This window comes from Pseudomonas sp. RIT778, assembly GCF_019718735.1.
Lineage (GTDB): Bacteria > Pseudomonadota > Gammaproteobacteria > Pseudomonadales > Pseudomonadaceae > Aquipseudomonas > Aquipseudomonas aphyarum.
Genome location: NZ_JAIHBA010000035.1, coordinates 1 through 55036 on the forward strand (window position 1 = coordinate 1; position 55036 = coordinate 55036).

The 55036-nt window shown below is 61.1% G+C and carries 57 protein-coding genes (1 of these 57 cut by a window edge); 30 read left to right on the forward strand and 27 right to left on the reverse strand.

What is annotated here, in order from left to right; translation table 11 throughout:
- Both K5E37_RS23300 and K5E37_RS23305 read left to right on the forward strand, forming a co-directional pair.
- The coding region (locus tag K5E37_RS23300; RefSeq protein ID WP_260404437.1) for an ATP-binding protein at nt 1-144 on the forward strand (144 nt) is incomplete at its 5' end.
- Between the two features lie 48 nt (nt 145-192).
- A complete protein-coding gene (locus K5E37_RS23305) occupies nt 193-891 on the forward strand; it encodes a response regulator (protein WP_039770498.1) in 699 nt (232 codons plus the stop codon).
- Here K5E37_RS23305 and K5E37_RS23310 read toward each other — a convergent pair.
- Nucleotides 888-1925 (reverse strand): patatin-like phospholipase family protein, encoded by a 1038-nt coding sequence (locus tag K5E37_RS23310; protein ID WP_221535290.1) that lies wholly within the window; start codon nt 1923-1925, stop codon nt 888-890. The two genes, K5E37_RS23305 and K5E37_RS23310, sit on opposite strands and share 4 nt — an antisense overlap.
- A 217-nt stretch (nt 1926-2142) precedes the next feature.
- Between K5E37_RS23310 and K5E37_RS23315 the strand changes: the two genes are divergently transcribed.
- The 3 genes from K5E37_RS23315 (at nt 2143) to K5E37_RS23325 (ending at nt 4271) form a co-directional block, all read left to right on the forward strand.
- Entirely contained in the window at nt 2143-2421 is a 279-nt protein-coding gene (locus K5E37_RS23315) for a hypothetical protein (protein ID WP_007950948.1), read from the forward strand.
- A 77-nt stretch (nt 2422-2498) separates the two neighbouring features.
- Nucleotides 2499-3266, forward strand: a complete 768-nt coding sequence (locus K5E37_RS23320) for a CHAD domain-containing protein (RefSeq protein ID WP_221535291.1) — start codon at nt 2499-2501, stop codon at nt 3264-3266.
- Nucleotides 3267-3476: 210 nt separating this feature from the next.
- Complete coding sequence (locus K5E37_RS23325) at nt 3477-4271, forward strand: acyl-CoA thioesterase II (RefSeq protein ID WP_221535292.1); 795 nt, start codon at nt 3477-3479, stop codon at nt 4269-4271.
- Nucleotide 4272: 1 nt separating this feature from the next.
- On the opposite strand, the gene K5E37_RS23330 is transcribed toward K5E37_RS23325, so the two are convergent.
- The 3 genes from K5E37_RS23330 to K5E37_RS23340 all read right to left on the reverse strand — a co-directional run bounded on the left by K5E37_RS23330 (nt 4273) and on the right by K5E37_RS23340 (nt 7155).
- The gene (locus K5E37_RS23330) at nt 4273-4638 is read right to left on the reverse strand and encodes an Mpo1-like protein (RefSeq protein WP_007950951.1); all 366 of its coding nucleotides are present in this window, start codon (nt 4636-4638) and stop codon (nt 4273-4275) included.
- Between the two features lie 120 nt (nt 4639-4758).
- A complete protein-coding gene (locus K5E37_RS23335; RefSeq protein WP_221535293.1) occupies nt 4759-6240 on the reverse strand; it encodes a methyl-accepting chemotaxis protein in 1482 nt (493 codons plus the stop codon).
- Nucleotides 6241-6348: 108 nt separating this feature from the next.
- Complete coding sequence (locus K5E37_RS23340) at nt 6349-7155, reverse strand: TatD family hydrolase (RefSeq protein WP_221535294.1); 807 nt, start codon at nt 7153-7155, stop codon at nt 6349-6351.
- Between the two features lie 236 nt (nt 7156-7391).
- Here K5E37_RS23340 and K5E37_RS23345 point away from each other — a divergent pair, with 236 nt between their 5' ends.
- The 3 genes from K5E37_RS23345 to K5E37_RS23355 all read left to right on the forward strand — a co-directional run bounded on the left by K5E37_RS23345 (nt 7392) and on the right by K5E37_RS23355 (nt 9914).
- The gene (locus K5E37_RS23345) at nt 7392-8813 is read left to right on the forward strand and encodes a transglycosylase SLT domain-containing protein (RefSeq protein WP_085607172.1); all 1422 of its coding nucleotides are present in this window, start codon (nt 7392-7394) and stop codon (nt 8811-8813) included.
- A 107-nt stretch (nt 8814-8920) separates the two neighbouring features.
- The gene (locus tag K5E37_RS23350; protein WP_007950955.1) at nt 8921-9355 is read left to right on the forward strand and encodes a DoxX family protein; all 435 of its coding nucleotides are present in this window, start codon (nt 8921-8923) and stop codon (nt 9353-9355) included.
- A gap of 250 nt (nt 9356-9605) precedes the next feature.
- On the forward strand, nt 9606-9914 hold the full coding sequence (locus K5E37_RS23355) for a hypothetical protein (protein WP_085607170.1): 309 nt from the start codon (nt 9606-9608) through the stop codon (nt 9912-9914).
- 3 nt (nt 9915-9917) lie between these two features.
- Here K5E37_RS23355 and greB read toward each other — a convergent pair whose 3' ends face one another.
- Genes greB through K5E37_RS23370 form a run of 3 tightly spaced genes read right to left on the reverse strand, consistent with a single transcriptional unit; the run spans nt 9918 to nt 13637 of the window.
- The gene (greB, locus tag K5E37_RS23360; protein WP_039770483.1) at nt 9918-10415 is read right to left on the reverse strand and encodes a transcription elongation factor GreB; all 498 of its coding nucleotides are present in this window, start codon (nt 10413-10415) and stop codon (nt 9918-9920) included.
- 34 nt (nt 10416-10449) lie between these two features.
- Nucleotides 10450-12954 carry an ABC transporter permease gene (locus tag K5E37_RS23365; RefSeq protein ID WP_221535295.1) on the reverse strand — a complete coding sequence of 835 codons (2505 nt, stop codon included), beginning with the start codon at nt 12952-12954 and terminating at the stop codon, nt 10450-10452.
- Complete coding sequence (locus K5E37_RS23370; protein WP_007955651.1) at nt 12954-13637, reverse strand: ABC transporter ATP-binding protein; 684 nt, start codon at nt 13635-13637, stop codon at nt 12954-12956. Before K5E37_RS23370 ends, K5E37_RS23365 begins: the two co-directional genes overlap by 1 nt.
- 10 nt (nt 13638-13647) lie before the next feature.
- Here K5E37_RS23370 and K5E37_RS23375 point away from each other — a divergent pair, with 10 nt between their 5' ends.
- From K5E37_RS23375 to K5E37_RS23385, 3 genes are all read left to right on the forward strand, one after another.
- Nucleotides 13648-14253: an arylesterase gene (locus K5E37_RS23375; RefSeq protein ID WP_007955652.1), complete on the forward strand. Its 606-nt coding sequence runs from the start codon at nt 13648-13650 to the stop codon at nt 14251-14253.
- A gap of 57 nt (nt 14254-14310) precedes the next feature.
- Nucleotides 14311-14604: a hypothetical protein gene (locus K5E37_RS23380; protein WP_007955656.1), complete on the forward strand. Its 294-nt coding sequence runs from the start codon at nt 14311-14313 to the stop codon at nt 14602-14604.
- A 151-nt stretch (nt 14605-14755) separates the two neighbouring features.
- The gene (locus tag K5E37_RS23385; RefSeq protein WP_007955657.1) at nt 14756-15727 is read left to right on the forward strand and encodes a L,D-transpeptidase family protein; all 972 of its coding nucleotides are present in this window, start codon (nt 14756-14758) and stop codon (nt 15725-15727) included.
- 123 nt (nt 15728-15850) lie between these two features.
- Here K5E37_RS23385 and oprI read toward each other — a convergent pair whose 3' ends face one another.
- Complete coding sequence (gene oprI, locus K5E37_RS23390) at nt 15851-16102, reverse strand: outer membrane lipoprotei OprI (RefSeq protein WP_003183784.1); 252 nt, start codon at nt 16100-16102, stop codon at nt 15851-15853.
- A gap of 637 nt (nt 16103-16739) precedes the next feature.
- Here oprI and K5E37_RS23395 point away from each other — a divergent pair.
- On the forward strand, nt 16740-17021 hold the full coding sequence (locus K5E37_RS23395; RefSeq protein WP_007955658.1) for a GNAT family N-acetyltransferase: 282 nt from the start codon (nt 16740-16742) through the stop codon (nt 17019-17021).
- A gap of 70 nt (nt 17022-17091) precedes the next feature.
- On the opposite strand, the gene K5E37_RS23400 is transcribed toward K5E37_RS23395, so the two are convergent.
- Both K5E37_RS23400 and K5E37_RS23405 read right to left on the reverse strand, forming a co-directional pair.
- Nucleotides 17092-18168, reverse strand: a complete 1077-nt coding sequence (locus K5E37_RS23400) for a 3-deoxy-7-phosphoheptulonate synthase (protein WP_011335309.1) — start codon at nt 18166-18168, stop codon at nt 17092-17094.
- Nucleotides 18169-18313: 145 nt separating this feature from the next.
- Nucleotides 18314-18742 carry a PilZ domain-containing protein gene (locus K5E37_RS23405; RefSeq protein ID WP_085607164.1) on the reverse strand — a complete coding sequence of 143 codons (429 nt, stop codon included), beginning with the start codon at nt 18740-18742 and terminating at the stop codon, nt 18314-18316.
- Between K5E37_RS23405 and K5E37_RS23410 the strand changes: the two genes are divergently transcribed.
- From K5E37_RS23410 to cysB, 5 genes are all read left to right on the forward strand, one after another.
- Nucleotides 18741-19127, forward strand: coding sequence for a co-chaperone YbbN (locus K5E37_RS23410; protein ID WP_085744977.1), 387 nt, complete (start codon nt 18741-18743; stop codon nt 19125-19127). The two genes, K5E37_RS23405 and K5E37_RS23410, sit on opposite strands and share 2 nt — an antisense overlap.
- The gene (locus tag K5E37_RS23415) at nt 19124-20080 is read left to right on the forward strand and encodes a putative 2-dehydropantoate 2-reductase (RefSeq protein ID WP_221535296.1); all 957 of its coding nucleotides are present in this window, start codon (nt 19124-19126) and stop codon (nt 20078-20080) included. The genes K5E37_RS23410 and K5E37_RS23415 overlap by 4 nt, the downstream gene beginning before the upstream one ends.
- A 23-nt stretch (nt 20081-20103) precedes the next feature.
- Entirely contained in the window at nt 20104-21009 is a 906-nt protein-coding gene (locus tag K5E37_RS23420; RefSeq protein ID WP_007955682.1) for a 5'-nucleotidase, read from the forward strand.
- A gap of 98 nt (nt 21010-21107) precedes the next feature.
- Nucleotides 21108-21611 carry a universal stress protein gene (locus K5E37_RS23425; protein ID WP_007955683.1) on the forward strand — a complete coding sequence of 168 codons (504 nt, stop codon included), beginning with the start codon at nt 21108-21110 and terminating at the stop codon, nt 21609-21611.
- Between the two features lie 113 nt (nt 21612-21724).
- Nucleotides 21725-22699: an HTH-type transcriptional regulator CysB gene (gene cysB / locus K5E37_RS23430; protein WP_007955684.1), complete on the forward strand. Its 975-nt coding sequence runs from the start codon at nt 21725-21727 to the stop codon at nt 22697-22699.
- Nucleotides 22700-22707: 8 nt separating this feature from the next.
- On the opposite strand, the gene K5E37_RS23435 is transcribed toward cysB, so the two are convergent.
- Nucleotides 22708-23190 carry a GreA/GreB family elongation factor gene (locus K5E37_RS23435; protein ID WP_221535297.1) on the reverse strand — a complete coding sequence of 161 codons (483 nt, stop codon included), beginning with the start codon at nt 23188-23190 and terminating at the stop codon, nt 22708-22710.
- Between the two features lie 2 nt (nt 23191-23192).
- Nucleotides 23193-23600 carry a hypothetical protein gene (locus K5E37_RS23440; protein WP_007955686.1) on the reverse strand — a complete coding sequence of 136 codons (408 nt, stop codon included), beginning with the start codon at nt 23598-23600 and terminating at the stop codon, nt 23193-23195.
- Between the two features lie 124 nt (nt 23601-23724).
- Between K5E37_RS23440 and earP the strand changes: the two genes are divergently transcribed.
- The gene (earP, locus tag K5E37_RS23445; protein WP_221535298.1) at nt 23725-24867 is read left to right on the forward strand and encodes an elongation factor P maturation arginine rhamnosyltransferase EarP; all 1143 of its coding nucleotides are present in this window, start codon (nt 23725-23727) and stop codon (nt 24865-24867) included.
- Between the two features lie 48 nt (nt 24868-24915).
- Nucleotides 24916-25485 (forward strand): elongation factor P, encoded by a 570-nt coding sequence (locus K5E37_RS23450; protein WP_007955690.1) that lies wholly within the window; start codon nt 24916-24918, stop codon nt 25483-25485.
- Between the two features lie 65 nt (nt 25486-25550).
- Here K5E37_RS23450 and K5E37_RS23455 read toward each other — a convergent pair whose 3' ends face one another.
- The 4 genes from K5E37_RS23455 to K5E37_RS23470 form a co-directional block, all read right to left on the reverse strand.
- Nucleotides 25551-26564 carry an alpha/beta hydrolase gene (locus K5E37_RS23455; RefSeq protein WP_221535299.1) on the reverse strand — a complete coding sequence of 338 codons (1014 nt, stop codon included), beginning with the start codon at nt 26562-26564 and terminating at the stop codon, nt 25551-25553.
- 33 nt (nt 26565-26597) lie between these two features.
- Nucleotides 26598-27017 carry an organic hydroperoxide resistance protein gene (locus K5E37_RS23460; RefSeq protein WP_034155242.1) on the reverse strand — a complete coding sequence of 140 codons (420 nt, stop codon included), beginning with the start codon at nt 27015-27017 and terminating at the stop codon, nt 26598-26600.
- A 272-nt stretch (nt 27018-27289) separates the two neighbouring features.
- Entirely contained in the window at nt 27290-27754 is a 465-nt protein-coding gene (locus K5E37_RS23465; RefSeq protein ID WP_085607154.1) for a MarR family winged helix-turn-helix transcriptional regulator, read from the reverse strand.
- A gap of 83 nt (nt 27755-27837) precedes the next feature.
- Nucleotides 27838-28794: a LysR family transcriptional regulator gene (locus tag K5E37_RS23470; protein WP_221535300.1), complete on the reverse strand. Its 957-nt coding sequence runs from the start codon at nt 28792-28794 to the stop codon at nt 27838-27840.
- Nucleotides 28795-28906: 112 nt separating this feature from the next.
- On the opposite strand from K5E37_RS23470, the gene K5E37_RS23475 reads away from it, so the two are divergent.
- Complete coding sequence (locus tag K5E37_RS23475; protein WP_085744971.1) at nt 28907-29656, forward strand: sulfite exporter TauE/SafE family protein; 750 nt, start codon at nt 28907-28909, stop codon at nt 29654-29656.
- Here the strand turns inward: K5E37_RS23475 and K5E37_RS23480 are convergent.
- Nucleotides 29646-30500: a LysR substrate-binding domain-containing protein gene (locus K5E37_RS23480; RefSeq protein WP_007955701.1), complete on the reverse strand. Its 855-nt coding sequence runs from the start codon at nt 30498-30500 to the stop codon at nt 29646-29648. The two genes, K5E37_RS23475 and K5E37_RS23480, sit on opposite strands and share 11 nt — an antisense overlap.
- A gap of 97 nt (nt 30501-30597) precedes the next feature.
- Here K5E37_RS23480 and K5E37_RS23485 point away from each other — a divergent pair, with 97 nt between their 5' ends.
- Both K5E37_RS23485 and K5E37_RS23490 read left to right on the forward strand, forming a co-directional pair.
- The gene (locus K5E37_RS23485) at nt 30598-30813 is read left to right on the forward strand and encodes a DUF1127 domain-containing protein (RefSeq protein ID WP_221535301.1); all 216 of its coding nucleotides are present in this window, start codon (nt 30598-30600) and stop codon (nt 30811-30813) included.
- A gap of 64 nt (nt 30814-30877) precedes the next feature.
- Entirely contained in the window at nt 30878-32104 is a 1227-nt protein-coding gene (locus tag K5E37_RS23490) for a winged helix-turn-helix domain-containing protein (RefSeq protein ID WP_221535302.1), read from the forward strand.
- Nucleotides 32105-32201: 97 nt separating this feature from the next.
- On the opposite strand, the gene K5E37_RS23495 is transcribed toward K5E37_RS23490, so the two are convergent.
- Nucleotides 32202-33548 carry a class II 3-deoxy-7-phosphoheptulonate synthase gene (locus K5E37_RS23495; protein WP_064383296.1) on the reverse strand — a complete coding sequence of 449 codons (1347 nt, stop codon included), beginning with the start codon at nt 33546-33548 and terminating at the stop codon, nt 32202-32204.
- 150 nt (nt 33549-33698) lie between these two features.
- On the opposite strand from K5E37_RS23495, the gene K5E37_RS23500 reads away from it, so the two are divergent.
- The gene (locus K5E37_RS23500) at nt 33699-34454 is read left to right on the forward strand and encodes a spermidine synthase (RefSeq protein WP_007955705.1); all 756 of its coding nucleotides are present in this window, start codon (nt 33699-33701) and stop codon (nt 34452-34454) included.
- A 3-nt stretch (nt 34455-34457) separates the two neighbouring features.
- Here K5E37_RS23500 and K5E37_RS23505 read toward each other — a convergent pair whose 3' ends face one another.
- A complete protein-coding gene (locus K5E37_RS23505) occupies nt 34458-35249 on the reverse strand; it encodes a crotonase/enoyl-CoA hydratase family protein (protein ID WP_007955706.1) in 792 nt (263 codons plus the stop codon).
- A 422-nt stretch (nt 35250-35671) separates the two neighbouring features.
- Between K5E37_RS23505 and K5E37_RS23510 the strand changes: the two genes are divergently transcribed.
- A complete protein-coding gene (locus K5E37_RS23510; protein WP_007955707.1) occupies nt 35672-37345 on the forward strand; it encodes a DEAD/DEAH box helicase in 1674 nt (557 codons plus the stop codon).
- Between the two features lie 90 nt (nt 37346-37435).
- Here the strand turns inward: K5E37_RS23510 and K5E37_RS23515 are convergent, their stop codons facing one another.
- Nucleotides 37436-38203: a class III extradiol ring-cleavage dioxygenase gene (locus K5E37_RS23515; RefSeq protein WP_221535303.1), complete on the reverse strand. Its 768-nt coding sequence runs from the start codon at nt 38201-38203 to the stop codon at nt 37436-37438.
- Nucleotides 38204-38305: 102 nt separating this feature from the next.
- Between K5E37_RS23515 and K5E37_RS23520 the strand changes: the two genes are divergently transcribed.
- A complete protein-coding gene (locus K5E37_RS23520; RefSeq protein WP_221535304.1) occupies nt 38306-38959 on the forward strand; it encodes a thiopurine S-methyltransferase in 654 nt (217 codons plus the stop codon).
- Nucleotides 38960-39019: 60 nt separating this feature from the next.
- Here the strand turns inward: K5E37_RS23520 and htpX are convergent, their stop codons facing one another.
- Together htpX and K5E37_RS23530 are read right to left on the reverse strand one after the other, a co-directional pair.
- Nucleotides 39020-39907: a protease HtpX gene (gene htpX / locus K5E37_RS23525; RefSeq protein ID WP_007955710.1), complete on the reverse strand. Its 888-nt coding sequence runs from the start codon at nt 39905-39907 to the stop codon at nt 39020-39022.
- Between the two features lie 303 nt (nt 39908-40210).
- Nucleotides 40211-41422: a pyridoxal phosphate-dependent aminotransferase gene (locus K5E37_RS23530; protein ID WP_007955711.1), complete on the reverse strand. Its 1212-nt coding sequence runs from the start codon at nt 41420-41422 to the stop codon at nt 40211-40213.
- 225 nt (nt 41423-41647) lie between these two features.
- Here K5E37_RS23530 and msrB point away from each other — a divergent pair, with 225 nt between their 5' ends.
- From msrB to K5E37_RS23545, 3 genes are all read left to right on the forward strand, one after another.
- Nucleotides 41648-42043: a peptide-methionine (R)-S-oxide reductase MsrB gene (gene msrB / locus K5E37_RS23535; RefSeq protein ID WP_007955712.1), complete on the forward strand. Its 396-nt coding sequence runs from the start codon at nt 41648-41650 to the stop codon at nt 42041-42043.
- Between the two features lie 102 nt (nt 42044-42145).
- Nucleotides 42146-42631: a glutathione peroxidase gene (locus K5E37_RS23540; protein WP_221535305.1), complete on the forward strand. Its 486-nt coding sequence runs from the start codon at nt 42146-42148 to the stop codon at nt 42629-42631.
- Nucleotides 42628-43089, forward strand: a complete 462-nt coding sequence (locus tag K5E37_RS23545) for a MarR family winged helix-turn-helix transcriptional regulator (RefSeq protein WP_085607136.1) — start codon at nt 42628-42630, stop codon at nt 43087-43089. The genes K5E37_RS23540 and K5E37_RS23545 overlap by 4 nt, the downstream gene beginning before the upstream one ends.
- Here the strand turns inward: K5E37_RS23545 and K5E37_RS23550 are convergent.
- A complete protein-coding gene (locus K5E37_RS23550) occupies nt 43073-45436 on the reverse strand; it encodes a response regulator (RefSeq protein WP_409348075.1) in 2364 nt (787 codons plus the stop codon). The genes K5E37_RS23545 and K5E37_RS23550 overlap by 17 nt on opposite strands.
- Nucleotides 45437-45560: 124 nt before the next feature.
- Between K5E37_RS23550 and K5E37_RS23555 the strand changes: the two genes are divergently transcribed.
- Complete coding sequence (locus tag K5E37_RS23555) at nt 45561-46451, forward strand: ATP-binding protein (RefSeq protein ID WP_007955716.1); 891 nt, start codon at nt 45561-45563, stop codon at nt 46449-46451.
- On the forward strand, nt 46448-46930 hold the full coding sequence (locus K5E37_RS23560; RefSeq protein ID WP_011335287.1) for a GAF domain-containing protein: 483 nt from the start codon (nt 46448-46450) through the stop codon (nt 46928-46930). The genes K5E37_RS23555 and K5E37_RS23560 overlap by 4 nt, the downstream gene beginning before the upstream one ends.
- Here K5E37_RS23560 and K5E37_RS23565 read toward each other — a convergent pair whose 3' ends face one another.
- The 4 genes from K5E37_RS23565 to K5E37_RS23580 form a co-directional block, all read right to left on the reverse strand.
- A complete protein-coding gene (locus K5E37_RS23565) occupies nt 46931-49873 on the reverse strand; it encodes an HD domain-containing phosphohydrolase (RefSeq protein WP_221535307.1) in 2943 nt (980 codons plus the stop codon).
- Between the two features lie 48 nt (nt 49874-49921).
- Nucleotides 49922-53566, reverse strand: a complete 3645-nt coding sequence (locus tag K5E37_RS23570; protein WP_221535308.1) for a transporter substrate-binding domain-containing protein — start codon at nt 53564-53566, stop codon at nt 49922-49924.
- 8 nt (nt 53567-53574) lie between these two features.
- Entirely contained in the window at nt 53575-54201 is a 627-nt protein-coding gene (locus tag K5E37_RS23575; RefSeq protein WP_007955724.1) for a response regulator transcription factor, read from the reverse strand.
- Between the two features lie 346 nt (nt 54202-54547).
- Nucleotides 54548-55036, reverse strand: partial view of a deoxyguanosinetriphosphate triphosphohydrolase gene (locus tag K5E37_RS23580; protein WP_085607127.1) — the end only. Its footprint extends 840 nt past the window's final position; only the last 489 of its 1329 coding nucleotides appear in the window; its start codon lies beyond the right edge, outside the window; the stop codon is at nt 54548-54550.

Genomic DNA, 55036 nt, shown 5'->3' on the forward strand with positions numbered 1-55036 from the left:
GGGCTGGGGCTGGCGATCTGTCAGGGCATGGTCGGCGCCCATGGCGGGCGGATCAGTGTCGGCGACGGCATCGACGGGCGCGGCACCTGCATTACCCTGCACCTGCCTTTGCAGACGCAACCGGGGATGGACGGTGAAGCCTGATCCGCGCTGCGCTACTCTCTTGCCACTCTTTTGTGTTGATGTGAATTCATGAGCCAGACCGCGACCATTTTGGTCATCGATGACGAACCGCAGATCCGCAAGTTCCTGCGCATCAGCCTCGCTTCCCAGGGCTACAAGGTGCTGGAGGCCGGCACCGGCGCCGAGGGCCTGGCCCAGGCGGCGCTGAACAAACCGGACCTGCTGGTGCTCGACCTCGGCCTGCCGGACATGGACGGCCAGCAGGTACTGCGCGAGTTTCGCGAATGGGCCACGGCGCCGGTGCTGGTGCTGTCCGTGCGCGCGAGCGAAGGGCAGAAAGTCCAGGCGCTGGATGGCGGCGCCAATGACTACGTGACCAAGCCGTTCGGCATTCAGGAATTTCTCGCCCGGGTGCGGGCGTTGCTGCGTCAGGCGCCGGCCGGAGAAGCGCAGCAGGCCGCGTTGAATTTCGGCCCTCTGACCGTGGACCTGGCGTATCGCCGGGTATTGCTCGACGGCGTCGAAGTCGCCCTGACCCGCAAGGAATACGCCGTGCTGGCGCAACTGGCGCGGCATCCGGGGCGGGTGATCACCCAGCAGCAATTGCTCAAGGACATCTGGGGCCCGACTCACACCGAGGACAGCCACTACCTGCGGATCGTGGTCGGGCACCTGCGACAGAAACTGGCGGACGATCCGACCCGGCCCCGGTTTATCGTGACCGAGGCGGGCGTCGGTTATCGCTTGTTGAGCGAGAGCAGCCTTTAGTTCTGCTCGCTCTCGTAGCGATCCAGCGTATCCCTGGCAATCTCGCGACCCAGCGCGATCAATTCAGGCGCCTTGTAGAACTCGAAGAACCGGCACACCCGCTTCGGCACATTGATCAGGATGTCCGGCGGATACCCGGCGATCTTGTACTGCGCCAGTGAGGTCTGCATCACCTCGAAACTCTGGTTGATCAGGTCGAGCAATGACGCAGGCCCGACGTTATCGATGATGAACGAACCGGTGGCGGACTTCGGCGCGCCGTCGCGCTCAGGGGCCGCGGCCGGTTGCTGGGTTTCCGGTTCCGCACCCTCGACCCATGGATTGATCTCGGCTGCTTCGGCCCGCAACGCTTCCTGTTCCAGTCGCAGCAGTTGCTCGGCCTGTTTGCGGCGGAACGGCATCTTCGAGCCCAGCGAATTGATCAGGCTGTCGAAGCGGGTGCGGAACGCGGCGGGGCGCTGGATCACCGGCAATTTGTAATGACGCTGGTTGGTCGAGTTGAGATTGACCGCGATGATCAGGTCGCAATGGCTCGACACCACCGGCACGATCGGCAACGGGTTGAGAATGCCGCCGTCCACCAGCATCCGGTTGCCCTGCATCACCGGGGTGAACAGGCTGGGAATCGCCGCCGAGGCCCGCATCGCCTGATGCAGGCAGCCTTCCTGGAACCAGATTTCCTGTTGATTGGTGAGGTCGGCGGCTACGGCGGTGTAGGGGATGCGCAGGTCTTCGATGTTGATCTCGCCGACGATCTTGCGGATCTGGCCGAAGACTTTTTCGCCACGGATCGCGCCGAGACGGAAGCTCACGTCCACCAGGCGCAGTACGTCGAGGTAATCCAGGCTTTCGATCCAGTTGCGGTACTCGTCAAGCTTGCCGGCGGCGTAGATTCCGCCGACCACGGCCCCCATTGAACAGCCGGCAATACAACTGATGTCATAGCCCCGTCGTTCGATCTCTTCAATGACCCCGATATGGGCATAGCCCCGGGCGCCACCGGAGCCCAGCACCAGTGCGACACGCTTTTTCATCCGACTTCCTCCCGGCAAGGTTCCACAATGCACCCATCGAGGGCCGGGCGACAATCGCCGGGGTCGTTCGGGGCGGCGATGGCGTCGTTTTTTCGATACTTCATGACCCGTCGGCGTTATCTTTTGCAGTGCGGTGGAATCACGGGGCGCAAGGCACTTTTTCGCTGCCGCACCGTCTTACCTGCACGACTGTTGACCTATCTTTGAGGTGTGAGTGATGAAAGCCTGGATCTGTGTGCCGTTGATGGCGCTGGCATTGGCCGGTTGCGCCGGCAAGACCGCTTACCGCGACAGCTGCGGCAGCCAGCTCGACGCGGCGTGGCATGAACTGGATCTGGCGAAAGCCGAAGGGTTTGCCGGCACCGTCAGCTATTCCAAGGCGCTGTCGCTGTTGACGGCAGCCAAGACCCAGCAGCAATTCGAAGGGTTCGAAGGCTGCACCAAGAAAGCCGAAAAAGCGCGCTTCTACATTCGCGAATCCCGCGCCGGGCGCTAAGCTGCTGACGTGGCGCAAGGGCAGGTGCCTTGCGCCGGCGCACACTCGTGCAAAGCCATTGAATTCAGGAGCAAGTAATGTCTGCGTTGGTCGACCGGTTGGTGGCTCATGTCTTGAGCCTGGAAGTCAGGCTGCTGGCCTGTCAGGCACGTTTGACCGCCCGGACTGATCCTGAGGCGCTGCACGATCTGCGCACCACCGTGCGGCGCTTGCGCAGTCTGCTGCGACCGTTGCGCGGTTTGCCCGGTGTCGAACAACTGGAAAGCGCGGCAGCCAGCGTCGGGCAACTGACCACGCCGTGGCGCGACCGCGAGGTGCTGGCAGCCTGGCTGATCAAACACGATCAGCCCGAAGCCGCGCAGCGCCGCATGGCGCAGATGGCCGAGGCTTATCCGGCCTTGGCGGCCAGCGCCGAAGTGGCGTCGCTGCTGATGATCCTCGATGCCTTTCCGCGTTTTCTGCGCGCGTCCCAGCGCCAGGGATTGCTCAAGCGCCTGGACAAGCGCATCGAAAAACGTCTGGGCAAACAATGGAAGAATCTCGACGTGGCGCTGCACGATCCGGCCCACGACCGCCATCGCCTGCGGCTGCTGATCAAGCGTGTGCGTTACGGCATCGAGGCCTACCCCGAACTGGATCGTCTGCCCGAAGCCGCCTTGCCCCGTTTGAAATCCGCGCAAGGCGCCCTCGGTGACTGGCACGATTGCTGGCAATGGCTGGCCCGCGCCGAACTGGAGCCGGATCTGCAACCCTGCGTCGCTACCTGGCAGGCGACCATGGCCAAGGCCGAAATCAAGGCCGACCGGGTGCTGGAAAAACTCAGCGCGGCCTGCTTCAAGTCCTGAATTTTCCACAAGACCACATGTGGGAGCGAGCCTGCTCGCGATTACGGCTGCACGGTCACCAATGAAGTGACTGACACACCGCTATCGCGAGCAGGCTCGCTCCCACACTAAACGGCTTATCTGTCAGTCTCTTTGACCGGAATGGACGCTGCGCCGCTCTGCCGCGCTGGTTAAGATCCGGTCATTCCCTTTTTCCTGTCCGAGGTTTCCATGCGCTTTTGCGATCTGATCGATGCTGTCCGTCGTCAACCGGAGGTCACGATTCCGGCGGAGTGGGGCCAGGGCCGGGCCAGTTTTGGCGGGTTGGTGGCCGCGCTGCAATTTGAAGTGATGCGCACCAAGGTTCCGACCGATCGGCCGGTGCGTTCGCTGGCGATCACCTTCGTCGGCCCGGTCGAGCCCGAAGTGCCGGTGAGCTTTGAAGTCGAAGTGCTGCGCGAAGGCAAGGCAGTCAGCCAGGTGCTGGGGCGCGCCGTGCAGAACGGTCAGGTGGTGACGATGGTGCAAGGCAGCTTCGGGGCTTCGCGGCCTTCGGAAGTGGCGGTTGAAGCCTATCCGGCACCCGAGATGAAACATTGGGACGATTGCCAGGAATTGCCGTACATCAAAGGCGTAACCCCAGAGTTCATGCGTCATCTGGCGATGCGCTGGAGTGTCGGCGGCATGCCGTTCACCGGCAATCAATCGCGGCTGATGGGCGGCTGGGTGCGTCTGCGTGGGGATGTGAAGGAAGAGCCGGTCAACGAGGCGCACCTGTTGGCGCTGGTCGATGCCTGGCCGCCCGCGCTGTTGCCGTACCTGAAGAAACCCGCACCGGGCAGCACGCTGACCTGGACCATCGAATTCGTTCAGCCGTTACGGGATTTGAGCACGCTGGATTTCTGCCAATACCTGGCGGACATCGAGTATGCGGCTGACGGTTACGGCCATGTCGCCGCCAAGCTGTGGAGCGCGAAGGGTGAACTGATTGCCATGAGTCGGCAGACGGTGACGATCTTCGCCTGACTCAATGGCGGCGATGGCGTTCACGCCAGGCGCGGAACCAGCCGCCACTGAGGAAGAACCTCGGAAACGTCAGGAACTGCTCGACCAGCAGACGCGAGACGGCGTCCTTGCGATCACTGAACGGCTCGGAGGCTTGCGCCTCCAGGCTGTGGCCGTGACGCTGCAAACCCAGCGCCGCGATGATGCCGATCACGCCGATCGCCACGCTGGCCAGACTCAGGCTGAACACCCCCGAGACGATCAACAGAAACGCGACGATGAACAGCGGCACGGCAATCAGGTGCAGCACCAGATTGGTCGGGTGCTGATGGTTGTTCGGGTACGCGCGCCATTGCCACGCGGGAAGGTTGGGGTGACGTTTGCCCATGTTGCTGCTCCTCGATCCATGTTTGGTACATGGTTGAAGAATAGGCCCGGGCAGCCAGGGCGGCGAATCAAGGTTGGCTATTGAAGTGATAGGGACAATGGCCATTCTTGATGTTGCCCCCTAGAGCTTCAACTGACCGATCGCCTTATTCAGTTCACCGGCCAGCGTCGCCAACTCGTTACTGGTGGTCGCCGAATCCACGGTCTGTTGCACGGTGTTCTCGGTGACATCGCGAATGCTCACCACCGCGCGGTTCATTTCTTCGGCAACCTGACTCTGTTGCTCCGCCGCCACCGCAATCTGCGTGTTGCTCTCACGCATCTGCGCCACCGCTCCGGTGATTTCCGCCAGTGCTTCGCCGGCCTCTTGCGCCTGCTGCACGCAGTCATCGGCCTTGTACGAACTCTCCTGCATGAAGTCGACCGCATCGCGGGTGCCTGCCTGCAACGCCGAGACCATAGTGGTGATTTCATCGGTGGAGGTCTGCACGCGTTTGGCGAGGTTGCGCACTTCGTCGGCGACCACCGCGAACCCGCGACCCATTTCCCCGGCGCGAGCCGCTTCGATGGCAGCGTTGAGCGCGAGCAGATTGGTCTGTTCGGCGATGCTGTGGATCACGCTGACCACGCCGTTGATCTTCTGGCTGTCCTCGGCCAGCCGCTGGATCATCTCGGCGGTCTGCTGCACGCCGCTGGACAGGCCGGCAATCGAAGTCTGCACCCGGCTTACCACTTGCTGGCCGCTGCCAGCCAGGCCATCGGCGGTCTGCGACAGGTCGCGCGTGGCGCCGGCGTGCTGGGCGATGTGGTAGACGGTTGCGGTCATTTCGTTGATCGCCGTGGCGGCCTGATCGGTTTCGCTCTGCTGGCCGAGCATGCCGTGACGCACCTCGTTCATGCTTGATGCCAGCCGCGCGGCGCCGACGTCGAGTTGCCGCGCGGTGTTGGCCACGGTGGTCACCACTCGCTGGTAACCGGCCTGCATCGCATTGAACGCGTTGGCCATCTGCCCGACTTCATCCTTGCAGGCCAGCGGCACCCGGGCGGCGAGGTCGCCGGTTTTCTCCACGTGCAGCATCACGTCCTTGAGGGTGTTCAGCTGACTGAGCAGAAAGCGGATCAGCAACTGTGAAGCGCCGAGCATCGCCAGCATCAGGATGAACACCGCCACCGCGTAGTTGGCGAAGCGTTCGCCGAACACCTGGCTGAGGCTGGGGGCGTAGGCGATCACGGCGACCTGCTGACCATCGGCACGGCTGAAGACCTCGGCGCCGAGCAGCGGGTTTTCACCGAACAACGGCAAGTGACTGATCTCGATCCAGCCGTTGCTGTCGGTGATCTCCAGCAGCGGTTGATCGTTGAGGCGCGGCGCTTCGCCGCGTTTGAAAGTCAGCACTTGATCGGATTTGGGCAGCGCTTGCCCGGCCGGCCAGGCCTTGAGCAATTGCGCCTGGGCCTGGGCCGAAGTTTGCGCGGCGTGGCTGCGGGCCTGTTGTTCGAGCTGTACGGCGTACAGCACCAGCAACAGAGTGGTGACGAAGGCGACCGCATTGACCGCCCAGAATTTGTATTTCAGCGAGATATTGCTAAGCCAGGCACCCATGGAGGTCTTCTCTGATAGCGGAAACAATTTTGGCAAGGTGCCATTATTGTGCCGCTACGCAGGTGTCCGGATCTTGATGTGCATCAACAAGTGATGCATTCGCCTCGGCTAGGGCAGGGTAGGTAAACCGTAAAACGCACGCGCGCAGGCGGTGGTGTGAGCCGCCAGATCCTCTTCGGTTTCGCCTCGATGCAATGCCACTTCACGCAGCACTTCGGTCAGATACGCCGGCTCGTTGCGCCCGTTCTTCGGCTTTGGCCGCAATGTGCGCGGCAGCAGGTACGGCGCATCGCTTTCCAGCATCAGGCGACCGCGTTTGATCTCCTTCACCAGCGGATGCAAATGGGTACCGCGACGCTCGTCGCAGATCCAGCCGGTGATGCCGATGTGCAGATCCAGATCGAGGTAACTGAACAACGCTTTCTGCTCGCCGGTGAAGCAATGCACCACGGCGGCGGGCAATCGGTCGCGGAAGTCACGGAGGATTTCCAGCAGGCGCTGGCTCGCATCACGCTCGTGCAGGAACACCGGCAATTGCAGTTCGGCGGCCAGCGCCAGATGTTCTTCGAGGACTTTTTCCTGCTGCGGGCGCGGCGAGAAATCGCGGTTGAAGTCCAGCCCGCATTCGCCCACTGCTACCACGTTCGATTCCTGCAACAGACTGCGCAGACGCCGCACGCTGTCGGCGTTCCAGTCGCTGGCCGAATGCGGGTGAATGCCGGCGGTGGCGAACAGTCGCTGGCCGTCCGGATCCAGTTGCTGGCATAGCTCCAGTGCCTGTTCGCTGCCTTCGACGCTGGTGCCGGTCAGCACCAGTTGGCAGACCCCGGCAGCGTAGGCGCGGTCGAGCACGGCCTGGTGTTTGTCGGCGAAACTGGGGTTGGTCAGGTTGACGCCGATATCGATGAGTTGCATGGTGCTACCTCGGGCCGAAGGCCGGAAAGCATATCAGAGCTGTAGATTTATAAGAAAAGCCAAGAACTACAACGGCTTATGGCTGTCTGTTGAGGCCGCGAGGCAGGCTGGGCTGGCAGAGTTGCCATCACTGTGCCAGTCTCTCGCACTTTATCAGCGCTCCAGGCGCTCTGTTTTCGTCGGTGTTTTGCGACCGCTCAGCGGTGCAAACGCCCCGTATTCTTTCCGGAGAGTGGATGGTTCGTCCCTCGGTTTTGCTCCTGCTGTGTGGTTCGTTGCTGCTGCCGATGACGGCGGTCGCGCGGCTGCCCGGGCCGCTGCAAGCCGTGCCGGCCGCCAAGGTCCGCGACCTGACCGAAATCCGCAGCAGCCGCGTGTTGCGGGTGCTGGTCAACCAAAGCCGCAACAGCTCCGGCGAAGTCCAGGGCCAGGCCATCGGCATCGAATACCACCGCCTGCGCGCCTTCGAGCAATACCTCAATGGCCACGCCCGCGACGGCCAGGAAATCACCCTCAAGATCATCCCCAAAGCCAAGGATCAACTGCTCGGCGCGCTACAGCGTGGCGAAGGCGATCTTGTTGCGCCAGGCGAACTGCTCGAGTTGCAACCGGGCCACGCGGTCGCCAGCAGCGAGCCGATTGCCAGCAACGTGCCGCTGGTGCTGGTCGGCATCAAGGGTGAAAAGCGCTACACCAAGGTCGAGCAACTCGCCGGCAAAACCCTGGCGCTGCCCACTGGCAGTGCGGCGGGGGAGGCGGTCAGTCAGCTCAACCAGAAACTGGCGCTGCATAAACTGGCGCCGATCAAGATCGAATGGGTCGATCCAACGCTGGCGGTCGAGGATGTGCTGGAAATGGTTCAGGGCGGGATCTTCCACCTGACCATTGTCGAGCAACCGATCGCCGAGCGGTGGGGCAAGATCCTGCCCAAGCTGCGTTTCGACCGTCAGGTGATGATCAGCGAACCGGGCGAGGAATACTGGTTCGTGCGCCGTGATGCCTCGATGTTGCGGGCCAGCATCGACCGCTTCCTGACCGGCTACAAAAAACCATCGAACGAAGATGCGGCGTTCCTGCGGATCTACCGCCGGCTGTATCAAGTGCACTATCCGCTGGCCAAGGCTGACCGTCAGCGCCTGGAAAAACTGCGACCGACCCTGCAGAAACACGCCGAAGCGCAAAACATGGACTGGCTCAACCTGGCGGCGCTGGCGTTCAAGGAGTCGGCGCTGCAGCCCAATGCGCGCAGCGGTAGCGGGCCGACCGGGCTGATGCAGATCACCCCGTCCGCCGCGCAGCGAGTTGGTGTCAACAATATCCAGAATCTCGATGCGAATGTGCAGGCCGGTGCCAAGTACCTGGCCATGATCCGCCGCAAGTTCTTCAACAGCCCCAAGCTCAACGAGCGCGAGCGCATGGCGTTCACCCTGGCGGCGTACAACATCGGCCCGGAGCGGGTGCAAGGCATGCGCGCCGAGGCGCGGCGTCGCGGTCTGAACCCCAACCAGTGGTTCTTCCAGGTCGAGCGTATCGCCATGGAGCAGGTGGGAATGGGGGCCGTCAGCTATGTTAATAGCGTGAACAAGTATTACTTGGCGTTCGACCGGGAGCGGGAGTCGTTGGAGCCCCGGGGGCAGAAAGTGGTCTCACGCAAATGATCTAATAAGTTGATTGTTATGGCGGAATTTTTGCGCTTTTAACATGAAATTAACTGATTAATATAGCGGCCAACCAACAAGCACTTCTGACAACAAGGAAACGCAACATGAGCTCTCTGATCAACAAGGTTCTGTTCACTCGCGCCGGCTACGGTCTGACCATTCTGCGCATTGCCGTCGGCGTGATCTTCGCCGCCCACGGCTCGCAGAAGCTCTTCGGCCTGTTCGGTGGCTATGGCCTGGCGGGCACTGCACAATACATGGAAAGCATCGGCCTGACCCCGGGTTACCTGATGGCCACCCTGGCCGGCGGCACCGAGTTCTTCGCCGGTCTGGCGCTGATCATCGGCCTGCTGGTTCGCCCGGCGGCATTGGGTCTGACCTTCCTGTCGCTGGTGGCGATCTTCACCGTGCACATCAGCAACGGTCTGTTCATGGCCAACAACGGTTACGAGTTCGCCCTGGCCCTGCTCGGTGGCAGCCTCGCGGTGCTGATCGAAGGCGCCGGCAAGCTTTCGGTGGATCGCGCCATCGCCGGTTGAAGGCTCTGGCTCAAGCAAAAGGCCCGCATTGTGCGGGCCTTTTTTGTTGCGGCTGATTCTTGACACTGGCCGGTCACGTTCTCTACGATGCCGCTCATGCGCCGATTTAAACAGCTACTTGCGGGGCGCCAGGTGACTATTCTTCAGTTGCCGTCAGAAGCCGGAACAGGGCTTCGAAATACCGCTAAAGCGCTGGTTCGGTGTTGCCTCTCACCTGCCATGCAGACTTTTGAGGCAGAGACACGACACGATGAATGCACTACGCCCTCCAGCACGTCCCGCGCCGATCACGGCACACATCACCCAGCGCAATCCGAAAATCCTGCTTGGCGGCAAACATCAGCCGACGCTGTTGCGTTATCTCGATGGCTGGCCACGTCGCAGCGGCGGTCCTGCCGCCTTCCTGATCCAGTTTGTCGAAGACGGTGAGTCGCTGGCGCGTTTTGCCGATGACAGTTTCGATCTGGCCGTCATTCAGGCCCCGAGCCTTGAAGAGGCGCCGGAAATGATTCGCCAACTGACCCGAGTCGCACGCCAAGGCCTGATCACCCGGCGCTGAGCGTCAGGGATATTCGATCGCCACGATGTAGACGAACTGTTCGCCGGTCGGCGTCTGTACCCGCACTTCAGCATCCAGCGCCTTGCCGATCAGGGCGCGGGCCAGCGGCGAGTCGATGCTGATCAGGCCGAGTTTCAGGTCCAGTTCGTCCGGGCCGACGATCCGATAGCGCGACTGTTTGCCGTCTTCGTCTTCGATGGTCACCCACGCGCCGAAGTAGACCTTGTTCGGATCGCTCGGTTTTTCGCTGACCACTTTCAACGCCTCAAGGCGTTTGGTGAGAAAACGCACGCGACTGTCGATCTCGCGCAGCATTTTCTTGCCGTAGGTGTACTCGGCATTTTCCGAACGATCACCCTGAGCCGCCGCTTCACTGACCGACTGCGTCACCTGCGGGCGGCGCACGTGCCACAGCTCATGGAATTCGGCGCGCATCCGCGCTTCACCTTCGGGGGTGATCAGCGCGGTACCGGCAGTGCGGGGAGGGCGATAACGGCTCATGGCAACTTCTTTTGATTAAGACGGCTGGAGTCTATCAACCCTCGCGCAACACTGTCAGCGGGCTGGCGTTCAGCGCACGCCGCGTGCCGAACACGCCGGCGCCACCGATCAGCGCCGCGCCGATCAACGGCAACAGCAGCAACCACGGATGGGGATGCCACGGCAGGTCGAAGGCAAAGCGATACAGCACCAGACTCACCACTTCCGAACCGATCGCCGCGAGCAACCCGCTGACCGCGCCGAGCAAACCGAACTCGATCCGTCGTGCCTTGATCAGTAACTGCCGCTCGGCCCCCAGCGCACGCAACAGCGCACCCTGGCGAATGCGTTCATCCAGCGTTGCCTGCAACCCGGAAAACAGCACCGCCATCCCCGCCGCCAACACAAACAACAGCACATACTCCACCGCCAGGGTGACCTGGGCGAGGATGCTGCGCAGCTGTTCGAGCAAGGCTTCGACCTGCAGGATGGTTACCGCCGGGAATGCTCGCGACAACTCGACAATCTGCTGATCGTGACCGGGGGCCAGATAGAAGCTGGTCAGGTAGGTCGCCGGCAAGTCCTTCAGGGTGCCAGGCTGGAAGATCATGAAGAAGTTCGGCTGGAAGTTGTCCCAGTTGATCTCCCGCAAACTGGTGACCTTCGCTTCGCGATTGACCCCGCCGACGCTGAACACCATGTGATCGCCCAGCTTGAGCTTGAGGCTTTCGGCCACCTTGCCTTCCACCGAGACGCCCGGAACGTCATCCGAAGGTTGGCCGGTCCACCACGATCCGGCGGTGATCTTGTTGCCCGCCGGCAGATCGGCCGCCCAGGTCAGGCTCAGGTCGCGCTGGATGGCGCGGTCGCCGGCCGAATCCTTGCTGACGATCTGCTGCACTGCTTCGCCATTGATACTGATCAGCCGTCCCGGCACCACCGGGTACAACGGCGCGGCCTGGGCCGAGACGTTGATCAGGTGATCGGTGAAGGCTTGTTTGTCGGCCGGCAGGATGTTCAGAGCGAAATAGTTGGGGGCATTTTTCGGCAACTGGTTCTGCCAGGTGTCGAGCAGTTCACCGCGCAGCAATGCAATCAAAGCCATGGACAGCAGGATCAGCCCGAAAGCCAATGATTGGCCGGCGGCCGCCAAAGGGTGGCGCAATAACTGACCCAACCCGAGACGCCACGGCAGGGATGCACGCGCGAGCAGGCGACGCAGGCTTTGCAGCAGCAACAGCAGCAAACCGCCGAGCACCAGCGCGGCGACCACACCGCCGCCGAGCAGGGCGAATGTCAGCAGCAGGTCGAGGCTCAGTCGCCACATGATCAGCCCGAGCGCACCGAGTGCCGCGCCATAGACCATCCAGGTGCTCGATGGAATCGGCAGCATGTCCCGACGCAATACCCGCAACGGCGGCACGCGGCCCAGTGCGGCGAGCGGTGGCAGGGCGAAACCGGCCAGCGCCACCAGCCCGGTGCCGATGCCGGCCAGTGCCGGCAGCAAGCCACCCGGCGGTACGTCGGTCGGCAGCAGATCATGCAGCAGTGCGAACAATCCCAATTGCGCGAGCCAGCCCAGCAGGGCGCCGCTGAGGCTGGCGAGCAGGCCGAGCACCGTCAGTTGCAGACTGAACAGCACCAGGGTTTCCCGCCGCGACAAGCCCAGGCAACGGAGCAGGGCGCTGGCATCGAAACGCCGGCTGGCGAAGCGGTTGGCCGATAGCGCCACCGCGACACCGGCCAGAAGCACGGCCACCAGACTGGCCATGTTCAAATAGCGTTCGGCCTTGCCCAGCGCGCCGCCGATCTGCCGGTTGCCGTCGCGGGCATCCTGAATCCGCTGGTTGGCGGCGAGCCCCGGTTTGATCAGTTGGCGATAGGTTTCCAGCGCCTGCGGTTCACCGCGCCAGAGTTCGCGGTAACTCACCCGGCTGCCGGGTTGCACCACGCCGGTCGCGGCGAGATCGTCAAGGTTGATCAGTACTCGTGGCGTCAGGCTGTAGAAGTTGCCGGCGCGATCCGGTTCGTAAGTCAGCACTCGCGTCAGTTTCAGCGTCTTCATGCCGACGTCGATGCTGTCGCCGATCTTCAAGTCCAGCGCCGTCAGCAGGCGCGCTTCGACCCAGGCTTCACCGGGCTGCGGCTCGCCACCGGCTTCCTCTGTCGCGAAGGGAGCGGGGGCGCTTTTCAGTTCGCCGCGCAGCGGATAGGCGCGGTCGACAGCTTTGATACTGGAGAGCTGAATGCCGTTGTCTGTGGCGATGACGCTGGAAAACTCCACTACCTGCGCATGATCCAGACGCAGCTCGGTGCCGCTCCTGATCTGTTCCGGTCGGGCCGGCGAGCTGCCTTCGAGCGACAGGTCGGCGCCGAGAAACTCGGTAGCGCGCAGCATCATTGCGCCGTTGAGGCGGGCGCCGAAGTAGCCGATCGCGGTACTCGCCGCCACCGCCACCACCAGGGCGAAAAACAGCACCCGCAGTTCACCGGCGCGGGCATCGCGCATTAGTTGGCGCAGGGCAAGACTGAACAGACGAAACAGCGGCAGACGTGCCATCAAGGCTCCAGAGGGGCGACCAACAGGCCGGCTTCAAGACGGATCAGGCGCCGGCAGCGATGGGCCAGGCGTTCGTCGTGGGTCACCAGCACCAGGGTGGTGCCGCGTTCCTTGTTCAATTCGAACAGCAAGTCGCTGATGCGCTCGCCGGTGTGGCTGTCGAGGTTACCGGTGGGTTCGTCGGCGAACAGCACGTCCGGCTCGGCGGCGAAGGCCCGGGCAATCGCCACGCGCTGTTGCTCACCACCGGAGAGCTGGCGCGGCGAGTGAGTCAGGCGCTGGCCGAGGCCGACCCGTTGCAGCAGTTCGGTGGCGCGGCTTCGAGCGTCTTTGCGGCCGTCGAGCTCCAGCGGCAGCATGACGTTTTCCAGCGCGTTGAGGCTGTCGAGCAACTGGAACGATTGAAAGACGAAGCCCACGTGTTCGGCCCGAATGCGCGCGCGCTGGTCTTCGTCGAGATTGCTCAGGCCTTGCCCGGCGAGCGTCACTTCGCCGCTGCTCGGCAGATCAAGGCCGGCGAGCAGACCCAGCAGGGTGGATTTGCCGGAACCGGACGCGCCGACGATGGCCAGGCTGTCGCCCTTGTTCAGTTCCAGGCTGAGTTCGTGCAGGATGGTCAGTTCACCTTCCGCGCTGGGAACCACTTTGCTAAGGTTCTTCGCGGTGAGAATGCTTGCGCCCATGGAGAATCCGATGCGTGTGTGGTTTTTGAGTGCTGGCCTGGCCTTGATGTGCATGGCCCAGAACGCAGCGGCGGGTACAGTCCTGATCGTTGGCGATAGTATCAGCGCCGGTTTCGGACTGGATACCCGGCTGGGGTGGGTGTCGTTGCTCGAACAGCGGCTCAAGACCGAAGGTTTTGACGATAAAGTGGTCAATGCGTCCATCAGTGGCGACACCAGTGCCGGAGGCCAGGCACGGCTGCCTGCGCTGCTTGCAGAGCACAAACCGGAACTGGTGATCCTCGAATTGGGCGGCAACGATGGCCTGCGCGGAATGCCGCCGACGCAATTGCAACAAAATCTTGCTTCGATGATCGACAGCTCCCGCCAAAGCGGTGCCAAGGTGCTGTTGCTCGGCATGCAATTGCCACCCAACTACGGCAAGCGTTATACCGATGCCTTTGCCGAGGTCTACGGCAAACTCGCCGAGGAGAAAAAAATCCCGCTGGTGCCGTTTTTCCTCGACGGTGTGGGCGGGCATCCGGACTTGATGCAGGCAGACGGTCTGCACCCGGCGGCCGGGGCTCAGGGCAAGTTGCTGGAAAATGTCTGGCCGACGCTAAAACCGCTGCTATGAGGCTTTTCTAGCGGCAGGCTTTCGGCTAATGTGGCGCCCCCTAATTTGGAGCCCCCGATGCCGCGTTCTGCCTGGTCCCTGTTTGCCTACCAACTGATCGAGCCTGACGAACAGCTGGATCTGTTCGCCTGCCAGGAAGTGCGAGTGCATCTGGTGACCCGTCAACTGGAGCTCGGTGGCTCGGCTGACCGAACCCTGTGCGGCAGTCTGCTGCCGGCGCAACCGCGCTGGTCGAGCGTGGATCGCCGGGTGTTTCAGGATCAGCGCCTGTGCTCGCTGTGCCGGGCGATCCTCGAATCGCAGAAGCGCGGCACGTCGCCGATCTGGCCTGAGCTGCGTTTCGAGCTTTAAGCGCAACCATTCTTTTGAATGCAGTTTGGGCGAGCGGCAGCTTCAATCATGAAGAGTGATGCCAGCCCATCGGCGCATCTCCCCGAATTCCCTGGGCGCGGTGTACAATCGCGTTCTTATTACCTTGTCGATCTTGCGAAGGATTCTCCGGATGTTGCCGCGTTTTCCTGCCGTCACCCGCTGCCTGTCTCTTGCCGCCCTGTGTGTGGCCGGTCCCGTTGCCGCACTGGAGTTTCCCCTGCCACCACCCGGTGAGGACATCATCGGCCAGGTGCAGGTGATCAAGGCCAAGTACGAAGATACCTTTGCCGATCTGGGCACCACCTACGATCTGGGCTATTCGGAAATGGTCGCGGCCAACCCAGGCGTCGATGCCTGGTTGCCGGGCGCCGGTACCGAAATCGTTCTGCCGACCCGCTTCATCCTGCCGCCGGGCCCGCGTGAAGGCATCGTGATCAACCTGGCCGAATACCGCCTCTACTATTTCCCGAAAGGCCGGAACGTGGTGTACACCTTCCCGCTGGGTATCGGTCGTGAAGGCTGGGGCTCGCCGATCGCGCACACCACAATCACCGCCAAGACACCGAATCCGACCTGGACGCCGCCAGCCTCGATCAAGGCCGAGCACGCGGCCGACGGTGATCCGCTGCCGAACGTGGTGCCGGCCGGTCCGGACAACCCGCTGGGTCCGTTCAAGTTCACCCTGGGCACGCCGGGCTACCTGATCCACGGCTCGAACAAGAAGTTCGGCATCGGCATGCGCACCAGCCACGGCTGCTTCCGCATGTTCAACAACAACGTGCTGGAAATGGCCGGCATGGTGCCGGTGGGGACTTCGGTACGGATTCTCAACGACGCCTACAAGTTCGGTCGCAGTGGTGGCAAGATCTACCTGGAAGCGCACACGCCGATCGACGACAAGGGCAACCCGTCGGTGGTCGACAAGCACACCGCCGTGATCAACGCGATGCTCAAGCGTGAAGACATCACCAACAACCTGCGCATGGACTGGGATGTGGTGCGTGATGTGGTGGCGGCCGAAGATGGCCTGCCAACCGAAATCGGCACGCCGAACACCTCGGCGCCGATGGTCTCCAGCGCACCGATCGACCTGCAGCAATAAGCTGAAAGACAAAACCCGCCGAGGCTTGCGCAGCGGCGGGTTTTTTATTGCCCGCAGAAAACCGCAGGCACAAAAAAGCCGACCCAAAAAATGGGTCGGCTTGATAACAATCCCGAAGGACTATTACTTGCGGCTAGCTTTTTCCAGCATGCGCAGAGCACGCTCGTTAGCTTCGTCAGCAGTCTGTTGTGCTTTTTGAGCAGCAGCCAGAGCTTCATCAGCTTTACGGTAAGCTTCGTCTGCACGAGCCTGGGAGCGAGCAGCTGCGTCTTCAGTAGCGGTCAGACGTGCTTCGGTTTCTTTCGATGCGCTGCTGCAACCGGTAGCCAGAACTGCGGCCAGAGCCAGAGCAGAGAATTTCAGAACGTTGTTCATCGTGTTCCCCTTCAAGGACTTTCAATTAAGTGGCTGTCTCCTCCGATTGAGGAAATAGCCGGCGTACATACTACCCATTACTTGTAGTAAGTAAACTGACGTGAGGCAAGAAGCAAAAAAAATTGTAGGCGTTGATTCTTTTTCGAGCAACTTTTAACTGCGTTGTATAAAAAATATCCAGCTGTAAGCCGCGAGATGAGCGAGTTAATGAGAAAAAGTTCCCGTTGCCGCGGGTTGTTTTGCAGGTAGTGGCTAAAGTCTGTCTATATGGATTCGTCCACACTTTTGTTGCGAATTTGCGCAGCGCCTCGCATATCTTTGTCCATGTTGAGGTGACTTTAAAACAGGGGGCTCGTCTTAAGTCTCAACATCCGGCGATGTTCAGCCTTTCGGCTCGGGAAGATTGTCTCCCGAACCGGCCCTGAGTCCACCGGAACTGCCCCGTCAATCTGCATGATGACGAGCGTACCTTGAGCATTTTCGCCAATGGTGCCTACTATTTGATACGTGCTCGGGTTGCGCGAGATCGGTGCAGTTCTTCTCGGTGTCCATCAGGCACGGGGTGGCGTAGATGTTCCTTCGCCGGGAAAACATCGGTAAGGTAGGGGTCAGAATTCGAGACCCGCGAGGAGTAGTGATGAGCGAGGCGTTGTCCATCCACCATGACCAGGCTGGTCATCAGTTCGAGACCAATGTGGACGGTCATCGTGCCTACCTGACCTATATGGATCTGGGGAAACAGACCCTGGATATCTACCGCACCTTCGTGCCCAACGCCTTGCGTGGCCGAGGCATCGCGGCAGCCCTGACCGAGCGGGCGTTGCAGTACGCTGATGAAATGGGCTACACGGTCATTCCATCGTGCTCCTACGTGGAGCGTTACATGGAGCGTCATCAGCGGCGCACCGCCAAGATCTGACTGACCTCACACCGCACACACAAAAACGCCGGGCAATGCCCGGCGTTTTTTTATGCCTGCGAAACGGCTGTCAGCCGCGCTGACGTTTCGGCAGGACATCCTTGAGCTTGGCGTGCATGCTGCGCAAGGTGTTTTCGGTAGCGGACCAGTCGATGCAGGCATCGGTGATCGACACGCCGTATTGCAGGTCGGCGAGGTCTTTCGGGATCGCCTGGCAGCCCCAGTTCAGGTGACTTTCGACCATCAGGCCGATGATCGACTGGTTGCCTTCGAGGATCTGGTTGGCGACGTTCTCCATCACCAGCGGTTGCAGGGCCGGATCCTTGTTGGAGTTGGCGTGGCTGCAATCGACCATGATGTTCGGCTTGATCTTGGCCTTGTTCAGCGCCTGCTCGCACAGGGCGACGCTGACCGAATCGTAGTTCGGCTTGCCGTTGCCACCGCGCAGTACCACGTGACCGTAGGCGTTGCCTTTGGTGGTGACGATCGACACGCCACCTTCCTGGTTGATGCCCAGGAAACGGTGCGGGCTGGAAACCGACTGCAAGGCGTTGATCGCCACGGTCAGGCCGCCGTCGGTGCCGTTCTTGAAGCCGACCGCCGAGGACAGGCCGGAAGCCATTTCGCGGTGGGTCTGGGATTCGGTGGTGCGGGCGCCGATCGCCGACCAGCTGATCAGGTCCTGCAAGTACTGCGGGGAGATCGGGTCGAGGGCTTCGGTCGCGGTCGGCAGGCCTTTCTCGGCCAGGTCCAGCAGCAACTGGCGACCGATGTGCAGACCGTCCTGGATCTTGAACGAGTCATCCAGGTACGGGTCGTTGATCAGGCCTTTCCAGCCGACGGTGGTCCGTGGCTTTTCGAAATACACGCGCATGACCAGATACAGGGTGTCCGAGACTTCTGCCGCCAGCACTTTCAGGCGATCGGCATATTCGTGGGCAGCCTTGATGTCGTGGATCGAGCAGGGGCCGATCACCACGAACAGACGATGGTCGGTGCCATCGAGAATGTTGCGGATGACCTCGCGACCCTTGGTGACGGTGCGCAGGGCAGCGTCGCTCAGAGGAATATCACGCTTGAGCTGATCGGGAGTGATCAGGGTCTCGTTGGAAGCGACGTTCAGGTCGTTGATCGGTAAATCAGCCATCGTTTACTCGTCAGGTCACGGGTGCCGGCCGCCAGCGATCCCCGCGCGGCGGAGCACAGCGGATTTAAGCGCGTCGGGGAGCCGAACCTTATCGCGTTAGACGCCTGCTAGACAATGGGCAAGTAACTGTTCAGTCCAGCTCTGGTTACGCAAAAGCCTTGCGAACGCTGTCGTGGGAGAACTCTTCGGCGTGCTGCTCGACCCATTGCAGGGCTCGCGCCTGGATATCCTGCAGGTCATCGTGGGCATCGTTGATTCGGCAATAGCGCTCGATCTGACACACCTGCTCACCCATTCGCGCGCTGAACAGCGTCTGCTCATCCGTGAACGCAATGCCCACCAGATAACCTTTTTTACGACGCAGGCACCAGGCCACATAGCCCGGATAGGTGAAATCGGCATTGATGGTCGGCATGCGCACTTGCAGCGCGGTGCCATGGCGCCAGGCACGGTGGTAATTGCAAGCGATGCCGCCGAGGCTGATAGTGTGCAGCCGTTGACGCGAAATACACTCCGGTGTGAGCAGGGTCAATTCAACGGGCACATCATCCGGATGAGGAATAAACCGTCCCATGAGCACAGACTCCCTGTGTCGGCCATTTGACATTGTTTCCCCCAGTATAGTGGTCGAATCGCAGCTGACCGATTTTGACGCCGACCAACGGCTGCTGGCGATGAACGGCGTTTCACTGGTGATCTTCACCAGCGTCGGCTGCGCCAGTTGCCGCTATGCCCGCGAAGTGTTGCCGGGGCTCGATCTCGCCGTCGATCGCGTGTGCTGGATCGATGCCGGCGACAACGGCGGACTGGTCGAGCGTTATCAGGTCTTTCATTTGCCGGCGCTGTTTGTGGTGCGCGACGGCGAGTTCTTTGGGGCAGTGCACACGCGCCTGAATGTCGATGAGCTGAACGCAGCCGTGGCGCAGGCGCTGGGTCGAATTGCAGAGGAGTTGCCGTGATGGGAGCAGTGAACAAACCGGTGGTGGGGATTATCGGCACCGGCGCCATCGGAGGGTTCTACGGGGTGATGCTGGCCCGGGCCGGGTTCGATGTGCACTTTCTGTTGCGCAGTGAGTTTTCCGCGGTCGCCGAGCGCGGCTTGCAGGTGGACAGTGCCGTGCATGGCACATTGACGCTGAATCCGGTGCAGGCCTATTCGTCAGCTGAAGACATGCCGCCCTGCGACTGGCTGCTGGTCGGCGCCAAGACCACCAGCAATGCCGGGCTGGCGCCTTCGATCATTCAGGCGGCGAAGCCCGACGCGAAAGTGCTGGTGCTGCAAAACGGCCTCGACGTCGAAGACAGCTTGCGGGCGTTGCTGCCCGACTCCCTGCACTTGCTGGGCGGTTTGTGCCTGATCTGCGTCCACCGCGAAGGGCCGGGGCAGATCACCCACCAGGCGTTGGGGGCGGTGAACGTCGGGTATCACAGCGGCCCGGCACCGGATGACGCGGCGCGCATGGAGATCGTCGAGGAGGGCGCCGGCCTGTTCCGCGCCGCCGGTCTCGACTCCCAAGCGATGCCGAACCTGCATCAGGCGCGCTGGCAGAAACTGGTGTGGAACATTCCCTACAACGGCCTTTCGGTGTTGCTCGGTGCCAGCACCACGCCGTTGATGGCCGATACCGACAGTCGCGCATTGATTCAGGCACTGATGGCCGAAGTGGTGCAGGGCGCCAAGGCCTGCGGTCACGACATGCCGCCCGGTTACGCCGAATACCTGTTCATGATGACCGAGAAAATGCCCGACTATTGGCCGAGCATGTACCACGACTTTTTGCACAAGCGACCGCTGGAGCTGGAGGCGATCTACGCTCGTCCTTTGGCGGCGGCAAAAGCGGCAGGCTGCGAGTTGCCGCGAATCGAATCGTTGTATCGCACATTGAGCTTTATCGACCGGCGTAACGTTTAAACCGGTCGCACTGGGGGAAAGGCATGGCCAAGAACATCGATGACAAACTGGTGCTGGCGATTTCGTCCCGTGCCCTGTTCGACCTGAGCGAAAGCCACAAGGTGTATGAGTCGAGTGGCGTCGAAGCCTACCGGCAATATCAGATCGATCACGAAGACGAAATCCTCGCGCCGGGCGATGCCTTTCCGCTGGTGGAAAAACTGCTCAACCTGAACAGTCGCCTCGGCCGCGCCCGGGTCGAGGTGATTCTGGTGTCGCGCAACAGTGCCGACACCGGCCTGCGCGTTTTCAACTCCATTGGTCATTACGGTCTGGCGATCTCCCGCGCGGCGTTTGTCGGCGGGCGCAGTCCTTATCCGTATCTGAAGGCTTTTGGTTGCGACCTGTTTCTCTCCACCCACGCCGAAGATGTGCGCGCTGCGCTGGATGCCGGTTTCGCGGCGGCGACCATTCTGTCCGGTGGCGCCAGTCGTGCGGCCAGCGATGAATTGCGCATCGCCTTCGACGGGGACGCGGTGCTGTTCTCCGACGAATCGGAGCGGGTCTATCAATCCGGTGGCCTCGAAGCCTTCCAGGCCAAGGAGCGTGAATCCGCGCGCGAACCGTTGCGTGGCGGGCCGTTCAAAGGCTTTCTCGCGGCGCTCAATCTGTTGCAGCGCGAGTTCTCCGACGAGGAGTGCCCGATCCGCACTGCCCTGGTCACCGCGCGTTCGGCGCCGGCCCACGAGCGGGTGATCCGCACCTTGCGCGAGTGGGACATTCGTCTGGACGAATCGCTGTTTCTCGGTGGCCTGACCAAATCGGCGTTCCTCGAAGCCTTCGCCGCCGACGTGTTTTTCGACGATCAGGCCGGCCACTGCGAGCTGGCCCGGGAAGTCGTGGCAACCGGTCACGTGCCCCACGGCATCAGCAACGAACCGGCGGTCTAAAGCCCACGTGGTTCAAGACGTTGCGTCGCACGTCGTACTCGCCAAGGCACTGCTAAGCTGAATCAAATCTCCGCCATGTTGGCACGCGAGGAGGTCATATGATTCGTTCGATGCTGTATGCCACTGACCTCGGTCTGTACGCACCGTTAGTGATGCAGCATGCCTTGGCAATGGCGCGAACGTTCAATGCCGATCTGTACGTGGTGCACGCGGTGGAACCCATGGGGCTGTTTGCCGAATCGGTTTTACAGAGCTATCTCGACGAACAGGCGTTGAACGAATTTCACAGTCAGGGTCTGAAAACCGTCATCGCCAATATCGAGCAGCGGGTGCTCGACAGTTTTCGTGAAGAACTGGGGGACGAGGGCGAGCAGGACCTGCAGCGGATACGCGCGGTGCGGGTGCTGCAGGGCGATCCGTCACAGGTGATTCTCGATCAGGTACAGAAACTCTCTGTCGATTTGCTGATCGTAGGAAGTCACAGCCACGGGGTCGGGGCGGAAACACCTTTGGGGCGAACGGCAGCCCGGCTGCTGCAATTGTCCAAGGTGCCGGTTTATCTGGTGCCGCTGGTGGAGCGTCGGCGTCGGGAGGATCGCTGAGGCAGGAATAATGGCACTTTGATAAAAAAGTTCTAGATTTATTCTTCAAACCATTAATATAGTTATATACCGTCGCTGATGCCCGTGGCGTCTACCTGCTTTGAGGGATTCATATGAAGCTTCAACAATTGCGCTACATCTGGGAAGTGGCGCACCACGACCTCAACGTTTCCGCTACAGCCCAAAGCCTCTACACCTCGCAACCGGGCATCAGTAAGCAGATCCGCCTGCTGGAAGACGAACTGGGCGTCGAAGTGTTCGCCCGCAGCGGCAAGCACCTGACCCGCGTCACTCCGGCCGGCGAGCGCATCATCACCACCGCCGGTGAGATTCTGCGCAAGGTCGAAAGCATCAAGCAGATCGCCCAGGAATTCTCCAACGAGAAGAAGGGCACCCTGTCGATCGCCACCACCCACACCCAGGCACGTTATGCACTGCCACCGGTGATCAGCAACTTCATCAAGCAATACCCGGACGTGGCGCTGCACATGCACCAGGGTTCGCCGATGCAGATCGCCGAAATGGCTGCTGACGGCACCGTCGATTTCGCCATCGCCACCGAAGCGCTGGAGCTGTTCGGCGATCTGGTGATGATGCCGTGCTACCGCTGGAACCGTTGCGTGGTCGTGCCTCAGGGCCACCCGCTGACCAAGCTGCCGAAGCTGACCCTCGAAGCGCTGGCCGAATACCCGATCGTGACTTACGTGTTCGGTTTCACCGGTCGTTCGAAACTCGACGAAGCCTTCAGCCATCGCGGCCTGACGCCGAAAGTGGTGTTCACCGCGGCCGACGCCGACGTGATCAAAACCTACGTGCGTCTGGGCCTGGGTGTCGGCATCGTGGCGAAAATGGCGGTCGACACCAAACTGGATAACGACCTGGTGGTGCTCGATGCCAGCGAACTGTTCGAGTCCAGCGTGACCAAGATCGGTTTCCGTCGCGGCACCTTCCTGCGAGGCTTCATGTGCGACTTCATCGAGAAGTTCGCGCCGCACCTGACCCGCGAAGTCATGGCCAAGGCCATTCAGTGCCACAACAAGCAGGAACTGGAAGAACTGTTCGAAGGCGTCGAACTGCCGGTTCACTAAGCCCCTGTCTACAGCACCTCGGTGACAGCGAACTGTTGCCGGGTGCCCGCCACCAGAATCTCCACCTCGTCACCCTCGAACTTGCCCAGCAGGCTTTTGCCCAGCGGCGAGCGCGGGGTGATGACGGTAATCGGCTGACCCACCACGTCGACTTTCAGGCCTGCCGCATCCGGCGCCAGAAACAGCCATTGTTCACGACCCTTTTCGTCTTCCAGACCAAGCAGGGCGCCGACTTCAATCCCTCGCTGATCGTCATACGCACGCAGCGTCAGGTTCTGGCACAGCGCTAGCGATTGACGAATTTCCTCGACCCGTTTCGCCTGGCCCGCCGCCAGATACGACGCCTCAAGACCCAGCGTGTCGTACTTGTTTTCGGCGATGTTCTCTTCGTGGGTCGCGGTTTCGTAAGCGGTTTGCGCCGCGCGTTCAGCGATGTCGAGATCGACGCGCAGCTTGTCGAGAATCAGTTGGTGAACCGTCTGTTTATTCATGATCAATCGCAGAATTGCAGGACGTTGGCGCGGCTCTTTTCGCTCGGGGCCGTCTGATCCTGTTGCAGCCAGAACTGGCATTTGGGGTTCGACAGATTACGTGTGCTGCCACGCGCCTGATCCAGACGTGCCTGTTGCTCGTTCTTGCGCAGGTTTTCTTCGTACTGCTCGAACAACGGGCTCTGCGGCGGAATGTCCGGCACCACTCGGACGGCGGGTGGATTGGCCAGTTGCTGTACGGCCTGGGCAACCGGCGCCAGTTGTTCATTGAAGAAAAAGCGTGAAGCGAGCCAGCACGTCAGCGCAATGGCCAGGAAACCCAGCCACAGACCCAGGGCAATGCTGCCGGTCAATTGCAGCGCGCTAAGCTGAACAGGCAAGGGGCGACGCGGGTTGGGACGATAGGGCATGGCTGCCTCCTGGCGGATGAATGCGGGCGAGTGGCGATTGTCGCACGAAGATTAATTGCCGTCGGCTCTTCTGCATGGAGACATTTATGCGGACAATCGGCGCTTTTGCCAACGGGAGCCTTGAATGCCGCCACTGAACACCCGCTGGGACATTTTTTGTACGGTCGTCGATAACTACGGCGACATCGGCGTGACCTGGCGTCTGGCCCGGCAACTGGTCAGCGAGCAGGCAATGACGGTGCGATTGTGGGTCGATGACCTGCGCGCTTTCGAACGCATTTGCCCGGAAATCGACATCGGACTCGATCAGCAATGGCAGCAGGGCGTCGAAGTCCGGCACTGGTCAGCCGAGTGGCAGGACGCGGAGGCGGCCGACGTGGTGATCGCTGCGTTTGCCTGCCAGTTGCCGGGCGTCTACATGGACGCCATGGCCGCACGGGGAAAGCCGCCGTTGTGGATGAACCTCGACTACCTCAGCGCGGAAGACTGGGTAGTCGGTTGCCACGGATTGCCGTCGGTGAAGTACAAGTCGGTGCAGAAGTACTTTTTCTTTCCGGGGTTCCAGCCGGGCACCGGTGGCCTGTTGCGTGAAAACGGTTTGCTGGAGCGGCGTCAGCAGTTTCAGCAGGATCCCGAGGCTCAGCGACAATTCCTGCACGGTCTGGGGATCGTTCCTGCAGCCGATGCGCAACTGATCTCGCTATTTGCCTACGAGAATGCCGGACTCGCCAGTTGGCTGGATGTGCTCGCGGCGGACTCGACGCCCACTCATCTGCTGGTGCCGGAAGGGCGGATTCTCGGTGATGTCGCCCGTTGGCTCGGGGTAGAGTCGCTGGCGGTCGGGGCGACGCATGTTCGTCAGTCGCTGACCGTGCAAGTGCTGCCGTTCGTCCGGCAGGATCAATACGATCAATTGCTCTGGTGCTGCGATTTCAACGCGGTGCGCGGCGAGGACTCGTTTGTCCGGGCGCAATGGGCGGGGCGGCCGATGCTGTGGCACATCTATCAGCAGGACGAAGACATCCATCTCGACAAGCTCGACGCCTTCCTTGCGCTCTACACAAAACGTCTTTCACCGGCTGCCGCCGAGGCGATGAACGGTCTATGGCGCGCCTGGAGTGCCGGGCAGCCTATCGGCGACCACTGGCTTGAGGCCCGCAAACACTGGCCCGAACTGCAGGAAAATGCCCGCGCGTGGTGTCTGGAACAGGCCTTGCTGGCGGATCTTGCGACGGCGCTGGTACAGTTTTACCGAAATTGGATATGATACGCGGCCTAGATTTTTGTAAATCCCATCCAAATTCGGATATTCGCAATGAAAACTGGTAAAGAACTCAAACCCGGTACCGTGATCCGTATCGACAACGATCCTTGGCTGGTTCAGAAAGCTGAATTCACCAAATCGGGCCGTAACAGCGCGATCATGAAGACCAAGCTGAAGAACCTGCTGACCGGTTACAAGACCGAAACCGTTTACGGTGCGGACGACAAGCTGGACGACGTGATCCTGGATCGCAAAGAAGCGACCCTGTCCTTCATCAGCGGTGACTCCTACACGTTCATGGACACCACCGACTACACCATGTACGAGCTGAACGCCGAAGACATCGAAAGCGTTCTGCCATTCGTGGAAGAAGGCATGACCGACGTTTGCGAAGCCGTATTCTTCGAAGGCCGTCTGGTTTCCGTAGAGCTGCCGACCACCATCGTGCGTCAGGTTGACTACACCGAAGGTTCCGCTCGCGGTGACACTTCCGGCAAGGTGATGAAGCCTGCCAAACTGAAGAACGGTACCGAGCTGTCGGTTGCTGACTTCATCGAAATCGGCGACATGATCGAGATCGATACCCGCGAAGGCGGTTCCTACAAAGGCCGTGCCAAATAAGCACTGCTTTTTGCGGAAAGAAAAAGCCCGACCATTGAGTCGGGCTTTTTTGTGCCTGATGAAAATTACTGCTTCAGGTGCTGCTTCAGTTCTTCCGAGGCCTGCAGCATCGCCGAGCGCACTGCCGGCACCTGGCTGACCACGTTGAGCAAACCGTAGTCGTGGATCATGCCGTTGTAGCGCACCGAGGTCACCGGCACGCCGGCTTCGTCGAGTTTGCGGGCGTAGGCTTCACCTTCGTCACGCAGCACGTCGGCCCCGGCGGTCTGCACCAGCGCTGGCGGCAGACCTTTCAATTGCGCGGTGGTTGCCCGCAGCGGCGAGGCGTAGATCTCGTTCCGCTGGTTGGCGTCGGTGGTGTAGTTGTCCCAGAACCACTTCATCATGTTGCGGGTGAGGAAGTGCCCCTCGGCGTACTGGTTATACGAACCGGTGTCGAAATTGGCATCGGTCACCGGCCACAGCAGCACCTGGAACTTGATCGCCGGGGTGCCTTTGTCTTTGGCCATCAAGGCGACGACCGCCGCCATGTTGCCGCCAACGCTGTTGCCCGCCACCGCCAGACGCTTGCCGTCAACGTTGATCTCTTTGCCGTGTTCGGCCACCCATTTAGTCGCGGCGTAAGCCTGGTTGATCGCCACCGGGTAATGCGCTTCCGGCGAAGGAGTGTAATTGACGAACACTGCCGCCGCACCCGAGCCGACCACCAGATCCCGCACCAGACGTTCGTGGGTCGGGAAATCCCCCAGCACCCAGCCACCGCCGTGGAAGAACATGAACACCGGCAGCTCGCCCTTGACCCCGGCCGGCCGGACGATGGTCAGGCTCAACGGTTGGCCATCGACCTGGATAGTCTTCTCGCTGACGTCTGCTTTGGGCAGCGTCAGTTTGACCCCGGACTGCGCGCCGGTCAGAACGGCGCGGGCGTCCTTGGGTGTCAGCTGTTCCATCGGCTTGCCGGTGCCAGCATTCAGCACATCGAGAAACGCCTGGGTGTTGTGTTCAACCTCCCCGGCAAATGCACTGTGGATGGACAGGGCGAGAAGGGTACCGGTCAATACTTTGCTGAAAGTGTTCATGTTCATTTCCTGTACGGGCCGAAGTGTCAGTGATTACACGGTGACGTGCAGACGCACATCGACGTTGCCGCGAGTGGCGTTGGAGTACGGGCAGACCTGGTGGGCAGCGTCGACCAGGCTTTGTGCGTCAGCCTGTTCCAGGCCCGGCAGGCTGATGTGCAGGTCGATGTCCAGACCGAAGCCGCCAGGAATCTGGCCGATGCCGACGTGAGCGGTGATCGAGGCGTCGTCCGGGATTTTGCGTTTGGTCTGGCTGGCGACGAATTTCAGGGCGCCGATGAAGCAGGCCGAGTATCCGGCGGCGAACAGTTGCTCAGGGTTGGTGGCTGCGCCGCCGGCACCGCCGAGTTCTTTCGGAGTGGCGAGTTTGACGTCGAGGATGTTGTCGCTGGAGATCGCACGACCGTCACGGCCGCCAGTGGAGGTTGCGATTGCGGTGTAGAGAGTTTGCATGATGTGAGCCTCATTAAGTGTGTATGTTGCGCTAATTGTTTGCGCGCTAACTAGGTGCGAGGTAAATGTACTTCGCTAATATTTAGCGCGCAAGATAAATTTTTGAAGAAGTCGGTAATCGGCATTTGGATCAGGACGAGCTGTGAACCCAAGTTTTTGATATAGAAGGTTTTTTTAAGGAAAAAACGAGAGGAAATTTTTTTGCGGGGATTAGCAGCGAACGGGCGATACGCCCGCAGGCGCAAGGCTGCGCCCACAGGGAAGGGGGAGTCTTAAGCGAGGCTGTCCTGCAAATGACCGCGCAAGGCCTGCAACTCGGCTTGCAGATTTTGCAGGCGCTCCAGCGTGAAGCCACTGGCACCGAGGATGCATTGCGGAACGGTTCGGGCCTTGTCTTCCAAGGCGCGGCCCTGTTCGGTCAATTCGACGATCACCACCCGCTCATCCTCGCGGCTGCGGGTTCGGCTGAGCAAACCTTCACCTTCCAGCCGCTTGAGCAGCGGGGTCAGCGAGCCCGGATCGGTCAGCAGACGCGTGCTGATTTCTCCGACGGTCAAACCATCCTTCTCCCACAGCACCATCATCGCCAGGTATTGCGGATACGTCAGGCCAAGCGCTTGCAACAGTGGCTTGTAGACCTTGGTCATCATCAGCGAAGTGGAATGCAGGGCGAAGCAGGCCTGATTGTCGAGCAGCAGGTCTTCGCAGTGATCGGTGGTGTCGCGGGTGGTGGTCATGTCGGTGCCTTGAACGGTAATGCAGATGAATCTAGCGCTCGAATCTTTAATGCGCCAGACAATTGTGCCCGGTGGCGAGTCGGTCAGTGCCGGCCCAGTTCCCGTTGCAGGGCCAGATCCCACGGCGGTACGGGGCTGAACCGGGTCTTGAGGTATTCCAGCAGCAGGCGGCTGCGGGAACTGGCCTGTTGCTCCAGTCGCAAAGCATAGATGCCGGTGCTTTCCGGTTTTGGAAGGCCGTTTTCACAGAACAGCGGCAGCAATTCGCCGCGCAACAAGTATTCGCTCGCCAGCCAGGTCGGCAGATGCGCGATCCCGAGTCCCGCAAGCGCGCCGCAGACCAGCGCCTCGGCGTTGTTGGCGCTCATGCGTACCCGCGCCGGGCGGTGCAGCTGCATTTGCCCATCTTGTTCGAAACGCCAGGCGAAGGGCGGGGCGAGGCCGTCCCAATCGAGGCCGTCGTGTTCGCCCAGTTGAGCTGGCTCGCTCGGTACACCTCGACGCTTGAGATAATCGGGGCTGGCGCAGGCGATGCGCACCATGCTCGCCAACGGTGTGGCCACCAACCGGGTGTCAGCCATTTGCCCGGCGCGCAACACCAGATCGACCTTGCCCAGGTTCGAACCGTCCATATCGACGAAGCTGTCGATCAGATGCAGTTGCACATCGAGGCCCGGATACAGCACCAGAAAATCGGCAATCACCGGCGCCAGATGCCGACGCCCGAATGCCGCCGGCGCGTCCACCCGAATCAGACCTTCCGGCGCGCTGCTCAGGGACACCGCTTCAGCCCGGGCCAGTTGCAACTCCGCCACGATCCGTCGCGCCCGTTCGGCAAATGCCAGACCCGCCGGCGTGGCGCGCACCGCGTGAGTGCTGCGTATGAACAACTGGCTGCCGACAGCGCTTTCCAGACTGTCGATGCGTCGGGCAACGGCGGAGGGCGTCAGCGGATGTCGGCGTGAAGCCGCAGAGAAACTGCCGCTCTCCAGCACATCGAGAAACAGCCCGAGTTGGTCGGTCAATTGGTTGGGATTCATGAATCAGCTCAGTGCCTATGCGGATTTGGCACAGCCATTGTGCGTTGCTGTGCGTTTCCGTGCCAGCGCCGACTGCGTAGGATGAGTCGCCTGACGTATGAGGAATTCTGCTGTGATCGAGTTTTTGCTGTACCTGTTGTTTGGCGCCGCCCTTGGCACATTAGGTGGGATATTCGGCATTGGTGGCGGGCTGATCGCCATTCCGCTGCTGGGCGTGTGGTTCGGGCTCGATCAGCAGATAGCCCAAGGCACGGCGCTGGTGATGGTGGTGCCGAACGTGATGCTGGCGCTGTGGCGTTATCACCAGCGCAACCGCATCGAACTCCGGCATGCATTGCCGCTGGCGGTGATGGGATTCTGTTTCGCGTGGATCGGCTCGATCTGGGCCGTGGGCATCGACGCGCAAACCATGCGCATCGGCTTTGTCGCGTTCCTCGTGGCGTTGTCGGCCTACAACCTGGTGCGCATGTTTGGCGCGCGTCCGGCAGCGACTTCCGAGATGCGTTATTCGTGGCCGTGGCTGGGCGTGCTCGGCGCGGCGTCGGGCACCATGGGCGGCTTGTTCGGTGTCGGCGGGGCGGTGGTGGCGACGCCGGTGCTGACCAGTCTGTTCGGCACCACTCAGGTGGTCGCTCAGGGGCTGTCGCTGGCATTGGCGCTGCCGAGTACCGGCGTCACGCTGGTGACGTACGCGGTGCACCACGAAGTGGACTGGATGATCGGCCTGCCGCTGGCCATCGGCGGTCTGGCCAGCATCAGCTGGGGCGTGAAAGTGGCCCACGCGATGCCGGAAAAACTCCTGCGCGGGCTGTTCTGCGGGTTCCTGGTACTGTGCGCGGTGATGCTCGCCTTTAAAGTTTGAAGCCTTCGACGATGTGCTCGGCCAGGCATTCAGTGATCGGCGACGGATTGTTGAGATTGCGGATCAGCATGATGCTGGCCTCGGGCAACAGCGGCAGATCTTCGGCGGCGCCGAGAATCCGCAGGTCCGGGGTGATCAGGCTTTCCAGTTGTGCGGTGATCGCCAGACCCGCGCTCACCACCGCCATCAACGCCGACAGGCTGGTGCTGTTGTAGGCGATCCGGTATTCGCGGCCCATCGCGTCCAGCGCATTGCAGGCCCACAAGCGGCAGAAACAATCACTGTTGAACATCGCCAGCGGCAACGGCGTCTGCTCGTGGGCGCTGAAATTCTGCGCCTCGGCCCAGACGAAACGCTCTTTGCGCAGCAGTTGGCCGATTTCATTGCCCGGTTCGCGGGTGACGATCGACAGATCCAGATCCGTGCGCTGCAGCAACTGTTTGGTCGACTCGCAGTGCACTTCAATCTGGATCAGCGGATAGAACTGGGCGAAGCGCGACAGGATCCCCGGCAGGAACCGCATCACGTAATCGTCCGGCGTGCCGATCCGCACCGTGCCGACCATGTGCGGCTCGCGCAGGGTGTTGAACACTTCGCTGTGCAATTTCAGGATGCGCCGCGCATAGCCGAGTAACACCTGGCCCTCGGCGGTCAGGCGCACCTGACGCCCGTCGCGCTCGAACAACTGGCGCTGCAACACGTCCTCTTCCAGACGCTTCATCTGCATGCTCACCGCCGATTGGGTACGGTTGACCATTTCGCCGGCGCGGGTGAAACCGCCCTGATCGGCAATCGCGACAAAGGTGCGCAGGACATCGGTATCGATACTCGGGTAAGCCGACAATTGATGAATCTCCGTGATGCATGCCATCAGAAACATTCGTTGGATTGATCGTAGCCCCGGCGCGAGACTTGAGCCATCCCTAAAGGAGGGCAACACGATGAAAGGTCAAAAACTGCATGTGAGCGATGAAAGAGTGCCGGTCCATCTGATTTCCGATCTGCTGCACAAGTTTAGCCGCTGGTACGAACTTCACCGCGAACGCGAGTTGCTTGCCAGTCTGAGCGACGAAGCGTTGAAGGACATCGGGGTCAGCCGTGCCGATGTCGAGCACGAAGCGATTCGGCCGTTCTGGGACGATCCGATGCATAAATGATGAGGCCATCGCTACACAAACCCCTTTGTAGTGAGGTAGGTTGCGAGCAGACATGGAGGTACACATGCCCGCGACATTGTCCTTTTCCCTTAAACAGGCTCGACGTCTGGCACTGGCTGCCCAAGGGTTTCACGGGCGCCAGCCGCCGGCTGTCAAGGCGATGCACGTCAACCGGCTGATCGAACGTCTCGGCCTGTTGCAGATCGACTCCGTCAACGCCGTGGTGCGCTCGCACTACCTGCCGCTGTTCTCCCGTCTCGGTTCCTATTCTGCTGACTTGCTCGACCAGGCTGCCTGGAGTTCGGGGCGACGTCGTTCGCTGTTCGAATACTGGGGCCATGAGGCGTCGTTGCTGCCGCTGTCGATGTACCCGTTGATGGGCTGGCGCATGCAGCGGGCCAGGCGCGGTGAGGACATCTATCAGCAACTGGCGCGGTTCGGCCGGGAGCAACAGGACACCATTCGCCGGGTGCTGGCGTCGGTCGAAGAGCAGGGCGCATTGGGCGCTGGCAGCCTGTCGACCCGCGAGGAAAAGGCCGGGCCATGGTGGGACTGGAGCGCGGAAAAGCACGCACTGGAATGGCTGTTCGCCGCCGGCGAAGTCACCGTCGCCGGACGGCGTGGCTTCGAGCGTTTGTATGACTTGCCGGAACGGGTGATTCCGGTTTCCGTGCTGCAACAGCCATTGCCCGATGAAGCCGAGGCGCAGCGCGGTTTGCTGCTGCATGCAGCGCAGGCGCTGGGTGTCGGCACGGAAAAAGACCTGCGTGATTATTTCCGACTGAATCCTTCCGATGCCCGCCCGCGTCTGGCCGAACTGGTCGAGGACGGACAACTGCTGACCTGCGAAGTCGCCGGTTGGCGCCAGATCGCCTATTGCCTGCCCGAGCCGAAAATCCCGCGCAAGGTCGAGGCCAGTGCATTGCTGTCGCCGTTCGACTCACTGATCTGGGAACGCAGCCGGACCGAGCGGCTGTTCGACTTCCGCTATCGGCTGGAGATTTATACGCCGCAGGACAAACGTGTCTACGGCTATTACGTGTTGCCGTTCCTGCACAATGAACGGATTGCCGCGCGAGTTGACCTGCGCGCCGAACGAGCGGCGGGGCGCCTGGCAGTGCATGCGGTGCACGAGGAAGAAACCGGACTGGATGACGCGGGGATGCTGGCGCTGGCGCTGAACTTGCGGCGCATGGCGCACTGGTTGGGGCTTGAGCAGGTGCAGCTTAATTGTCAGCGGGAAAGTGCAGGGAGGTTGCGGATGGCGCTGGCCCAGTTCGGCGTTGACTGAACTGGCCTCATCGCCAGCAGGCTGGCTCCCACATTGAATCTGTGCCGTACACAAAATCAAGTGGGAGCTAGCCTGCTAGCGATAGGGACGATGCGGTTTAACGGCGAACCTGCTTCAGTGTTTCAGCAATCAAGAATGCAAGCTCCAGCGACTGATCGGCATTCATCCGTGGGTCGCAGTGAGTGTGATAGCGATCCGACAAGCCATCTTCAGTGATTGGCCGCGCGCCACCGATGCATTCGGTGACGTTCTGCCCGGTCATCTCGATGTGGATCCCGCCGGCGTAGCTGCCCTCCGCTTCGTGAACCTGGAAGAACTGCTTCACCTCGCCAAGAATCTGCGCGAAGTCGCGGGTCTTGTAGCCGCTGCTGGCCTTGATGGTGTTGCCGTGCATCGGGTCGGAGCTCCACAGCACCTGCTTGCCTTCGCGCTGTACCGCACGGATCAGCGCCGGCAGGTGATCACCGACCTTGTTCGCGCCCATCCGCGCGATCAGGTTCAGACGGCCCGGATCGTTGTCCGGGTTGAGCACGTCGATCAGGCGGATCAGGTCGTCGGGGTTCATGCTCGGGCCGACTTTCACCCCGATCGGGTTGTTCACCCCGCGCAGGAACTCAACGTGGGCGCCGTCGAGCTGACGGGTGCGGTCGCCGATCCACAGCATGTGCGCCGAGCAATCGTAGTAATCGTTGGTCAGGCTGTCGCGGCGCACGAAGGCTTCTTCGTAGTTCAGCAGCAGCGCTTCGTGGGCCGTGAAGAAACTGGTCTCGCGCAGTTGCGGCGAGCTGTCCATGCCGCAGGCGCGCATAAAGGCCAGGGTTTCATCGATGCGGTCGGCGAGGTGGCTGTACTTCTCCGCCAGCGCCGAGTTGGCGATGAAATCGAGGTTCCACTTGTGCACCTGATGCAGGTCGGCAAAACCGCCCTGGGCGAAGGCGCGCAGCAGGTTGAGGGTGGCGGTGGACTGGTGATAGGACTGCAGCAGACGCTCCGGATCCGGTACGCGGCTGGCCGAGTCGAAACCAATGCCGTTGACGATGTCGCCCCGGTAGGCCGGCAGGGTCACGCCGTCGATGGTCTCGTCGTTGGCCGAGCGCGGCTTGGCGAACTGGCCGGCCATGCGCCCGACCTTGACCACCGGGCAACCGGCGGCGAAGGTCATGACGATCGCCATTTGCAGCAACACTTTAAAGGTGTCGCGAATCTTTGCGGCAGAGAACTCGGCGAAGCTTTCCGCGCAATCGCCGCCCTGCAGCAGGAACGCCCGGCCCTGGGTGACTTCGGCAAACTGACGACGCAGCTCGCGCGCTTCGCCGGCAAACACCAGCGGCGGATAGCTGGCCAGCGTCTGCTCGACCTGGCGCAGATGCGCAGCGTCGGGGTATTGGGGTTGTTGCTGGATCGGCAGGGCGCGCCAGCTGTCAGGGCTCCAGGGTTGGCTCATCACGGTCTCTAAGGTTCTACGCACGGACGGCCATGTTAGCAGCAATTAGTGCGTGACCTGCTCCCGCCGCTTCGCCGACAATCGCCGCTTTGCCACGGCACCACAGCGGTGCCATCGCGTCACCGCGCCCGGTGACCACCAGGAGACGAAATGACTGAGGAGCGCGTCGAGCTGTTGCTCGCCGAGGTACAGGATGAGTTCGGCGTGATTCGCGTGCTGGAAGTGGCCGACTACCGCTTTCTGGAGTTCGGCGATGCCATCGAGCAAAGCTGCGTGTTTACCGCCGACCCGAGCTGGCTGGAGTACGACTACACCCGGGCGATGCTGATCGGCGCGTTGTGCCATGAGCAACCGGAGAGTGCGCTGTTCCTCGGGCTGGGCGCGGGAACGCTCACCCAGGCCTGCCTCAAGTTCCTGCCGCTGGAAGACGTCGAAGCCATCGAACTGCGCCCCGACGTACCGCGTCTGGCCATCGAATACCTCGGGCTGGATGACGATCCACGGCTGTACATCCGCGTCGGCGATGCCCTCGAATTGCTGCCGACCGCCGAACCTGCGGATCTGATTTTCGTCGACCTGTACACCGATGTCGGCCCCGGCGCCGGGCACCTTGCGTGGAATTTCCTCGGTGATTGTCAGAAACGTCTGAATCCCGGCGGTTGGCTGGTGATCAACCAGTGGGCCACCGATGACGGCAAACCCTTGGGCGCGGCGCTGCTGCGCGGGCTCTATCACCGGCATTACTGGGAACTGCCGGTGAAGGAGGGCAACGTGATTCTGATCGTACCGGCGGATCTTGATCAGGTGCTGGACATGCAGGCGCTGACCGCCCGGGCTGAAGCGCTGGCGCCGAAGCTGGGCTACTCGTTGCAGACGTTGATCAACTGCATCCGTCCAGCGACCTGATCTTCAAAGGCCTTTGAAAACGCCAGGCCTGCGCTCCACCAGCGAGCGCACACCTTCCTTGGCGTCTTCAGTGGCCAGCAACTTCTTCACCAGTGGCGGCAAGCTCTTAGCCGCCGCAGTTTCTCCTTCATAGCGCGCCTGACGCGCCGACATCAGCGTCGCCTGCACGCCAAGCGGCGCCTGCCGGGCGATGCGCTCGGCCAGTTCGATGGCACGCGGCAGCAGATCCTCGCTGGCCATGACTTCCTGCACCAGGCCCAAGCGTAGCGCATCATGGGCATCGAATTCGTCACCAGTCAGCAACCAGCGCATCGCGTTGCCCCACCCGGCGATCTGATGAAAGCGCAATGTCGCACCGCCGAACGGAAAGATCCCGCGCTGTACTTCCATCTGCGCGAACCGAGTGTTGCTGGCGCACAGGTTGATGTCGGCAGCGAGCATCAATTCGATACCGATGGTCAGGCAATAACCCTGCGCGGCCACGATCACCGGTTTGCTGACCCGTGGCCCGACGAACACGCCCCAGGGATCGCAACCACCGGGGGGAACCTGCCAGCCCTGGGCGAGGGCAGAACTGGCATTGACCAGATCGAGCCCGGCGGTGAAATGTTCGCCGTGCCCGAATACCACCGCCACCCGTGCGTCACTGTCGGCCTCGAATTCGCCGTAGGCCAGGGCCAGGTCGTTGAGCAGGTCGAGGTCGAAGGCATTGCGCTTGGCGGCGCGGTCCAGGCCGATCAAATGCACGTGACCGTGGCGCGCACGGCTCACGCGGCCGGGGCAGGGCTGATTCATGGGTGTTTCCTCGCAGGGGAAGAAAGGGTGCAGCGACCAGATGCCGCACGTCGGTGAATCGTTTAAGCGCCATCGCCCGCAGGGCCGGGGTCTTTGAAAAATAGACCTTTGCCCGATTATCCGCAAAACCCCGTTACACGGCGGTGACAACTGTATTTCGCCGATAAAAAAAGCTCCCTTTTTGGGCAAATTCCGGTATAGTGCGCGCCGGCCTTTAACCGGGCCGCGTTTAGGTAGCGCAATTCCCCGAAGTCAGCTTCGGCTGCACGTCCGCACTGCGGGCTCTTCCTTGACGATTCTTTTTCATTCATTCGTTTTCGCAAATCCCCGCCGACAAAGCTGCCAGGGCGACTCTTGAGTCTCAACACGGCATGTGCAGCTTTGGAGCATGGGTCTTTGCGGATGCACTTAGAGGCAGACCCATGACCCAGGAAATCGGCGGCTTCGCCGCTCTTGAACTTCATCCCAATATTGTCGCTGCAGTAGTCGCTACCGGCTATGAAGAGCCTTCGGCCATTCAGCAGCAGTCGATCCCGATCATCCTCGCCGGTCACGATATGATTGGTCAGGCGCAAACCGGTACCGGTAAAACCGCTGCCTTTGCCCTGCCTATCCTGCACCGCATTGATCCGTCCAAGCGCGAGCCGCAAGCTCTGATCCTGGCCCCAACTCGTGAGTTGGCGCTGCAAGTTGCAACCGCTTTCGAAACCTACGCCAAGCAAATGCCGGGCGTGACTGTTGTGGCTGTCTACGGCGGCGCGCCGATGGGCCCACAATTGAAAGCAATCCGTAATGGCGCACAGATCGTTGTCGCCACTCCGGGCCGTCTGTGCGACCACCTGCGTCGCGACGAAAAAGTACTGCAGACCGTGAACCACCTGGTTCTCGACGAAGCAGACGAAATGCTCAAACTGGGCTTCATGGACGACCTCGAAGTCATCTTCAAGGCCATGCCGGAAACCCGTCAGACCGTATTGTTCTCGGCGACCCTGCCGCAATCGATCCGTGCCATCGCCGAGCGTCACCTGCGCGATCCAAAGCACGTGAAGATCCAGAGCAAGACCCAGACCGTTACCGCGATCGAACAGGCTCACCTGTTGGTTCACGCTGACCAGAAGACTTCTGCCGTTCTCAGCTTGCTGGAAGTGGAAGATTTCGACGCTCTGATCATGTTCGTGCGCACCAAGCAAGCGACCCTGGATCTGGCCAGCGCCCTCGACGCCAAAGGCTACAAAGCCGCAGCGTTGAACGGCGACATCGCCCAGAACCAGCGTGAGCGCGTCATCGACTCGCTGAAAGATGGCCGTCTGGACATCGTTGTAGCGACCGACGTAGCCGCCCGTGGTCTGGACGTTCCGCGCATCACCCACGTGTTCAACGTGGACATGCCGTACGATCCGGAATCCTACGTGCACCGTATCGGCCGTACCGGCCGTGCCGGTCGCGAAGGCCGCGCGCTGCTGCTGGTGACTCCGCGTGAGCGCCGCATGCTGCAGGTAATCGAGCGTGTGACCGGTCAGAAAGTTGCCGAAGTGCGTCTGCCGGACGCCCAGGCCGTTCTCGATGCCCGCATCAAGAAACTGACCAACAGCCTGTCGCCACTGGTGGCTGACGCCGAATCGACTCACGGTGATCTGCTGGATCGCCTGACCGCCGACATCGGTTGCACCCCGCGTGCCCTGGCTGCCGCACTGCTGCGCAAGGCCACCAATGGTCAGGCGCTGAACCTGGCAGCGATCGAGAAGGAACGTCCACTGGTGCCGAACAGCGCTCCACGTGGCGACCGTCCTGAGCGTTCCGGTGATCGTCCGGACCGTGGTGACCGCGAGCGTCGTGCTCCGATGCCATTGGGCGAAGGCCGTGCCCGTTGCCGTACCGCGCTGGGCGCGCGTGACGGTATCGCGGCGAAAAACCTGCTGGGCGCCATCCTCAACGAAGGTGGTCTGGCACGTGAAGCCATCGGTCGCATCCAGGTGCGTGACAGCTTCAGCCTCGTCGAGCTGCCGGAAGATGGTCTGGACAAACTCCTGACCAAGCTGAAGGACACTCGCGTTGCCGGCAAGCAACTGAAACTGCGTCGCTACCGCGAAGATTGATCCGCCTCTGGGCTGATTGATCGAACATAAAAAATCCCCGACTGGTTCGGGGATTTTTTTTGCCTGCGATTTGAGTCGGGAATGAGCAGCTCAGCCGAAGCGGTAGATGTCCATGCCCAGCGCGCCCATGGTGAAACCTTGATGGGCGATGCTGAAATCACTGCCAGCGCCGCGGGCAAAGTACAGCGGTAGCAGATGTTCATCACTTGGATGGCTGCGCACGGCGTTCGGTGCCTGCTGGCGGTAATCGTGCAGGGCGGCTTCGTCGTTGGCGGCGAGCCTGTCGACTATCCAGTCGCGGAATTCCCGGGCCCACGGCTCGACGCTTTCCGGGCCGGCGTGCCAGTCCAGCTCCCGCAGGTTGTGGGTGATGCTGCCGGAGCCGATCAACAGAATGCCTTGATCGCGCAGACTGGCCAGCGCCTGACCGACGCGGTTCTGCAAGGCCGGGCCGCCACGGCTGGGCAGGGAAACCTGAACCACCGGGATATCGGCCTGCGGGTACATCAGCGACAGCGGAACCCACACGCCGTGATCGAACGGTCGTTGTGGATCGAGACGTGCGGGCAGGTCGTTGGCGGTCAGCAGGTCGGCAACCTCGCGGGCCAGTTGCGGATTGCCCGGTGCCGGGTACTGAACTTCAAACAGCGCACGGGGGAAGCCACCGAAGTCATGCCAGGTTTCCGGTTGCGCATGGCTGCTGACCAGCAGCTCATGGCTTTCCCAATGGGCGGAAACGATGACGATGGCTTTCGGGCGTGGCAGTTCGGCCGCCAGCCGCGCCAGGGCCGGGCCGCTGGCGCCGGGCTCCAGCGCCAGCATGGGCGAGCCGTGAGAGATAAACAGGCTGGGAAACATGGAAGGGTTCCTGAGCGTTAAGATGGCTCATCTTCAGTCAGTTCATTGATCTAATTCCAATATAAGTTTTAACGCCTTTTGATCGAATTCTTAGGAGGATGCATGCAGCCGGAGTTTTGGCACAAGAAGTGGGAATCGAACCAGATCGGCTTTCACCAGCCTGAGGTGAACCCGTATTTGCAGCGGCACTGGCCCGATCTGGCCATCCCGGCGCAAGCGCGTGTGTTGGTGCCGTTGTGCGGTAAAAGTCTGGATCTGCTGTGGCTTGCCGGCTGTGGTCACCAGGTGCTCGGTGTCGAGCTGTCGGAGAAGGCTGTGGAAGACTTCTTTCTTGAGCAGCAATTGCAGGCGCAGGTGAGCGAGCAGGGCGACTTCAAGGTTTATCGCGCCGGGTCGATCGAGTTGTGGTGCGGGGATTTCTTCTCGCTGACGGCGGCTGACGTGGCGGGCTGCACCGCGCTGTATGACCGGGCGGCAGTGATTGCCTTGCCGCCAGCGATGCGCGAGCGTTATGCGGCGCACTTGCAGGGACTTTTGCCGATATGCCGAGGGCTGTTGGTGACGCTGGATTATGACCAGTCGCAGATGCCCGGGCCGCCATTTTCCGTAGACGATGCCGAAGTGCAGCGTTTGCTGGGCAGTACCTGGCGCGTCGAGATGCTGGAAGAGCAGGATGTACTCGGTGACAGCTGGAAGTTCGTGCAGGCCGGCGTTACGCGGCTGGAGGAACGGGTTTACCGGATTTCCGGACAGTAATCGACAGGCAAAAAAAAGGCCCGCATCACTGCGGGCCTTTTGGTTGGTGCGCCGGTTTGATCAACCGCGACGACGCAGGGCGTCGATACGCTCTTCCAGCGGCGGGTGGCTCATGAACATGCGGGCGAACCCTTGTTTGATGCCACCGTTGATGCCGAAGGCGTTCAGGGTGTCAGGCATGTGCACCGGCAGGCCCTGTTCGGCGCGCAGACGTTGCAATGCGTTGATCATCGCGCCCGTACCGGCCAGGCGTGCACCGGCATCGTCAGCACGGAACTCACGTTTACGCGAGAACCACATCACGATCGCGCTGGCCAGAATACCCAGCACCAGCTCGGCGAAGATGGTCGCGATGTAGTAGGCCATGCCCTGGCCTTCTTCGTTCTTGAAGATCACCTTGTCGACGAAGTTGCCGATGATTCGTGCAAAGAACATCACGAAGGTGTTCACCACGCCCTGGATCAGCGCCAGGGTGACCATGTCGCCGTTGGCCACGTGACCGATCTCGTGGGCCAGCACGGCCCGCACTTCATCTTCCTTGAAACGTTCGAGCAAGCCCTGGCTGACCGCGACCAGTGCGTCGTTCTTGTTCCAGCCGGTAGCGAAGGCGTTGGCTTCGTAGGCCGGGAAAATCCCGACTTCAGGCATCTTGATCCCGGCTTCCCGGGACAGTTGCTCGACGGTTTGCAGCAGCCATTGTTCGTGGCGGGTGCGTGGCTGGGTGATGATCTGGGTGCTGGTGCTCATCTTCGCCATCCACTTGGAGATGAACAGCGAGAACAGGGAGCCGGCGAAACCAAAGACTGCACAGAAGACCAGCAGCTGACTGAGGTTGAGATCAACCCCGTTGGCCGCCATGAACCCGTTGAAGCCGAAAAGGCTCAGGGTGATGCTGGCTATCAGCACGACCGCCAGGTTAGTGGCCAAAAACAGCAGGATGCGCATCATGGTTGTAGAAATCTCCTCAAGCTAAAGATGTAGCGTACTGCGGGGTATATAAGGTGCGGCACCTGGCGATTCAACCGAGTGACTATTTCAAACTGTGTCCTACACCGGATTCGTCGGGCATGGGACATTTCCCACCGCCGGATCCGCTATGGATGACAGGCACGCGGCACCCGGTCTCATTGCGTCAGGCACGCATGATTCGTATGAGTCGAAAGTGTAGAAGGTGCTGGAGGAGGGGCGGAGCAGAAGTGTTGCTGAATCAGACAGTGCGCAACGTTCGGGCCGTTGCGCACTGAGCGCCGGTTACTGGCGGTAGGACTTGAGGAAGTTGCCGATGCGACCGATGGCCATGTCCAGGTCATCGACCCGCGGCAGGGTGACCACGCGGAAGTGGTCAGGCCACGGCCAGTTGAACGCCGTGCCTTGCACCACCAGCAGCTTCTCGGAGAGCAGCAGGTCGAGCACGAACTTCTCGTCGTTGTGGATCGGGCAGACTTTCGGGTCGATCTTCGGGAACGCGTACAGCGCGCCCATCGGCTTCACGCAGCTCACGCCGGGAATGTCGTTGAGCAATTCCCAGGTACGGTTGCGTTGTTCCAGTAGGCGACCTTGCGGCAGCACCAGATCATTGATGCTCTGATAGCCACCCAGAGCGGTCTGAATCGCATGCTGGCTCGGCACGTTTGCGCACAGGCGCATGTTGGCCAGCATGTCGATGCCTTCGATGTAGCTGTGGGCGTTGTGTTTCGGCCCGGAAATGGCAATCCAGCCGGAGCGGAAACCGGCCACGCGATACGACTTGGACAGACCGTTGAAGGTCAGGCACAGCAGGTCCGGTGCCAGCGAAGCGGTGCAGATGTGCACGGCGTCGTCGTAGAGGATCTTGTCGTAGATTTCGTCGGAGAACACCACCAGGTTGTGCTGACGGGCCAGTTCCAGCATGCCCAGCAGTACTTCCTTCGAATACACCGCACCGGTCGGGTTGTTCGGGTTGATGATCACCATCGCCTTGGTGTTCGGGGTGATCTTGGCCTTGATGTCGGCCAGGTCCGGGAACCAGTCGGCGCCCTCATCGCACAGGTAATGCACCGCGTTACCGCCGGCCAGGCTCACGGCAGCGGTCCACAGCGGGTAGTCCGGCGCCGGCACCAGCACTTCGTCGCCGTTGTTGAGCAGTGCCTGCAGCGACATCACGATCAGCTCGGACACGCCGTTGCCCAGGTAGATGTCTTCGATGCCGACACCTTCGACCTGCTTCTGTTGGTAGTACTGCATCACCGCCTTGCGCGCGCTGAACAGGCCTTTGGAATCGCTGTAGCCCTGGGCGGTCGGCAGGTTGCGGATCACATCCTGGAGAATTTCGTCCGGCGCCTCGAAACCAAAGGGCGCCGGGTTGCCGATGTTCAGCTTGAGGATGCGGTGGCCTTCCTCTTCCAGGCGTTTGGCGTGCTTGAGCACCGGGCCGCGAATGTCGTAGCAGACGTTGGCGAGCTTGTTCGATTTGCTGAACTGCATGGCGATGTGATCCCGAAAATGAACGATCCAGGCGGCGGGTGGACAACCGTGCTGGGAATCCTGCGTCTTCACACAGGCAAGTGTCTCGAGCGGCGGTTTCCAACAATCCGTTTGAATGCGCAGGAACCCGCTGCCAGACTGGCGTGTGACGAGGCGCAATCATACGTGCCGCCCGATCCGTGGAAAAGGTACAGATCGGGCTTTTTCAGCCGCTGAGGTGTGATGATGGAAAAGATTGAAAAGACCCTGGAAGAATGGCGGGCGATGCTCGACCCCGAGCAATACAACGTGTGCCGTCTCAGTGCTACCGAGCGACCGTTCTCCGGTAAATACAACGCTACCAAGACTGACGGTATCTATCACTGCGTCTGCTGCAGCGAGCCGTTGTTCGATTCCAAGACCAAATTCGATTCCGGTTGCGGCTGGCCAAGCTTCTACGCGCCGATCGGCGAGAGCGCCATGACCGAAATCCGTGACACCAGCCACGGCATGATCCGCACCGAAGTGAAATGCGCCAAGTGCGATGCGCACCTGGGCCACGTATTCCCTGACGGTCCGCCGCCGACCGGCCTGCGTTACTGCATCAACTCGGTGTGCCTGGACCTGGTGCCGCGCGAGTAACTGATACGGGCGATCCACGGGTCGCCTTTCGAATAATTAAATTGCACACAATTCAATTGCTCGCTATTTTTGCCGTCTACCCATTTTTCAAGAGTGCGCACCATGAGCGATAACCTGCTGAACATTCCGTGCACCACCATCAAAGGCGAGCAAAAGACCCTCGCCGATTTCGCCGGCAAGGCAGTGCTGGTGGTCAATACCGCCAGCAAATGCGGTTTCACGCCGCAGTACAAAGGCCTTGAGGAACTGTGGCAGACCTACAAGGATCAGGGCCTGGTGGTGCTGGGCTTCCCGTGCAATCAGTTCGGCAAGCAGGAGCCGGGCAACGAGGGCGCCATCAGCGAGTTCTGCGAGCTGAACTACGGTGTCAGCTTCCCGCTGTTCAAGAAGATCGAAGTCAATGGTAACGGCGCGCATCCACTGTTCGTGCATTTGAAGAAACGCGCGCCGGGCGTGCTGGGCTCCCAGGGCATCAAGTGGAATTTCACCAAGTTCCTGATCGGCAAGGACGGCCAGTTGGTCAAGCGCTTCGCCCCGGCCACCAAGCCGCAGGATCTGAGCCGCGAGATCGAAGCCCTGCTCAAATGAACAGCCTGTCCGCCGATTCGCTGAAGCTCGACAGTCAGCTGTGCTTCAAGTTGTATGCCGCATCGCGGGCGGTGATCCGTGCCTACAAACCGATGCTCGATCAGCTTGGCCTGACCTACCCGCAATACCTGGCGATGCTGGTGTTGTGGGAATGGCAGCAAACCGCGCCGGAGCAACCGACGGTCAAGGCGCTGGGTGAGCGTCTGGCACTGGATTCCGGCACGCTGACGCCGTTGCTCAAGCGTCTGGAGCAACTGCAACTGGTCCAGCGTCAGCGCTCGGCCCGTGACGAGCGTGAGGTTCATCTGAGCCTAACGCCGCAAGGGCAGACGCTGCGTGAACAGGTCGGGCCGTTGAAGGCGCGGCTGTTGTGCGACAGCGGGGTGGATCTGGACCGGCTCAATGACTTGCGCGACGGTCTCGATCACCTGCTGGGGCAGATCAAAGCACTGTCGTAGTCGGAATCCACTGGTCCAGCAGCGCCGCCAGCTCTTCACGGCGGAACGGCTTGGCCAGGTAGTCGCTCATGCCCGCCGCCCGGCAACGTTCGCGTTCCTCGGACATGGCGTTGGCGGTCAGGGCGACGATCGGCAGATGCGGCCAGCGTCCGCTTTGGCGGATCTGGCGGCTGGCTTCGTAGCCGTCCATCACCGGCATATTGCAGTCCATCAGCACCAGATCGAATTCGTCGTGTTCCAGCTGATCCAGCGCTTCCACGCCATGGGCGGCGACTACAACGTCGCAGCCGAGTTTGCCCAGCATGCCCTTGGCCACCAACTGGTTGACCGGGTTGTCCTCCACCAACAGCACCCGACCGCGCCGCTGCGACGGCACGTTTTCGAGGCGTGCGCGGTCGATGGTGGTGAGGTCCGGCAACAGTGTCCGGCGCAGATTCTGATACAGCGCGTTGCGAGCCAGCGGTCGGGCCTGCTGCTGCAACGGGGCGAGGGCGGTGGCTTCTTCACCCGGCATGAAGCTGCCATAAGCGGTCACCAGCAGAATCGGTGCCGTCATCGCCGGGCGCAGGCCGAAAAGGCATTCCGGGCAGTCGGTGATGATGACGTCGGGGGGCAGGCCGAGCAGTGGGTCGTCGAGGGTTCGTTGTTCGTAGGTCAGCCCCCAGACCGGCAGCAGACTTTCCAGCAGCTCCGCCAGCCCGCTGACCGCGTTGGTGATCGCCAGCACCTTGCCGTGCAACGGTGGCGGAATCACCGCGCGGGTGTGGCAGGGCAGTGGCAGTTCGGCGCAGAACTGACTGCCAAAACCCACTTCGGAACTGATTGTCAGACGCCCTTGCATGGCTTCGCACAGGTTGTAGGTCAATGCCAGGCCCAACCCGGTGCCGCCGTACTGGCGGGTGATGCCGGCACCCGCCTGGGTGAACGGCTGGAAAATCTTCACCTGCGCTTCCTGGGCAATGCCGATGCCGGTGTCGCAGACTTCGATCCGGACGCCGTCCTTCCAGGTGGACAAGCGCACATCGACCCGACCGAAACGGGTGAATTTCAGCGCATTGGACAGAAGGTTGCTGACGATCTGCCTGACCCGGGTCGGATCGCCGAGCACCAGCGCCGGGAAGTACGGATCGATCAGGCAAGTCAGTTCAACGCTCGGCGCTGCGTTCTGCGACAGCAGGTTGGCGGTGTCTTCGATCAGCGAGCCGAGATCGAACGGAATGTGTTCAAGTTCCAGTTGCCCGGCATCGAATTTCGACAGGTCGAGAATATCGTTGAGTAGCTCTACCAGCACTTTGCCCGAGTCGTGGGCGATCGACAGTTGTTGCTGCTGTTCGGCGTTGAGCGGGCCGTCGAGCGACAGGGCGATCATCCCGAGCAGGCCGTTGAGCGGGGTGCGGATCTCGTGGCTCATGTTGGCGAGAAAGGCCGAACGCGCTTCGGCCATGTCCAGTGCCGTGCTGCGGGCCACTTCCAGTTCCTGGTTGGACTGGCTGAGCCGTGCGTTGATCGCCTTGAGCTCGGCGGTACGCGCGGACACGATGTCTTCGAGTTGCGCGAGGTAGTCGGTGAGGCGGTTTTCCGCATTGCGCCGCTGCTGGATTTCCGTGGCGATGTTTTCGAACTGCTGGTTGGCAACCTTGACCAGCACGCCGATCTCGTCGTTGGCGTGCCCGCCCGGACATTCCAGGGTCGTCGGCTCGGCGCTGCGCGGGTCGCGGCCGCTGAGTTCGCGGATCACCCGCACCAGCGGTTTGGTCAGCATCACGTAGAACAGCGCGAGCAGAATCCCGGTGAGAATCAGGCTGCGGGCAAACCCGTTGAGCAGCGTGACCTCGGCCCGGCGCAGGAAGCGGCTGCCGAACGCGTAGGTGTCGACTTCCAGTTTCAAGGTGCCAAGGGATTCGTTGGGCAAGTGATCGAGGTAGAGGCGGTCTTCGAACTGGCGTTTGGCGCCGAACAGGAAGTCGCTGATCATCCGGTAGCCGCTTTGCAGCTCCGGGCGTTTGACGTTGGCCAGCACCGTCTGATTGTTGTCGGTCAGTTGTGCGGAAATGATCGCCGGCGAGCGCAGCAGGCCCAGGGTCAGTTCCTGCGCCAGTTCGGCATCGATGTTGTAGGCGATGCGCGAGGCCGGGTTATGGCTGATTTCCAGCAAAGACAGGATTTCACGGTTGATGGACGCGTCTTCACTGGCATAATCGATGCCGATTTGCAGCAGGCTGAGCAGCGTGCCCAGAATGAACCCGACCAGCACGGTAAGCCGGGCCTGTTTGTACGACAGCCGGTGGGTGAATTTGATATCCATGGGGTGTTGAACCACTTCCGTTTCCCTTCGCTGCTCAAGCATAGTCGATCATGCACGGATTCCGGGGTTCCCGAAGCGCCTTGTAACAAGGCCCGGGACAGGTTTCGAACGCTGTCTGTCGTCGCTGCACCGCCATCATCACTGTGAACGAGCCCGAGGAGAAGACGTGGATTCCCGATTGAATGCTTTTCTTGAACGCGCCGAGTCGGTTCTGGCGCGGATCGAACCACTGCTGCCGGCTCCACGCCCGGTCATCGACTGGGGTACCTGCCTCGCCGCACGCTGGCAGCGTGACGGTCGCAGCGGTTATCTGCTGCCGCTGGAAGTCAGCCTCGACATGCGCTTGTCGGACCTGATCGGCGTCGATCGGCAGCTGGAGCAACTAGGCCGCAACACTCAGCAATTCCTCGATGGCATGCCGGCCAACCATGCGCTGCTGTGGGGTTCGCGCGGTACCGGTAAATCGTCGCTGGTCCGTGCGCTGCTGGCAGAGCATGCCAAGGCCGGTTTGCGCCTGATCGAAATCGAGCGCGATCACCTGGCGGACCTGCCACGGGTGGTGGAGCAGATCGCCAAGCTGCCGCAGCGTTTTGTGCTGTTCTGCGATGACCTGTCGTTCGAGTCCGGCGAAGGCGACTATCGCGTGCTGAAAAGCGTGCTGGACGGTTCGCTCGAACAGGCGCCGGATAACGTGTTGCTGTACGCCACTTCCAACCGTCGCCATCTGGTGCCGGAAAAGGAAAGCGACAACGAAAACTGGAAGCGCGTCGATGGCGAGCTGCATCCGAGCGAGGCGGTTGAAGACAAGATCGCGCTGTCGGATCGCTTCGGCCTGTGGCTGTCGTTCTATCCGTTTACCCAGGAACATTTCCTAAACGTCGTCGAACACTGGATCGGCCAGTTGGCCGCCAAGGCCGGCCTGAGCTGGGAGCGCGACGAACAACTGGACATTCTCGCCGTGCGCTGGGCAACCGGCCGTGGCAACCGCAACGGACGTTGCGCGTACCAATTCGCCCGTTACTGGGTGGGACTGAAATTGTTGGAGCACAAGGCATGATTGATTTGCAACAGAGCGGCCAAGGCCTCGAAGGCTATGGCATGTTGGCCGCGCAACTGGAATCGCTGCTGGCGGACGAGCGCGATTTCATCGCCAACGCCGCGCAGTTTTCGGCGTTCCTGTTCAACCAGCTCGATGACCTGAACTGGGCTGGTTTCTACCTCAATCGCAACGAAGAGCTGGTGCTCGGCCCATTCCAGGGCCAGATCGCCTGCGTGCGCATTCCGTTCGGTCGCGGTGTGTGCGGCGCGGCGGCTGCCAGCCTGCAGACGCAACGGGTCGAAGACGTTCACGCGTTTCCTGGCCATATCGCTTGCGACAGCGCGTCGAACAGCGAGCTGGTCGTGCCATTGGTCAAGGACGGTCGCCTGATCGGCGTGCTCGACCTCGACAGTCCGAAGCTCGCGCGTTTCGGTGCCGACGATCAGGCCGGGATCGAACAACTGGCGGCGATCTTCCTGCGTCTGACCGACTGCTGATCACGCCGCCAGGCCTGCCTTGAGCAGCACGGCCGCCGGGTCCACGGCATCGATCTGCCGTGGATCGAGAAACCGCGTGGCGTACTGCAGATACACGCCATCGCGGATGAACAGCCCGAACAACTCCGCATCGATGTGCGCCTCGCGGCACATGGTGGCCATGATCCCCAGCGCTTCACTGAGGGACTTGGCTTTTTTGTACGGGCGATCGGCAGCGGTCAGGGCTTCGAAAATATCGGCAATCGCCATCATGCGCGCCGGCAGGCTCATGTCTTCGCGCTTCAGGCGCTTGGGATAACCGGTGCCATCCATCTTTTCGTGATGCCCGCCGGCGATTTCCGCGACGCTGTTCAGATGCCCGGGGAAGGGCAGGTGGCTGAGCATCAGGATCGTCTGCACCATGTGGTGGTTGATGATGTAGCGTTCCTCGCGGGTCAGGGTTCCCCGGGGAATGCTCAGGTTGTACAGCTCGCCGCGATTGTATTTGTACGGTGGCACGTCGAGCTTGAAGCCCCACGGATTGTCCTCGGGAATCAACTCGCCTTCGGCGCGTTCCAGCAGATGTTCGGGCTTGTCTGCCAGCAACGGTTCGGTGACCGGCAAGGTCGGTGCCGGGGTGCGTGACTGACGCCGGTTCTCTTCCCATGACAGGCCCAGCCGATCATCCAGCGTGCGCGTCCATGGGCGTTTCGCGATGCCTTGCAGGCGTTGCAGGTCGGCCTCGGCCATCGCTTCACTGCCCAGATTACAGTGGGCGACGAATGCAAAATCATCATCCAGTGCTGTCAGGGTTGCGTCGCGCAGCTCGGCCAGTTGCCGTTCTTCGCCGCCCATGGCCAGGGCTTGCCAGTAGCTGACCCAGGCATCGCGCTTGAGCACTTCGAAGCGGGTGCGGATTTCGTGCAGGCGATCGTTCAGGGTTTCCAGTTTGGTGGCTTTGTCGACCACGTATTCCGGGGTCGTGACCTTGCCGCAATCGTGCAGCCAGGCGGCGATGTGCAGGGCCTCCCATTCGTCTTCGTTCGGCTGGTAATCGCTGAAGGCCGGCGCCTCACTGGCTGCGGCGGCATGGGCGAGCATCAGGGTCAGCTCCGGCACGCGCTGGCAATGCCCGCCGGTATAAGGACTCTTGGCATCGATGGCGCCGGCCAGCAGTTGAATGAACGCATCCAGCAGTTGCTTCTGCCGGGCTTGCAGGCGCTGGCTTTCGATACTCACCGCCGCTGCCCCGGACACCGCTTGCAGGAAGGCAATGCGGTCGGGCCGCAGCTTTTCCAGATCACTCGCCGTGCCGCTGTCATTGATCAGCAGCACCAGCAGGCCGACGGTCTCGTTGTGCCGGTTATGCAGGCGGATACCGATCAGATGCACCCTTGGCGACTCCATGGCCAGCAGCACTTTCTGCAGGTCGGTGGCCTGTTCGAAACCCAGATTGCTCACGACGGTGTTGGCGTTCGCCAGTTCCCGAAACCATTCGGGGCCCTGAGTAGCGTCAAGATTGCGCCCCTGAATATCGAACGCGGCCAGGGCTTGTGACGCGCCATCCACCACCAGTCCGTAGGGCTCCATCCGGTTGCCATCATTTTCGCGAAGATAAATCAGGCCCGCCTGGGCCTGGGCGATCTGCACGGTCTCGAACAGGACTCGTTGCAGCAACGGGGCGAAGCGGGTTTCGGCGGTCAGGCTGTCGGTGATCCGGAAGAAACTGGCCAAGGTGTCCTTCATGCGGGCCATCGACAGACTCAACTGGTCGACCTCCAGCACCGGTGATCGACGGGTCACGGGAAAATTGAAATCGAAACTGCGAATCGCATCGGCCTCCTTGACCAGCGCATGCAGCGGCTTGACCAGAATCCGCGAGATCAGCCACCCGAGCGGCAGGCACAACAGCAGGGTGGCCAAGGTGATCAGCGCGCCTTGCCAGCGCATGCGATAGGCGTCGACCAGCAACTCGTCCTCCGGCACCAGCAACGCCATCTGCAAACCTTTCGGCCCGCCTTCCTGCAACTGGCTGCGGGCGACGATCCATAGTCGGCCGTCGGCCTTGAGCCGATTGCCCTGATGGCCGGACAACAAGGCGCCAAGGGCGGGGCTCAAGTCGGCAGCCTTGGCCAGACGCGCCGTACGGTCATCGACGATCAGCCGGCTGCTGTCGGGGTAGGCCACGGCGTTGCCTTCGGCGTCGAACAGGACGATTTCCGTGGCCGGTGTCACCACGTGTTTGATCAGGGTTGCGGAGAGTGCGTCGAGGGTCAGGTCGGCGCCGATCACCGCGTCATCACCGCTGCGTCGGGCCAGCGTCGTGCCGACGTTGTGGGTGGAGAAAAAGACGTAGGGTTCGGTGGTGATCTGTTCGGTCTGTTGCCGCGCGTTGATGTACCAGGCGCGGCTGCGAGGATCATAAGGATCGTCGGGGTTGTCCTGCCGGCCGACCGGAGACAGTGCCTGGTCGAAGAACAGCGACTGCGAATGCGCCTGACCGCTGGCGTCGTGTTCGATGCTCCAGACCTGAAACGCCGCGGCGTCCGGTGCCTTGAGCAGGGTTTTCAGCGCCGGCGTGCGCAAAGGACGAACCATGAAAAAATCGCCGTTGCCATAACCCAGGTACAGCGAGGCCAGATCCGGGTTGTCCGTCAGGGACTGACTGAACGGCTTTAGCAGCGCCAGGCGCTGTTCGAGGCCCGAGGACCGGGCGGCGGGGGTCTCCGCCAGCAGGCTCAGCAGGTGTCGAATCGGTTCATAAGTGGCCTGCAGATCAAGGCGCACATCCTGCTCGATACGGTTGAACAGTTTCTCGCTGCTCGACAGGATGATCTGAGTGGTCTGTCGATAGTTGAACAGACCCAGCACCACCCCGGTGAGCAACAACAGAAAGGTGAACATGACGCTGATGTGCACATGCAGCGGAAACCGGCGTTGTTCCGGGCGCAGTGGGCTGGGCATTGCGGACTCTCCGTTTAGGTAAGCACACTGCTCAGCGTCCAAGCATAGTTAAGCCCCGGTCACTTTGCTCTCGCTGATCCGGTTCAGTTGCTGTTCCAGTGCCTGCTCCAGTTCCAGGATGGCGAGACGGCTGGCCTGGCAGCGACGCTCGATCTCATCCCCCGGCTGTGCTTGCAGGCACGCCAGCTCAAGCGCATCGCAGCTGTCGATCAGGCGCGAGGCTTGGGCAATGCGCGCGGCGCCCTTGATCTTGTGGGCGATGACGGCCAGCGCGGGAGGATCCCGGGTGAGGGACAGGGCCTGCAATTCCTGCCGGTCAAGACGACTGCTGTTGAGCAGTTCTGCCAGCAAGCGGTGAGTCTGGGACGGGTTGCCACCGGTCAGCAGCGTGAGCCCTTGCAGATTGAACACCGGCGCACGGAACAGCGGCTGAATACTGCCGACCCATTGGCTCAGGCTGTTCAGGCTCAGGGGTTTGAACAGACACTCGTTCATGCCGGCCTGTTTGCAGCGCAGGATCTCCTCCGGCTGGGCATTGGCGGTGAACCCCAGCACCGTGCAGGCCGGACGACGGGTGATTTTTTCGTGCTGACGAATCGCCCGGGTCAGCTCGTAACCGTTCATGACGGGCATGTTGCAATCGGCGATGACCAGATCGAATTCGCCATTTTTCCATTGTTCCAGCCCGCGCAAACCATCTTCGGCGATACAGAAACGATGGCCGAGGTATTCAAGCTGTTGGCACATCAGCAGCCGGTTGGCCGGGTGGTCATCGACCACCAGAACCGTCAACGGAATGAGGGGGGCCTGAATCTGTGGTTCCTCTTCAGCTCTCGCCACTTGCGCAGGCAGGATCGCCACCGGCAGAGAAACAGTGACCTGAGTGCCGATTCCGGGGAGGCTGCTCAACCGCAGTTTTCCACCCATCATCTCGCACAGGTTGCGGCTGATGACCAGCCCCAGTCCCGCACCACCGACGGTTCGCTGCCCGCCGTTGCCGGCCTGGGCGAAGGGTTCGAACAGGCGCGACTGATCCTGCGTCGTGATCCCGATGCCGCTGTCCTGTACGGTCAATTGCATCACCGAGCGTTCGGGGTCGTCCGTGGGTAGAACGTCCAGCGTGATTCTGATGTGTCCTGCTTCGGTGAACTTGATGGCATTGCTGATCAGGTTCGACAGCACCTGCTTGAAGCGCAGCGGGTCGAGGTGTACATCGACATTCAGTTCAGGGGGAGAGACGGACACGGTCAGTGAGAGCTGTTTTTGCCGGGCGAGACCTTCGAAGATTCTGACCACCGAGCCGACGGTATCGATCAGGTTGATTCGTTCGGGGTTCAGGCTCAGCCGCCCGGATTCGATGCGCGCAATGTCCAGGATGTCGCCGATAAGGCCCAGCAAGTCCTTGGCGGAGTGGTAGGCCGTTTCGATGCCCGAGCGATCCGGATGAGCCTGATCCATGCGCTTGAGCGTCAACTCGAGCATGCCGATCACGGCGTTCATCGGGGTGCGGATCTCGTGGCTCATGGTCGCCAGAAACGTACTCTTGGCCCGGTTGGCATCGTCTGCCCGTTCCTTGGCTGCGCGAAGTTCGTCGAGCAGTTCGCGGCGCTCACTGATGTCGATCCAGCCGCCGATGATTCCCTGGACTTCACCGCTGGAGTCCCGGTACGGCAGGATCCAGTGATAGATCGTCAGGTGCCGGTTGCCGATCTGCAAGGGCCGGTCGAGCACCAGCGGTTTACCCTCGGCCACTACCCGCTGATAGTCGGCCTGATACGTCAGGGCCTCGAAAGCATTGTTCAATGCACCCTGCATCACGCTTTTGCCAATGACGTCTTCGCGCCGGGCATTGAACGCCTGGAGATAGCTGTCATTGCAACTTTGCAGGACGCCCTGGCGGTCACGCACGTAGATGGGGTGGGGGGTGCCGTTGACCAGTGAGCCCATGAATTCCAGCTGGTCATTCAAGGCCCGTTCGGCCGCCTTGCGTTGTCTGATCTGGCGGCGCATGTAGGCATTCCACAACAGCGACAGCAGCAACAGCAGGCAGGCGCCGCCGATCACTTGATAGAAAAAACGCTGGTATTGGCGCCAGGTGCCTTGTGAAACGCTCGAGTATCCCCGCCAGCGCCCGTTGATGATGCCCAGTTCTTCGGGGGTGATGCTCATCAGCGTCTTGTCGATGATCGAGCCCAGCTCCGTGTTGTCCCGGGCGGTTGCCAGCGAGAAAGCCGCCTGACGTGTGCCGATGGTGGTGGTGATCTGCAGTGGCTGTTCAAAGATGCGGGAAGTAATGAAGTAGTTGGCGATGACCAGCGAGTTCACGGCGCCCTCGACCTGACCTTCGTCGAGCAGTGCCACGGCGCTGAAGGTGTCCGGCGTTTCGATCAGCTGAATACGCGGAAATTCGGTGCGCAGATATTCGATCATCGGATTGCCTTGGGCAATCGCCAGCCGCTTGCGTTTGAGCTGGCCCAGGTGTGTCGGGCTGTCGGCCGCTTTTCGGGTCAACAGCACGTAGGAGTTTTCCAGGTAGGGACGGCTGAAGGTCAGGGTTTCTTCGCGTTGGGTGGTGGGCAGCAGGGCGGCAATCAGGTCGGCCTGGTGATTTTCAATCTGCTTGATCATCTCGGCATCGCTGCGGCTGCGGCGTATCTCGAAACGCAGACCGGTGCGCAGGCGAATGAGTTCGAGCAGGTCGGCACTGATGCCGCGAAAGTTGCCTTCACTGTCGAAGAACGTCAGCGGAGCGAAGGCCTCGTTGACGACCACACTCACCACCGGATGCTTTTTCAGCCATTGTTCTTCGCGTCGGGTCAGTTGCAGCTTCTGGTCGGTGAGCAGTGTGTCGCTGCCGACGCTCCAGCGTTTGGCGATGTTTTCGCGCTCGCTGCCCGGGACAGCCTTGAGCACGGTGTCGATGATGCCGGTCAGTTGCGCGTTGTTGCGATGCACGGCGAAGCTGAAACCGTGGGCCTCGTGCTTGCCGAAATTGGCCATGCGGATGTTGTTCAGGTAACCCTTGCTGATCATGTAATGGGTGGAGATGGTGTCGCCGAGAAACACGTCCGCCTGATCGAATGCGACCGCGTTGATTGCGTTCTGGTAGGACGGATAGGACGTGATGAGGGCTTTGGGATACATCGCCTTGACCTCATCCAGCGGCAGGTAGTGATAGAGCATGCTCAGCCGCAGACCGGCCAGGCCTTCGGTCAGCGAGCGGGTTTCGCCTTCGCGGGTCACCAGCACCGGCTGGTCGACTGCATAGGGTCGTGACAACACGATGTCAGGGTTCTCCGCTTCGAAACCGTTGGACGTACCCAGGATGTCGATGCTGCCGTCGATCAATGCCCGGATCGCAGCTTCTCGCGAAGCGAAGCGCCTGACCTTGACCGGCAGGCCGGTCGCCTGGCCAATCAGTCCGGCGTAATCCGCCGTGAAACCCTCGAAGTCGTGACCGCTGGTGGTCATGTCGAAGGGCGGATAGTCGGGAGCTGAGGCTCCCAGAATCAACTCTTTGCGAGTGTGCAGCCACGCCGCTTGTGATGGCTCGAACAAGACCGGTAGCGATCGATCGGTCGAGCGCGCGAGCAGGGCAAAGTCCTGAAAAGTGGGCGATGCAACTGTGACAGGCGCGCTGAGACTCAGGCATGCACTCAATGCAATCAGAAAATTCTTTAAGCGACGGGGCATGTTGGCTCTCACACGAGTGCGTTACGTTTGGCCATTTCGATAAGTTCTACAAGGGACTTGGCTTTCAGTTTTTGCATCAGGCGTTTTTTATAAGTGCTGACGGTTTTATTGCTGAGAAACATGCCTTTGGCAATTTCCTTGTTGGTGCGCCCTTGGGCAAACAGTTGCAGGACCATCAGTTCCCGGTCATTGACGGATTTGAAAAGTTCAAGTTCTACATAGCGCACATCATCGTGACGAACAGGATTCAAAGCCTGGCTGGGAAAGTAGTTGTAACCGGACAGCACAGCTTTGATTGCACTGACCAGTTCACTCAGGTCTTCCTGTTTACACACATACCCCGACGCACCTGACTGCATGCAGCGGATGCCGAACAGGGTCGGGCATTGTGCGGTCAGCACCAACGTCTTGAACGGCGAACTCATGGAGTTGAAGCGGGCCAGGACCTCCAGGCCGTCGAGCTTGGGAATGCTGATGTCGAGGATGATCAGGTCGGGCATGCATTCGCGAACCATCTGCATGGCATCGACACCATTATCGGTTTCTCCGACGACTTTATAACCTTCATGCTCCAGCAGCATTCGAACGGCGAGGCGGATGACCGGGTGATCGTCGACAATAAAAACGGAGTTCATAATCAAATCCCATACGAGCGCAAATAAAGGGCGAACCTTAGCTCAGATGAATGAACGCACGCATGAACTGACAGGGCGTCAGCGGCAATCAAGGAGAAGTCCTACAAATAAAGAGGAATCAGACTACGTGTTAACTAGGTTTGACGTAGGTAGAGGCGTGAGATGTTCAAGCGTTGTACTTGATTAATTTGGCAGATGCGCAGGAAAAGTTTGTGCGGTCAAGGTTGAAGCTATTATTCGTTGTTTGTTTCTGTCTTCTTGAAACTATAAAAAAGGAAGACTTGTCTTTTCGCCGCTACTGCACCAGACCCGACCGATCCATTGCAGATCGGTCGGGCGGCAGGCGTCAATGACTGGAACGTCCGGTCATTTCCAGCGCCATGTCGCTGGCGTAGCTGTCGGTCATGCCGGCGATGAAGTCGATCATGCGCAGGAACGACGCGTGCAAGGGGCCGTGCGGATCCGGCGCATTGTTGCCCAGCAGATCGAGAATCCGGCGGCTCTTGAACGACGGCGTGCGGCCGTTGTGCTGTTCCAGGGCCGCACCGCAGAAGGCGTTGAGCAAAATCTCCAGGGTCGTGTAGGCGCCGATTTCGTGCAGGGTCTTGCGCTTGTCCTGGAAGATTTTCTTGCGGGCGATGTCCTTGGCGTTTAGGACGCAGCGTTTGGCGGGACCGTGCATATGCTCCACCAGATCCCCCGGCAGCGTACCGGCCAGCAGCGCATCCTGTTGTTCGACGAAGGCGCGGGCCGCAGCGTTGGTCAGGTGCTCGATGGCCTTGCCGCGCAGGATTGCCAGTTTGCGCCGGCGCGAATCCTGCGGGCCGAGCTGGCG

Bases quoted from the DNA above. Each gene is read 5' to 3' on its own strand.
- K5E37_RS23410 (WP_085744977.1), top strand. From the start codon at position 18,741: ATGAGCACAGACTCCCTGTGTCGGCCATTTGACATTGTTTCCCCCAGT.
- K5E37_RS23505 (WP_007955706.1), bottom strand. From the start codon at position 35,249: ATGAATCAGCCCTGCCCCGGCCGCGTGAGCCGTGCGCGCCACGGTCAC.
- msrB (WP_007955712.1), top strand. From the start codon at position 41,648: ATGGAAAAGATTGAAAAGACCCTGGAAGAATGGCGGGCGATGCTCGAC.
- K5E37_RS23450 (WP_007955690.1), top strand. From the start codon at position 24,916: ATGAAAACTGGTAAAGAACTCAAACCCGGTACCGTGATCCGTATCGAC.
- K5E37_RS23460 (WP_034155242.1), bottom strand. From the start codon at position 27,017: ATGCAAACTCTCTACACCGCAATCGCAACCTCCACTGGCGGCCGTGAC.
- K5E37_RS23350 (WP_007950955.1), top strand. From the start codon at position 8,921: ATGAGCTCTCTGATCAACAAGGTTCTGTTCACTCGCGCCGGCTACGGT.
- K5E37_RS23540 (WP_221535305.1), top strand. From the start codon at position 42,146: ATGAGCGATAACCTGCTGAACATTCCGTGCACCACCATCAAAGGCGAG.
- K5E37_RS23320 (WP_221535291.1), top strand. From the start codon at position 2,499: ATGTCTGCGTTGGTCGACCGGTTGGTGGCTCATGTCTTGAGCCTGGAA.
- K5E37_RS23315 (WP_007950948.1), top strand. From the start codon at position 2,143: ATGAAAGCCTGGATCTGTGTGCCGTTGATGGCGCTGGCATTGGCCGGT.
- K5E37_RS23380 (WP_007955656.1), top strand. From the start codon at position 14,311: ATGCCGCGTTCTGCCTGGTCCCTGTTTGCCTACCAACTGATCGAGCCT.
- oprI (WP_003183784.1), bottom strand. From the start codon at position 16,102: ATGAACAACGTTCTGAAATTCTCTGCTCTGGCTCTGGCCGCAGTTCTG.
- K5E37_RS23465 (WP_085607154.1), bottom strand. From the start codon at position 27,754: ATGACCACCACCCGCGACACCACCGATCACTGCGAAGACCTGCTGCTC.
- K5E37_RS23515 (WP_221535303.1), bottom strand. From the start codon at position 38,203: ATGTTTCCCAGCCTGTTTATCTCTCACGGCTCGCCCATGCTGGCGCTG.
- K5E37_RS23405 (WP_085607164.1), bottom strand. From the start codon at position 18,742: ATGGGACGGTTTATTCCTCATCCGGATGATGTGCCCGTTGAATTGACC.
- K5E37_RS23545 (WP_085607136.1), top strand. From the start codon at position 42,628: ATGAACAGCCTGTCCGCCGATTCGCTGAAGCTCGACAGTCAGCTGTGC.
- cysB (WP_007955684.1), top strand. From the start codon at position 21,725: ATGAAGCTTCAACAATTGCGCTACATCTGGGAAGTGGCGCACCACGAC.
- K5E37_RS23520 (WP_221535304.1), top strand. From the start codon at position 38,306: ATGCAGCCGGAGTTTTGGCACAAGAAGTGGGAATCGAACCAGATCGGC.
- greB (WP_039770483.1), bottom strand. From the start codon at position 10,415: ATGAGCCGTTATCGCCCTCCCCGCACTGCCGGTACCGCGCTGATCACC.
- K5E37_RS23345 (WP_085607172.1), top strand. From the start codon at position 7,392: ATGGTTCGTCCCTCGGTTTTGCTCCTGCTGTGTGGTTCGTTGCTGCTG.
- K5E37_RS23455 (WP_221535299.1), bottom strand. From the start codon at position 26,564: ATGAACACTTTCAGCAAAGTATTGACCGGTACCCTTCTCGCCCTGTCC.
- K5E37_RS23470 (WP_221535300.1), bottom strand. From the start codon at position 28,794: ATGAATCCCAACCAATTGACCGACCAACTCGGGCTGTTTCTCGATGTG.
- K5E37_RS23385 (WP_007955657.1), top strand. From the start codon at position 14,756: ATGTTGCCGCGTTTTCCTGCCGTCACCCGCTGCCTGTCTCTTGCCGCC.
- K5E37_RS23395 (WP_007955658.1), top strand. From the start codon at position 16,740: ATGAGCGAGGCGTTGTCCATCCACCATGACCAGGCTGGTCATCAGTTC.
- K5E37_RS23490 (WP_221535302.1), top strand. From the start codon at position 30,878: ATGCCCGCGACATTGTCCTTTTCCCTTAAACAGGCTCGACGTCTGGCA.
- K5E37_RS23335 (WP_221535293.1), bottom strand. From the start codon at position 6,240: ATGGGTGCCTGGCTTAGCAATATCTCGCTGAAATACAAATTCTGGGCG.
- K5E37_RS23440 (WP_007955686.1), bottom strand. From the start codon at position 23,600: ATGCCCTATCGTCCCAACCCGCGTCGCCCCTTGCCTGTTCAGCTTAGC.
- K5E37_RS23355 (WP_085607170.1), top strand. From the start codon at position 9,606: ATGAATGCACTACGCCCTCCAGCACGTCCCGCGCCGATCACGGCACAC.
- K5E37_RS23550 (WP_409348075.1), bottom strand. From the start codon at position 45,436: ATGCTTGAGCAGCGAAGGGAAACGGAAGTGGTTCAACACCCCATGGAT.
- K5E37_RS23435 (WP_221535297.1), bottom strand. From the start codon at position 23,190: ATGAATAAACAGACGGTTCACCAACTGATTCTCGACAAGCTGCGCGTC.
- K5E37_RS23325 (WP_221535292.1), top strand. From the start codon at position 3,477: ATGCGCTTTTGCGATCTGATCGATGCTGTCCGTCGTCAACCGGAGGTC.
- K5E37_RS23305 (WP_039770498.1), top strand. From the start codon at position 193: ATGAGCCAGACCGCGACCATTTTGGTCATCGATGACGAACCGCAGATC.
- K5E37_RS23500 (WP_007955705.1), top strand. From the start codon at position 33,699: ATGACTGAGGAGCGCGTCGAGCTGTTGCTCGCCGAGGTACAGGATGAG.
- K5E37_RS23575 (WP_007955724.1), bottom strand. From the start codon at position 54,201: ATGAACTCCGTTTTTATTGTCGACGATCACCCGGTCATCCGCCTCGCC.
- K5E37_RS23495 (WP_064383296.1), bottom strand. From the start codon at position 33,548: ATGAGCCAACCCTGGAGCCCTGACAGCTGGCGCGCCCTGCCGATCCAG.
- K5E37_RS23560 (WP_011335287.1), top strand. From the start codon at position 46,448: ATGATTGATTTGCAACAGAGCGGCCAAGGCCTCGAAGGCTATGGCATG.
- K5E37_RS23330 (WP_007950951.1), bottom strand. From the start codon at position 4,638: ATGGGCAAACGTCACCCCAACCTTCCCGCGTGGCAATGGCGCGCGTAC.
- K5E37_RS23400 (WP_011335309.1), bottom strand. From the start codon at position 18,168: ATGGCTGATTTACCGATCAACGACCTGAACGTCGCTTCCAACGAGACC.
- K5E37_RS23340 (WP_221535294.1), bottom strand. From the start codon at position 7,155: ATGCAACTCATCGATATCGGCGTCAACCTGACCAACCCCAGTTTCGCC.
- K5E37_RS23530 (WP_007955711.1), bottom strand. From the start codon at position 41,422: ATGCAGTTCAGCAAATCGAACAAGCTCGCCAACGTCTGCTACGACATT.
- K5E37_RS23510 (WP_007955707.1), top strand. From the start codon at position 35,672: ATGACCCAGGAAATCGGCGGCTTCGCCGCTCTTGAACTTCATCCCAAT.
- K5E37_RS23565 (WP_221535307.1), bottom strand. From the start codon at position 49,873: ATGCCCAGCCCACTGCGCCCGGAACAACGCCGGTTTCCGCTGCATGTG.
- K5E37_RS23485 (WP_221535301.1), top strand. From the start codon at position 30,598: ATGAAAGGTCAAAAACTGCATGTGAGCGATGAAAGAGTGCCGGTCCAT.
- htpX (WP_007955710.1), bottom strand. From the start codon at position 39,907: ATGATGCGCATCCTGCTGTTTTTGGCCACTAACCTGGCGGTCGTGCTG.
- K5E37_RS23365 (WP_221535295.1), bottom strand. From the start codon at position 12,954: ATGGCACGTCTGCCGCTGTTTCGTCTGTTCAGTCTTGCCCTGCGCCAA.
- K5E37_RS23375 (WP_007955652.1), top strand. From the start codon at position 13,648: ATGCGTGTGTGGTTTTTGAGTGCTGGCCTGGCCTTGATGTGCATGGCC.
- K5E37_RS23420 (WP_007955682.1), top strand. From the start codon at position 20,104: ATGGCCAAGAACATCGATGACAAACTGGTGCTGGCGATTTCGTCCCGT.
- K5E37_RS23370 (WP_007955651.1), bottom strand. From the start codon at position 13,637: ATGGGCGCAAGCATTCTCACCGCGAAGAACCTTAGCAAAGTGGTTCCC.
- K5E37_RS23310 (WP_221535290.1), bottom strand. From the start codon at position 1,925: ATGAAAAAGCGTGTCGCACTGGTGCTGGGCTCCGGTGGCGCCCGGGGC.
- K5E37_RS23425 (WP_007955683.1), top strand. From the start codon at position 21,108: ATGATTCGTTCGATGCTGTATGCCACTGACCTCGGTCTGTACGCACCG.
- earP (WP_221535298.1), top strand. From the start codon at position 23,725: ATGCCGCCACTGAACACCCGCTGGGACATTTTTTGTACGGTCGTCGAT.
- K5E37_RS23570 (WP_221535308.1), bottom strand. From the start codon at position 53,566: ATGCCCCGTCGCTTAAAGAATTTTCTGATTGCATTGAGTGCATGCCTG.